Source organism: Streptococcus mitis (assembly GCF_002860865.1).
Classification (GTDB): domain Bacteria; phylum Bacillota; class Bacilli; order Lactobacillales; family Streptococcaceae; genus Streptococcus; species Streptococcus mitis_AT.
The window spans coordinates 54,863-112,533 of sequence record NZ_PKIE01000003.1; the positions used below are offsets into that span (position 1 = coordinate 54,863).

The window sequence follows — 57,671 nt, forward strand, 5'->3', positions numbered from 1 at the left end:
CAGTTTTGTGTCCAGTGCAAAGAAACGCTGGAAGAGGTAGGCAACAATCAAGGCTATTGAAATGGTGGAAAGGATGACAGGGAGTGAAGATTGCCCAACTGCGAAGACTTGCGAGATATTGAGACCAAAACCAAGCAAGATAACGGCATACTGAAGCAATTTCTTGGAACTAAAGGTCAATCCAGCATCCAGTTGTTTATAGGGTGAGAGAAAGGGATGGAGAAGCATGCCTATGAAAATGGCAAAAACGGGCGCGCCAATCACAGGGAAGAATCCTCCTAAGTACCAAGATAGGATGGAAATGAGAAGGCAGGCCAAGATACCTGCTCCATTTTTTGATAGAAATGACATAAAAACCTCCAAATAAAATCTATTACCATTATAGACCTGTAAAGAGGAAAAGTAAAATAGAAAGTGGAAAGTTATTCTATCATGTATTTTTGCGGTCGGGGGGCTTTTGTAGTATAATAGAGATACGTTTTTACAGTAGGAGGTATCTATGGACTTAACTAAGCGCTTTAATAAACAGTTAGATAAGATTCAAGTTTCGTTGATTCGTCAGTTTGACCAGGCTATTTCTGAGATTCCTGGGGTCTTGCGTTTGACCTTGGGGGAACCTGATTTTACAACGCCAAATCATGTCAAGGAGGCGGCCAAGCGAGCAATTGATCAGAACCAATCCTACTATACAGGGATGAGTGGTCTGCTAACTTTACGTCAGGCAGCCAGTGATTTTGTTAAGGAAAAGTATCAACTGGACTATGCTCCTGAAAATGAAATCTTGGTTACAATTGGGGCGACAGAGGCTTTATCTGCTACTTTGACGGCTATTTTAGAAGAAGGAGATAAGGTGCTCTTGCCAGCTCCTGCTTATCCGGGTTATGAACCAATTGTCAATCTAGTTGGGGCAGAGGTTGTCGAGATTGATACAACTGAAAATGGTTTTGTCTTGACTCCTGAAATGTTGGAGAAGGCCATTTTGGAGCAAGGTGACAAGCTCAAGGCGGTTATTCTCAACTATCCAGCTAATCCGACAGGAATTACTTATAGTCGGGAGCAGTTGGAAGCTTTGGCAGACGTTTTACGCAAGTACAAAATTTTCGTTGTCTGTGATGAGGTCTACTCAGAATTGACCTATACAGGGGAAGCCCATGTGTCTCTAGGAACGATGTTGAGAGACCAGGCTATCATTATCAATGGTTTGTCTAAATCGCATGCTATGACAGGTTGGCGTTTGGGCTTGATTTTTGCTCCTGCGGTCTTCACAGCCCAGTTAATCAAGAGTCACCAGTACTTGGTCACTGCCGCAAATACCATGGCGCAACATGCTGCGGTAGAAGCCTTGACAGCTGGTAAAAACGATGCGGAGCCTATGAAGAAGGAATACATCCAGCGTCGGGACTATATTATCGAGAAAATGACTGCTCTTGGTTTTGAGATTATCAAACCAGACGGTGCCTTCTATATCTTTGCTAAGATTCCAGACGGCTACAATCAAGATTCCTTTGCTTTTCTCAAGGATTTTGCTCAGAAGAAGGCCGTTGCCTTTATCCCTGGTGCTGCCTTTGGGCGTTATGGAGAAGGTTATGTTCGCCTGTCTTATGCAGCCAGCATGGAGACTATCAAAGAAGCCATGAAACGGCTTGAGGAGTATATGAGAGAAGCATGATTCAGTCTATCACGAGTCAAGGCTTGGTGCTCTACAATCGCAATTTTCGGGAGGATGACAAGCTAGTCAAGATTTTTACAGAGCAGGCTGGTAAGCGGATGTTTTTTGTCAAACACGCTGGTCAGTCTAAGCTGGCTCCAGTTATTCAGCCCTTGGTGTTGGCTCGATTTCTCTTGCGAATCAATGATGACGGGCTCAGTTACATCGAGGACTATCATGAGGTGATGACCTTTCCCAATATTAATAGCGATCTCTTTGTCATGGCCTATGCGACCTACGTGGCAGCTCTTGCAGATGCTAGTTTGCCGGACAATCAGCAGTATGCTCCCTTGTTTGCTTTTTTGCAAAAGACTTTGGAGTTGATGGAAGAGGGTTTGGATTATCAGGTTTTGACCAATATTTTTGAAATTCAAATCTTGACAAGATTTGGGATCAGCCTCAATTTTAATGAGTGTGTCTTTTGTCATCGGGTTGGTCAGGCTTTTGACTTTTCTTTCAAATATGGAGCCTGTCTCTGTCCAGAGCATTATCATGAGGATGAGAGACGTTGCCATCTCAATCCCAATATCCCTTATCTGCTCAATCAATTTCAAGCCATTGATTTTGAAACCTTGGAGACCATTTCGCTCAAACCTGAAATTAAGCAAGAGCTACGCCAATTTATGGATCAACTCTACGAAGAGTACGTTGGGATTCACCTAAAATCAAAGAAATTTATTGATTCCCTAGCAGACTGGGGACAATTACTAAAAGAGGAAAAGAAATGAAAAAAATCGCAGTAGATGCCATGGGGGGCGATTATGCACCTCAGGCCATCGTTGAGGGTGTCAATCAAGCCCTAGCTGACTTTTCAGATATTGAGGTTCAACTCTACGGAGATGAAGCTAAAATCAAGCAATATCTGACAGCGACAGAGCGCGTCAGCATTATCCATACGGATGAAAAGATTGATTCAGACGATGAACCTACGAGAGCTATTCGGAAGAAGAAAAATGCCAGTATGGTATTGGCGGCCAAGGCTGTCAAAGAGGGTGAAGCAGACGCTGTTCTCTCAGCTGGGAATACAGGTGCTTTGTTGGCGGCTGGATTCTTCATCGTGGGTCGTATCAAGAATATCGATCGTCCTGGACTTATGTCAACCTTGCCGACTGTAGATGGGAGAGGTTTTGACATGCTAGACCTCGGTGCTAATGCGGAAAATACAGCCCAGCACCTCCATCAATATGCGGTTCTAGGTTCTTTCTATGCTAAAAATGTCCGTGGCATTGCGCAACCACGTGTTGGCTTACTTAACAATGGAACAGAGAGTAGCAAGGGTGACCCGCTTCGTAAGGAAACTTACGAATTACTAGCAGCTGATGAAAGTTTAAACTTTATCGGAAACGTGGAAGCGCGTGATTTGATGAATGGCGTTGCGGATGTTGTCGTGGCAGATGGTTTCACGGGAAACGCTGTGCTCAAATCCATTGAAGGAACAGCTATGGGAATCATGGGTTTGCTCAAGACAGCTATTACAGGTGGTGGTCTTCGAGCGAAACTAGGTGCCCTCCTTCTCAAGGACAGCCTCAGAGGTTTGAAAAAACAGCTCAACTACTCAGATGTTGGTGGAGCGGTCTTGTTTGGTGTCAAGGCACCGGTTGTCAAGACTCATGGCTCAAGCGATGCCAAGGCTGTTTATAGTACGATTCGCCAGATCCGTACTATGCTAGAAACAGACGTAGTTGCTCAGACTGCGCGTGAATTTTCAGGAGAATAAAAGAGATGACAGAAAAAGAAATTTTTGACCGTATTGTGACCATTATCCAAGAGCGACAGGGAGAGGACTTTGTCGTGACAGAATCCTTGAGTCTGAAAGACGATTTGGATGCTGACTCCGTTGACTTGATGGAGTTTATCTTGACACTGGAAGATGAATTTAATATCGAAATCAGTGATGAGGAAATTGACCAACTCCAAAGTGTAGGAGATGTGGTAGAAGTCGTAAAAAGTAAAGAATAGCAAGAAGCAACATGCAAGTCGTGTTGCTTTTTTATTGTCAGGGAAAATAAAAAATTTAGAACTTTTAGTGGGAATTATGAATAGATAGATAAGGAAGAAAAAGAGGAGTGTTTATGTATGTGACTGGTTTTTATCCGTGGTTTATTAAATTATTTTTTAAATAAAATTTAATTTAGTTGTACATTTTCGAAAATTTTTTTCGAATAGATAAGTAAGAGGAAACAGAAAGGAGTTTGCTTCATGTATCTACCAATTTTCTATCCATGGTTTACTAAATTATTTTTCAAATAAATTTAATTTAGTTGTACATTTTCGAAAATTTTTTTCGAATAGATAAGTAAAAGGGAAAAAGAAAGGAGCCTAGCTCATGTTTATATCAATGTTCTACCCATGGTTCACTGAGTTATTTTTTAAATAAAATTTAATTTAGTTGTACATTTTCGAAATTTTTTTCGAATAGATAAGTAAGAGGAAAAGGAAAGGAGTTTGCTGCATGTATCTACCAATTTTCTATTCATGGTACATTAAATTATTTTTTAAATAAAATTTAATTTGGTTGTACGTTTTCGAATTCTTTTTCGAATAAATAAGTAAGAAGAAAAGGAAGGAGATTAGAAATGATTATTTCAGTTATTTATCCAATCTGGCTATTTAAGTGGCTTAGAGTATAAACATTAAACATATACAAATTGAGGAGAAAAAAGATGACAAATTTTGACAAAATGGAACAGAACTTTGTAGCTCTTACAGAAGAAGAGTTGGTGAATGTAGATGGGGGAATTGCTTGGGAGGTAGTCTCTGTGGGTATTGCAATTGGTTGGGGGATTTACCAAGTTGGTGAAGCTGCTGGTAAAACGTTCTACTATATTACTCATCCGTAGTTTTTGATAAATATGAGCAAGAGAACATTTTGGATTATATTACTCGTTATTACAATTGTGGTGACTGCCGTTGGTTTAGGATTATCTGCATATAATTATTATGTTTTTGATAGACCTTTTTTAAATAGTACTACTAAAGGATTGTTGTCTGCGTTTGTTATGAGTGTATTGATGATTATTATTGGTGTATTAAAAGAAAACTAATTTTTATTATTAAAATGGAGGATAAATATGTCAAATTTACAAACTATTGAACAAAATTATACTACGTTAAGTGATATTGAATTGCAAGAAGTTGATGGTGGAGGAGTGTTACTTTTGGTTGGTGGTGGTATTTTGGCTGTCGGACTGTTAGCTTGGGGTGCGTATAATGGTTATCAGTCGGCATCACGAGGTGGATAAAAAATGGTAGAACGTTTTTTAGTAAAATAGGGGTCTACCATGAAACAATTTTTATTAGGTTTTGCTGAGGGTTATTTTACCGTATCGCTCATAATCTATATCGCAACGTATTTGATTTTGAGAAATTCAATCAATACCCTATTTTATCCAGAAATTTACCCCGTTTTATTTGGGCTCTTTTATCTAGGATATAAGGTCAATAAAAAGCGAGTAGAGTAAACAGTTAAGAATGACTTGTTAGTCTGCGCTGAAAATAGCTAGGCTAGAATCTAAGAATGCATCACATTGGAGTTTAATATGAAATTTGTTAAATCAGTATTGAAAGTTTTGCCTGAAATCATGGTATTACTTAGTTCAATGTCTTATATCATCATCAGATTAGTAGCTGACATAAATAAAGTATCTTTACCTACTTGGTTTGATAATTTTAATATACCCACGATTGCATTATTTATGATGGTCTTCATTCTTTTATACAGAAGTAAAGAAAAAAAGAATAGATAGATTTAAAGCAGTAGACGCTCTATAGGGAATAGGTGTCTTGTGGTAACGAATCAAAAAAGGAGTAACTATGAATCGTAATTTAGAACGGTGTTATCTATTCTGACTGTGAATAGATCATACCAAAGGTGGCTTAGAAACAGCAGGGACATTAGAAATTGAAGTAACTTTAAATAGGATGTCGTACAGGTTATTATCAATGATTTATTTGTCCTAAGCTTGCCTAGGGTGACAGTAAAACATCAATTTCCTTTCATACCATATTTTTAGTAGGTAGGATGTTTGTCCTGCCTATTTTTTGACAAAAGTGTAGTTGAGGTGTTTATTTGGAGTTTTACATATATTTTTGATAAAATAGGTATAGAAATTGGGAAAGTGGAAGAAAAAAATGAATAAGATTTTAAAATATTTTTTAGTATTTGTTTTTCTATTTTTAATGAATATTTTCATCTTTAAGATACTAGCAACTCTGGGATTTCAGCTGACAATGAGTGAAAAAAGTTATATTGTTCCACCGCTGTTTTCGATTATCGTTTTATATATGATTGACAAAAGAATTAGGAAGAAAAAGAAATAAATATATATTTTAGGTAGGGCATTTGTTCTGCCTATTTTTTTATCCAAAAAGTACAGTTGGGAGGGGGATAGGCGCATTTGGGGAGGAAGTCCAGTTTTTGTTTGGGGATTGGGGTAAGATAGTTGTTATCAGATGAGTTTAGGAAAAAGGAGATGAATATGAAATTTGGGAAACGTCACTATCGTCCGCAGGTGGATCAGATGGACTGCGGTGTAGCTTCATTAGCCATGGTTTTTGGCTACTATTGCAGTTATTATTCTTTGGCTCACTTGCGAGAATTGGCTAAGACGACCATGGATGGGACGACGGCTTTGGGCTTGGTCAAGGTGGCAGAGGAGATTGGCTTTGAGACGCGAGCAATTAAGGCGGATATGACGCTCTTTGACTTGCCTGATTTGGCTTTTCCTTTTGTTGCCCATGTGCTTAAGGAAGGGAAATTGCTCCACTATTATGTGGTGATTGGGCAGGACAAGGACAGCATTCATATTGCCGATCCAGATCCTGGGGTGAAATTGACCAAACTATCACGTGAGCGTTTTGCGGAAGAATGGACAGGAGTGACTCTTTTTATGGCACCTAGTCCAGACTACAAGCCTCATAAGGATCAAAAGAATGGCCTTCTCTCTTTTATTCCTATATTAGTCAAGCAGCGTGGTTTGATTGCTAATATCGTTTTGGCAACACTCTTGGTAACCTTGATTAATATTGTGGGTTCTTATTATCTGCAGTCTATCATTGATACCTATGTGCCAGATCAGATGCGTTCGACACTGGGGATTATTTCTATTGGGCTGGTGATTGTTTATATTCTCCAGCAAATCTTGTCTTATGCCCAGGAGTATCTCTTACTTGTTTTGGGGCAACGCTTATCGATTGACGTGATTTTATCCTATATCAAACATGTTTTTCACCTGCCTATGTCCTTTTTTGCGACACGCAGGACAGGGGAAATCGTGTCTCGTTTTACAGATGCTAACAGTATCATTGATGCGCTGGCTTCGACCATTCTTTCGATTTTCCTAGATGTGTCAACGGTTGTCATTATTTCCCTTGTTTTATTTTCACAAAATACCAATCTCTTTTTCATGACCTTATTGGCACTTCCCATCTATACAGTGATTATCTTTGCTTTTATGAAGCCGTTTGAAAAGATGAATCGGGATACCATGGAAGCCAATGCGGTTCTGTCTTCTTCTATCATTGAGGACATCAATGGTATTGAGACTATCAAGTCTTTGACCAGTGAAAGTTCACGCTACCAAAAGATTGACAAGGAATTTGTGGATTATCTGAAAAAATCCTTTACCTATAGTCGGGCAGAGAGTCAGCAAAAGGCTCTGAAAAAAGTTGCCCATCTCTTGCTCAATGTCGGCATTCTCTGGATGGGGGCTGTTCTGGTCATGGATGGCAAGATGAGTTTGGGGCAGTTGATTACCTATAATACCTTGCTGGTTTACTTTACCAATCCTTTGGAAAACATCATCAACCTGCAAACTAAGCTTCAGACAGCGCAGGTTGCCAATAACCGTCTGAATGAGGTTTATCTGGTAGCTTCTGAGTTTGAGGAGAAGAAAACGGTTGAGGATTTGAGTTTGATGAAGGGAGAGATGTCCTTCAAGCAGGTTTACTACAAGTATGGCTATGGTCGAGACGTCTTGTCGGATATCAATTTGACCATTCCCCAAGGCTCTAAGGTGGCTTTTGTGGGGATTTCAGGGTCAGGTAAGACGACCTTGGCCAAGATGATGGTTAATTTTTACGACCCTAGTCAGGGAGAGATTAGTCTGGGTGGTGTCAATCTCAATCAGATTGATAAAAAGGCTCTGCGTCAGTATATCAACTATCTGCCTCAACAGCCCTATGTCTTTAACGGAACGATTTTGGAGAATCTTCTTTTGGGAGCCAAGGAGGGGACGACTCAGGAGGATATCTTACGGGCGGTCGAATTGGCAGAGATTCGGGAGGATATTGAGCGCATGCCCCTGAATTACCAGACAGAATTGACTTCGGATGGGGCAGGGATTTCAGGTGGCCAACGTCAGAGAATCGCTCTGGCGCGTGCTCTCTTGACAGATGCGCCTGTCTTGATTTTGGATGAGGCGACCAGCAGTTTGGATATTTTGACAGAGAAGCGAATTGTCGATAATCTGATGTCTTTAGATAAAACCTTGATTTTCATTGCTCACCGTTTGACCATTGCTGAGCGTACAGAGAAGGTTGTTGTCTTGGATCAGGGCAAGATTATTGAGGAAGGAAAGCATGCTGATTTGCTTGCACAGGGTGGATTTTATGCCCATTTGGTGAATAGCTAGAAAGAGGAGAGGATGAAACCAGAATTTTTAGAAAGTGCGGAGTTTTATAATCGTCGTTATCATAATTTTTCCAGTCGGGTGATTGTCCCCATGTCCCTTCTGCTCGTGTTTTTGCTTGGCTTTGCAATATTTGCAGAGAAGGAGATGAGTTTGTCAACTCGGGCTACTGTTGAGCCTAGTCGTATCCTTGCAAATATCCAGTCAACTAGCAACAATCGCATTCTTGTCAATCATTTGGAAGAAAATAAGCTGGTTAAGAAAGGGGATCTTCTGCTTCAATATCAGGAAGGGACAGAAGGTGTTCAAGCGGAGGCTTATGCCAGTCAGTTGGACATGCTCAAGGATCAAAAAAAGCAATTGGAGTATTTGCAAAAGAGCCTGCAAGAAGGGACGGATTACTTTCCAGAGGAGGATAAGTTTGGCTACCAAGCCACCTTTCGTGACTACATCAGTCAAGCAGGCAGTCTTAGGGCTAGTACATCGCAACAAAACGAGACCATCGCGTCCCAGAATGAAGCAGCTAGCCAAACTCAAGCCGAAATCGGCAATCTCATCAGTCAAACAGAGGCTAAAATTCGCGATTACCAGACAGCTAAGTCAGCTATTGAAACAGGTGCTTCCTTGGCCAGTCAGAATCTAGCCTACTCTCTTTACCAGTCCTATAAGTCTCAGGGGGAGGAAAATCCGCAAGTTAAGGCTCAGGCTGTTGCGCAGGTTGAAGCGCAGCTTTCTCAGTTAGAATCCAGTCTTGCTACTTATCGTGTCCAGTATGCAGGTTCAGGTACCCAGCAAGCCTATGCGTCTGGTTTAAGCAGTCAATTGGAATCTCTTAAATCACAACACTTGGCTAAGGTTGGTCAGGAATTGACCCTTCTAGACCAGAAAATCTTGGAGGTGGAATCAGGTAAGAAGGTTCAAGGCAATCTTTTAGACAAGGGGAAAATTATGGCGAGTGAGGATGGGGTGCTTCACCTTAATCCTGAGACCATTGATTCTACCATGGTAGCAGAAGGTGCCCTACTAGCCCAACTCTATCCGTCCTTGGAAAAAGAAGGGAAAGCCAAACTTACAGCCTATCTTAGTTCAAAAGATGTAGCAAGAGTCAAGGTCGGTGATTCTATTCGCTATACTACGACTCATGATGCCAAGAATCAAATTTTCCTAGATTCTACTATTACAAGTATTGATGCGACAGCTACTAAGACTGAGAAAGGGAATTTCTTTAAAATCGAGGCGGAGACTAATCTGACTGCTGAGCAGGCAGAAAAACTTCGGTATGGGGTGGAAGGTCGTCTACAGATGATTACAGGCAAGAAAAGTTATCTACGTTATTATTTGGATCAATTTTTGAACAAAGAATAATGTTCGTGTTTTTTTAGAGATAAATGATTTTAAAACTGTGGGAAAGATTCTTCTTGCAGTTTTTTCTTTACGATTTTTGAAACTCATCTTATTTTCGTTCGTTTAAATTCTTGTATTTTTTGGTTTTTTATGGTAGAATGTGCTCAAGTAATACGAAAGGCGAACTTTACAATGTCAAAACAATTGATCTATTCGGGAAAAGCTAAAAATATCTATACAACTGAGGATGAAAATCTTATTATTTCAACTTACAAGGATCAGGCGACTGCTTTCAACGGCGTCAAGAAGGAGCAGATTGCGGGTAAAGGAGTGTTGAATAATCAGATTTCATCTTTTATTTTTGAGAAATTAAATGCGGCTGGTGTGGCGACTCACTTTGTGGAGAAACTTTCAGACACGGAACAACTCAATAAAAAAGTTGAGATTATTCCTTTGGAAGTCGTGCTTCGCAACTACACGGCTGGTTCTTTTTCAAAACGTTTTGGCGTAGATGAAGGTATCGTCTTGGATACTCCGATTGTCGAATTTTACTACAAAAATGATGATTTGGATGATCCATTTATCAATGACGAACATGTGAAATTCCTACAGATTGCGGATGACCAGCAGATTGCCTACTTGAAGGAAGAAACGCGTCGTATCAATGAAATCTTGAAAGTCTGGTTTGCTGAGATTGGTCTCAAATTGATTGACTTTAAGCTAGAGTTCGGTTTTGACAAGGATGGTAAGATTATCTTGGCAGATGAATTTTCACCAGATAACTGCCGTTTGTGGGATGCGGATGGCAACCACATGGATAAGGATGTTTTCCGTAGAGGATTGGGAGAACTGACAGATGTTTATGAGATTGTCTGGGAAAAGTTGCAGGAATTGAAATAACAATCTCAAGGCTATTTGGGAACATTGCAAGAGCTGAAATAAAGGAATAAGAATTGATGGATAAACGTATTTTTGTTGAAAAAAAGGCTGATTTTCAGGTCAAGTCAGAGAGTTTGGTTAGAGAACTCCAGCATAACTTGGGGCTTTCAAGCTTAAAAAGTATTCGCATTGTGCAAGTTTATGATGTCTTTGATTTGGCTGAGGACTTGTTTGCGCCTGCAGAGAAACACATCTTCTCTGAGCAGGTGACAGATCATGTCTTGGATGAAGCGACTGTGCAGGCAGACCTTGCCAATTATGCATTCTTTGCCATTGAAAGTTTGCCAGGGCAATTTGACCAGCGTGCAGCTTCTTCACAGGAAGCCTTGCTTTTGCTGGGAAGTTCGAGTGATGTGACGGTTAATACCGCTCAACTTTACTTGGTCAATAAAGATATTGATGTGACTGAGTTGGAAGCGATCAAGAACTACCTGCTCAATCCAGTTGATTCTCGTTTCAAGGATATCATGACTGGGATTGCCAAGCAGGAATTTTCAGAGTCGGACAAGACCATTCCGAAATTGACTTTCTTTGAAAGCTATACAGCAGAAGACTTTGCCCGCTACAAGGCCGAACAAGGGATGGCAATGGAAGTGGATGATTTGCTCTTTATCCAAGATTACTTTAAGTCAATAGGGCGCGTGCCGACGGAAACAGAGCTCAAGGTTTTGGATACTTACTGGTCTGACCACTGCCGTCACACGACTTTCGAGACAGAGTTGAAACACATCGACTTTTCAGCTTCCAAATTCCAAAAACAATTACAGGCGACTTATGACAAGTATATTGCCATGCGTGAGGAACTAGGTCGGTCTGAAAAGCCACAAACCCTGATGGATATGGCGACTATTTTTGGTCGTTATGAGCGTGCTAATGGTCGTTTGGACGATATGGAAGTGTCAGACGAAATCAATGCTTGCTCAGTAGAAATCGAAGTGGATGTTGATGGTGTGAAAGAGCCATGGCTCCTAATGTTCAAGAATGAAACTCACAACCACCCAACGGAAATTGAGCCATTTGGTGGAGCGGCTACTTGTATAGGTGGTGCTATTCGTGACCCATTGTCAGGTCGCTCATATGTTTATCAAGCTATGCGTATCTCAGGTGCTGGAGATATTACCGCACCGATTTCGGAAACGCGTGCTGGGAAACTGCCACAACAGGTCATTTCTAAGACAGCGGCTCATGGTTATTCTTCGTATGGGAACCAGATTGGTCTGGCGACGACCTACGTTCGTGAATACTTCCACCCAGGTTTTGTAGCTAAACGTATGGAGCTAGGTGCAGTTGTTGGTGCGGCTCCCAAGGGCAATGTTGTCCGTGAAAAACCGGAAGCTGGTGATGTGATTATCTTGCTCGGTGGTAAGACTGGACGTGATGGTGTCGGTGGTGCGACGGGCTCTTCTAAGGTTCAAACGGTTGAGTCTGTGGAAACTGCTGGTGCTGAGGTTCAAAAAGGAAATGCCATCGAAGAACGCAAGATTCAGCGCCTCTTCCGTAATGGCGATGTCACTCGTCTGATCAAAAAATCAAATGACTTTGGTGCTGGTGGTGTCTGTGTGGCTATTGGTGAATTGGCAGATGGTCTTGAAATCGACCTTAATAAAGTGCCTCTTAAATACCAAGGCTTGAATGGTACAGAAATTGCCATCTCTGAATCACAAGAACGGATGGCTGTGGTGGTTCGTCCTGAGGATGTAGATGCCTTCGTTGCTGAATGTAACAAAGAGAATATTGATGCTGTTGTGGTGGCGACAGTGACTGAAAAACCAAATCTAGTCATGCACTGGAATGGTGAAACCATTGTCGACTTGGAGCGTCGTTTCCTTGATACCAATGGTGTGCGCGTGGTCGTTGATGCCAAAGTTGTGGACAAGGATGTCAAGCTTCCAGAAGAACGTCAAACATCTGCTAACACACTTGAAGTTGATACTCTTGCGGTTCTATCTGATTTGAATCATGCGAGTCAAAAAGGATTACAGACTATCTTTGACTGCTCTGTTGGACGCTCAACGGTCAATCACCCACTTGGTGGTCGTTACCAACTCACACCAACTGAGGCATCTGTGCAGAAATTGCCAGTTCAACACGGTGTGACTCATACTGCGTCAGTCATGGCTCAAGGTTTCAACCCTTATGTAGCAGAATGGTCTCCATACCACGGTGCTGCTTATGCGGTTATTGAAGCGACTGCTCGTTTGGTGGCTGCTGGTGCCAACTGGTCTAAGGCTCGTTTCTCTTACCAAGAGTATTTCGAACGCATGGACAAACAAGCTGAGCGTTTTGGTCAGCCAGTAGCAGCTCTCCTAGGCTCTATCGAAGCTCAGATTCAGCTTGGTTTGCCATCTATCGGTGGGAAGGACTCTATGTCTGGTACCTTTGAAGAATTAACTGTGCCACCAACTTTGGTAGCCTTTGGGGTGACGACGGCAGATAGCCGTAAGGTGCTTTCGTCAGAGTTCAAGAATGCTGGTGAAAACATCTATTACATCCCAGGTCAAGCTCTTGCTGCAGAGATTGATTTTGACTTGATTAAGTCTAACTTTGCTCAGTTTGAAGACATCCAAGCTGGTCACAAAGTGACATCTGCATCAGCGGTCAAATATGGTGGTATCCTTGAAGCTCTTGCCCTTGCAACATTTGGGAACCATATCGGTGCAGAGGTGATCTTGCCTGAACTTGAAAGTTCTTTGACAGCACAATTGGGTGGATTTGTCTTTACATCGCCTGAAGAAATTGCTGGAGTAGAGAAGATTGGACAAACAAGTGCAGACTTTACACTCCTTGTCAACGGTGTGAAGCTAGATGGACAGAAACTTGACAGTGCCTTCCAAGGTAAACTGGAAGAAGTTTACCCAACAGAGTTTGCCCAAGCCAAAGAACTGGCTGAAGTACCAGCTGTGGCATCAGATGTTGTGATTAAAGCCAAAGAAAAGGTTGAAAAACCGGTGGTTTATATCCCAGTCTTCCCAGGAACCAACTCAGAGTATGACTCAGCTAAGGCCTTTGAAAAAGAAGGTGCAGAGGTCAACTTGGTGCCATTTGTGACCTTGAATGAAGAAGCCATTGTCAAGTCAGTTGAAACTATGGTTGACAACATCGGTAAGGCTAACATTCTCTTCTTTGCAGGTGGCTTCTCAGCTGCGGACGAACCAGATGGTTCAGCTAAGTTTATTGTCAATATCCTGCTTAATGAAAAAGTGCGTGCAGCTATTGATAGCTTTATCGCTCGTGGTGGCTTGATTATCGGTATCTGTAATGGGTTCCAGGCCTTGGTCAAATCAGGTCTTCTTCCATACGGAAATTTCGAGGATGCTACTAGTACTAGTCCAACCCTCTTCTACAATGATGCCAACCAACACGTGGCCAAGATGGTGGAAACCCGTATTGCCAATACCAACTCGCCATGGTTGGCTGGCGTGCAAGTGGGCGATATCCATGCCATCCCAGTATCGCACGGTGAAGGGAAATTTGTCGTGACGGCTGAAGAATTTGCAGAGCTCCGTGACAATGGCCAAATTTTCAGCCAATACGTTGATTTTGACGGCAAACCAAGTATGGATTCTAAGTACAATCCGAATGGTTCCGTCCATGCCATTGAAGGAATTACCAGCAAGAACGGCCAAATCATCGGTAAGATGGGACACTCAGAACGTTATGAAGACGGTCTTTTCCAAAACATCCCAGGCAATAAAGACCAGCACCTGTTTGCGTCGGCGGTTAAATACTTTACTGGAAAATAAGACTTACAGATTTTCTAATAGATAGTATCAGTAATGTAAAAGTCATGTAGATTTAGCTCTTGGTGCTACACAAATAAAAATTAGGTATATAAAATGACATACGAAGTAAAATCTCTTAATGAAGAATGTGGTGTTTTCGGTATCTGGGGACATCCAGATGCTGCTAAGTTGACCTATTTTGGTCTCCACAGTCTTCAACACCGTGGTCAGGAGGGGGCAGGAATCCTCTCCAATGATCAGGGGCAATTGAAGCGCCATCGTGACATGGGTCTTCTATCAGAAGTCTTCAGAAATCCTGCTAACTTAGATAAATTGACAGGAACTGGTGCGATTGGGCATGTGCGTTATGCGACTGCTGGCGAAGCTTCTGTAGATAATATCCAGCCTTTCCTCTTCCGTTTTCACGATATGCAGTTTGGTTTGGCTCATAATGGAAATCTGACCAATGCAGCCTCTCTCAAGAAAGAACTGGAACAAAGAGGAGCGATTTTCAGCGCGACTTCGGACTCGGAAATCTTGGCTCACCTCATTCGTCGGAGTCACAATCCGAACTTGATGGGCAAAATCAAGGAGGCACTCAGCCTAGTTAAAGGTGGATTTGCCTATATCTTGCTGTTTGAGGACAAGTTGATTGCGGCTCTTGACCCCAATGGTTTCCGTCCGCTTTCTATCGGGAAAATGGCCAACGGAGCGGTGGTTGTTTCCTCTGAGACCTGTGCTTTTGAGGTCATTGGTGTTGAATGGATTCGTGATTTGAAGCCAGGTGAGATTGTGATCATTGATGACAAGGGCATCCAGTATGACAGCTATACAGACGATACCCAGCTCGCGATTTGTTCTATGGAGTATATCTATTTTGCTCGCCCTGATTCTAATATCCACGGTGTCAATGTCCATACGGCTCGCAAACGTATGGGTGCGCAATTGGCGCGTGAATTCAAGCATGAGGCAGATATTGTGGTCGGTGTGCCAAATTCCTCCCTAAGCGCAGCCATGGGATTTGCGGAAGAATCTGGTTTGCCAAATGAAATGGGTCTTATCAAGAACCAATACACCCAACGTACCTTTATCCAACCGACTCAAGAATTGCGTGAGCAAGGGGTACGGATGAAACTCTCTGCTGTTTCAGGTGTTGTCAAAGGCAAGCGTGTTGTTATGATTGATGACTCTATTGTACGTGGAACAACCTCTCGTCGGATCGTTCAGCTCTTGAAAGAAGCGGGTGCAACTGAGGTTCACGTTGCTATTGGTAGTCCAGCGCTAGCTTATCCATGTTTCTACGGGATTGATATCCAGACCCGTCAGGAGCTAATTGCGGCCAATCATACTGTTGAAGAAACGCGTCAAATCATTGGTGCGGACAGTCTGACTTATCTTTCTGTTGAAGGATTGATTGATTCGATTGGGATTGAAACGGATGCGCCAAATGGTGGTCTCTGTGTCGCTTACTTTGACGGTGACTACCCAACACCTCTCTACGACTACGAAGAAGACTATCGTAGAAGTTTGGAAGAAAAGACCAGTTTTTACAAATAGATGACAGATTCTCCATTAAAGAAAAGGAATATAAAAATGACAAAAAATGCTTATGCTTATGCTTCACGTCTCGCTACTGACTAAAAGCTAAAGCATTTGTCAGTAGACGCTTTGTCCTATGGGGCAAAGCTAGAACCCTGACTAGTATTTTTATACTTTTCGAAAATCAAATTCAAACCACGTCAGCTTCACCTTGCCGTACCCAAGTACAGCCTGCGGCTAGCTTCCTAGTTTGCTCTTTGATTTTCATTGAGTATTAGATAAAATAATTGTTTATCTAAAAATACGTCGCAATCTTTCTCAAAGAAAAGGAACATAAAAATGGCAAATAAAAATGCGTACGCTCAATCTGGTGTGGATGTTGAAGCGGGTTATGAAGTTGTTGAACGAATCAAAAAGCACGTGGCTCGTACGGAGCGTGCAGGTGTCATGGGAGCTCTGGGTGGCTTTGGTGGTATGTTTGACCTTTCAAAGACTGGGGTTAAAGAACCCGTCTTGATTTCAGGAACTGATGGTGTCGGAACCAAGCTCATGTTGGCTATCAAGTACGACAAGCATGACACGATTGGGCAGGACTGTGTGGCCATGTGTGTCAATGATATCATTGCTGCAGGTGCGGAGCCCCTCTATTTCCTTGACTACGTAGCGACAGGGAAGAATGAACCAGCTAAGCTAGAACAAGTTGTCGCTGGTGTGGCAGAAGGTTGTGTGCAGGCAGGCGCTGCCCTCATTGGTGGGGAAACGGCTGAAATGCCTGGCATGTACGGCGAAGATGACTATGACTTGGCTGGTTTTGCGGTTGGTGTGGCTGAAAAATCTCAAATCATTGACGGTTCAAAGGTGGCAGAAGGAGATGTTCTTCTTGGACTTGCTTCAAGTGGGATTCATTCCAATGGTTACTCTCTTGTCCGTCGTGTCTTTGCGGATTACACAGGTGAGGAAATCTTGCCAGAATTGGAAGGCAAGCAACTCAAGGAAGTTCTTCTTGAGCCGACTCGTATCTATGTCAAAGCTGTTTTGCCACTCATCAAGGAAGAGTTGGTCAACGGTATTGCCCACATCACTGGTGGTGGCTTTATCGAAAATGTCCCTCGTATGTTTGCAGCTGACTTGGCTGCTGAGATTGAGGAAGACAAGGTTCCCGTGCTTCCAATTTTCAAAGTCCTTGAAAAATATGGTAAAATCAAACATGAAGAAATGTTTGAAATCTTCAATATGGGTGTGGGACTCATGCTGGCAGTTAGCCCTGAAAATGTAGGTAGTGTCAAAGAATTGCTGGATGAACCAGTCTATGAAATTGGTCGCATCGTCAAGAAAGAAAACGAAAGTGTCATCATCAAATGAAAAAAATAGCGGTTTTTGCCTCAGGCAATGGCTCGAATTTTCAGGTGATTGCCGAAGAATTTCCGGTTGAGTTTGTCTTTTCAGACCATCGTGACGCCTATGTGCTCGAGCGTGCAGACAAGCTCGGTGTTCTGTCCTATGCTTTTGAACTCAAGGAGTTTGAGAGCAAGGTAGACTACGAAGCGGCCCTTGTCGAACTCTTGGAAGAACACCAGATTGACTTGGTTTGTCTAGCAGGCTACATGAAAATCGTTGGGCCAACCTTATTGGCGGCTTATGAAGGTCGGATTATCAACATTCATCCAGCCTACTTGCCAGAATTTCCAGGAGCTCATGGGATTGAGGATGCTTGGAATGCTGGTGTGGATCAGTCTGGTGTGACCATTCACTGGGTGGATTCAGGTGTGGATACGGGAAAAGTTATCAAACAAGTACGTGTACCACGATTAGCTGATGATACCATTGACAGTTTTGAAGAACGGATTCATGAAGCGGAATATCAGCTCTATCCAGAAGTGTTGGAATGTTTGGGAGTAGGGAGAAGATAAGAAGTAAATCAAATTTTGATTGTGCAATCTTGCTAGGAGAAAAAATGATTGAGATAAAATTAGTAGATGAGAGCAGTTTTCAGGCAGTGCTGGATTTGAAAATATCTGAAGCTGATGAACGAGCACGTTTCGTGTCTCCAAATGTACGCTCTTTAGCTGACGCATGGCTCTACCGAGAGAATGGGGATGTGTTTCCAATGGCAATTTATTGGAATGAGCTTGTAGTTGGTTTTCTCCTGTTGGAAATAGATAAGGATGAAGCGGAATACTTTATCTGGCGGATAATGATTGGCCAGCAGTACCAAGGAAGAGGTTATGGACGAAAAGCCGTGGAAGTTCTGATCAAAAAGGCTCAGATGGATAGCGATTGCAATCATATTATCGCAGATTATGTGGTTGGAAATGAAAAAATGAAGCACCTGTTGACTAGTTTGGGTTTTCAGGAAACAGAATTTATAGAAGAAAATAATGAAGTCGCTATGCGCTTGGACCTAAAGAAAGAGGAATAGAATGACGAAAAAAGCTTTAATCAGTATCTCAAACAAAGATGGTATTGTTGAATTTGCCCAAGAACTTAAAAAAACTCGGTTGGGACATCATCTCAACAGGTGGAACCAAGGTTGCCCTTGATAATACTGGGGTGAGCACCATTGCCATTGATGATTCATATGATATCTTTGATTCAAAATTGGAGTCAGTGATTGTTGAAGACGGCTTCAAACGGAGGTATTTGTAATGTTAGAATCTAAAAAAACAACTCGATATGTATTTTATGTCTATCTGATGTTATTAACTTGGGGAATCTTATTTAAGTTTGAAACTAATCCTGAATTTATAGCATTTTTCTTAGCTCCAAGGTACATCAATTGGATTCCATTTTCAGAACCACTAATAGTAGATGGAAAAATTGTTTTTGCTGAAATGTTATTTAATCTGATTTCCTTTATTCCATTAGGTGTTTGTTTCCCTCTGATAAAAACTAATTTATCTAATTTAAAAATAGTCGGGACAGGTTTTTTAATTAGTTTATTGTTTGAGTGCTTACAGTATATTTTAGCAATAGGTATAACAGATATAACGGATTTGGCTTTAAATACGCTAGGTGTTTGTGTAGGCTTACTGATTTATCAAATTTTTATAAGAGTGTTCAAATCACAGACTAGAAAATGGGTCAATATCTTAGGTATGCTTAGCCTTGGTTTTGCTTATTTTGTTTTACTGTTACTGCATTTAATTGGTGTTTAACTAATGATTAAAAAGGAGAATATAATGACTAAACGCGCCTTAATCAGCGTCTCAGACAAAGTGGGCATTGTTGAATTTGCCCAAGAACTTAAAAAACTTGGTTGGGAGATTATCTCGACTGGTGGAACCAAGGTTGCCCTTGATACTGCTGGTGTGGACACCATTGCGATTGATGATGTGACTGGTTTTCCAGAAATGATGGACGGTCGTGTTAAGACACTTCATCCAAACATCCACGGTGGACTCCTCGCTCGTCGTGATTTGGATAGCCATTTAGAAGCGGCTAAGGACAATCAGATTGAGCTTATCGATCTTGTTGTAGTTAACCTTTACCCATTTAAGGAAACCATCCTCAAACCAGATGTGACTTATGCTGATGCAGTGGAGAACATCGATATCGGTGGGCCATCTATGCTTCGCTCAGCTGCGAAAAATCATGCTAGCGTAACAGTTGTGGTAGATCCAGCTGACTACGCAGTGGTTCTTGACGAATTGGTAGAAAATGGTGAGACTACTTACGAAACTCGCCAACGTTTGGCAGCCAAGGTTTTCCGTCACACAGCGGCTTATGATGCTTTGATTGCAGAGTATTTCACAACTCAAGTGGGTGAAAGCAAACCTGAAAAGCTCACTTTGACTTATGACCTCAAGCAGGCCATGCGATATGGGGAAAATCCTCAACAGGATGCATATTTCTACCAAAAAGCCTTGCCGACTGACTACTCGATTGCATCTGCTAAACAGCTTAACGGGAAAGAATTGTCATTCAACAATATCCGCGATGCGGATGCAGCTATTCGTATCATCCGTGACTTCAAAGATCGTCCAACCGTTGTGGCTCTCAAACACATGAACCCGTGCGGTATCGGTCAGGCTAATGACATTGAGACTGCTTGGGACTACGCTTATGAGTCTGATCCAGTGTCTATCTTCGGTGGAATTGTCGTTCTCAACCGTGAGGTGGATGCTGCGACAGCTGAGAAGATGCATGGTGTATTCCTTGAAATCATCATTGCACCAAGCTATACGGATGAAGCGCTAGACATTTTGACCAATAAAAAGAAAAACTTGCGTATCCTTGCCTTGCCATTTGATGCTCAAGAGGCTAGCGAAGTGGAAGCAGAATACACAGGTGTAGTTGGTGGACTTCTGGTGCAAAACCAAGATGTGGTCAAGGAAAGCCCAGCCGATTGGCAAGTGGTGACCAAACGCCAACCAACTGAGACAGAAGCAACTGCTCTTGAATTTGCTTGGAAGGCCATCAAGTACGTGAAATCAAACGGTATCATTGTGACCAACGACCACATGACACTTGGTGTTGGCCCGGGTCAAACCAATCGTGTGGCCTCTGTGCGTATTGCCATTGAACAAGCTAAAAATCGTCTTGACGGAGCTGTGCTTGCTTCCGATGCCTTCTTCCCATTTGCCGATAACGTGGAAGAAATCGCTAAAGCAGGTATTAAGGCCATCATCCAGCCGGGAGGCTCCGTCCGTGACCAAGAATCCATTGAAGCAGCGAACAAGTATGGCTTGACTATGGTCTTCACAGGAGTGAGACATTTTAGACATTAAGAATGCTAAAGGGAAGAAAACAGTTTCTTTCCTTTTTTGCGTAAAAATGCGGAGTGAAACAAGATTAAAACGAACGTTTGTGATATAATGTTAGTAAATAATTCGCAAAGAGGTTGAGAGATGAAGCTGTTAGTTGTCGGTTCGGGTGGTCGTGAACATGCGATTGCTAAGAAGTTGCTTGAGTCAAAAGAGGTAGAAAAGGTTTTTGTTGCCCCTGGGAATGACGGGATGACCTTGGATGGTTTGGAATTGGTAAATATCTCTATTTCCGAACATTCTAAATTGATTGAGTTTGCAAAAGCCAACGATATTGCTTGGTCATTTATCGGGCCAGATGATGCCCTTGCTGCTGGTATCGTGGATGATTTTAATGCAGCTGGTCTCAAAGCCTTTGGTCCGACAAGATTGGCAGCTGAGCTAGAGTGGTCCAAAGATTTTGCTAAGGAAATCATGGTCAAATATGGCGTTCCGACAGCAGCCTATGGCACATTCTCAGATTTCGAGGAAGCCAAGGCCTATATCGAAAAGCAGGGTGCGCCTATCGTCGTCAAGGCGGATGGCTTGGCGCTTGGGAAGGGTGTCGTCGTTGCTGAGACGGTTGAGCAAGCGGTCGAAGCCGCTCACGAGATGCTTTTGGACAATAAATTCGGTGACTCAGGTGCGCGTGTGGTCATCGAGGAATTCCTCGACGGTGAGGAGTTCTCTCTCTTTGCCTTTGTCAATGGGGACAAGTTCTACATTATGCCAACGGCTCAGGATCACAAACGTGCCTATGATGGCGACAAGGGCCCTAACACGGGAGGGATGGGTGCCTATGCGCCAGTTCCACACTTGCCACAGAGCGTGGTTGCCACAGCGGTTGAGACTATTGTCAAGCCAGTCCTAGAGGGGATGATTAAGGAAGGTCGCCCTTATCTGGGTGTTCTTTATGCGGGGCTTATCTTGACAGCTGATGGACCTAAGGTTATCGAGTTTAACGCTCGTTTCGGAGATCCAGAAACGCAAATTATCTTGCCTCGTCTGACATCTGACTTTGCACAAAATATTACGGATATCCTCGATGGCAAGGAGCCAAACATCACCTGGACTGACAAGGGTGTGACTCTGGGTGTGGTTGTCGCATCCAATGGTTACCCGCTAGAATATGAAAAGGGTGTTGAATTGCCAACCAAGACAGAAGGCGACATCATCACCTACTATGCAGGGACTAAGTTTTCGGAAAATAGCAGAGCACTGCTGTCAAATGGCGGACGTGTCTATATGCTCGTCACCACAGCAGACACCGTCAAAGAATCCCAAAACACCATCTACAGCGAACTTAACAAACAAAACACAGAAGGCCTCTTCTACAGAACAGATATCGGAAGCAAGGCGATTCGATAAAGATATAAGAAAAGGCGACGTAGTCGCCAAACACGATAATGGTCGCCGTGGTGAAAAGACCAGAACAGATTCTGTTCTGGTCGGGGGAAAATTTGAGACCTTAGGCTCAAAGTTTAGGAATGAAACCGAAGGTTTGCTTCCGTCCCCACCACCTAAGACCATTATCAAAAAAGAAGAAAAGGAAAAATTATGACTAAACCAATTATTTCCATCATCATGGGCTCCAAATCCGACTGGGCAACCATGCAAAAAACAGCTGAAGTCCTAGACCGCTTCGGCGTTGCTTACGAAAAGAAAGTTGTCTCTGCCCACCGCACACCAGATCTCATGTTCAAGCATGCAGAAGAGGCCCGTAGCCGTGGCATCAAGGTTATCATCGCAGGTGCAGGTGGCGCAGCTCACTTGCCGGGCATGGTAGCGGCAAAAACCACTCTTCCAGTCATCGGGGTACCTGTCAAATCACGTGCACTTAGTGGCGTGGACTCGCTCTACTCCATCGTACAGATGCCGGGTGGGGTGCCTGTTGCGACAATGGCTATCGGTGAAGCTGGTGCGACAAACGCAGCCCTCTTTGCCCTCCGTCTCCTTTCAGTAGAGGATCAGACTGTTGCGACAGCATTGGCAGATTTTGCAGAAGAACAAGGAAAAATCGCAGAGGAGTCTACAAATGAGCTCATCTAAAACAATCGGCATTATCGGTGGTGGTCAACTGGGTCAGATGATGGCCATTTCTGCTATCTATATGGGTCACAAGGTTATCGCGCTGGATCCTGCGGCGGATTGCCCGGCCTCTCGCGTTGCGGAAATCATCGTGGCTCCTTATGACGATGTGGATGCCCTTCGTCAGCTGGCGGACCGCTGTGATGTTCTCACTTATGAATTTGAAAATGTCGATGCTGACGGTTTGGATACTGTCATTAAGGATGGACAACTTCCTCAGGGGACAGACCTACTTCGCATTTCTCAAAATCGGATTTTTGAAAAGGACTTCCTCTTAAACAAGGCACAAGTCACTGTGGCTCCTTACAAGGTTGTGAATTCTAGTCAAGACTTGGCGGAGATTGACCTGTCCAAAAACTATGTCCTAAAGACTGCGACTGGTGGCTACGATGGGCATGGGCAAAAGGTCATTCGTTCAGAAGCAGACTTGGAAGAAGCCTATGAACTAGCAGACTCAGCAGACTGCGTTTTGGAAGAATTTGTCAACTTCGACCTTGAAATTTCTGTTATTGTATCAGGAAATGGCAAGGATGTGATAGTTTTCCCAGTTCAGGAAAATATCCACCGAAACAACATTCTTTCAAAAACCATTGTGCCAGCCCGTATTTCAGAAAGTTTAGCTGAAAAAGCTAAAGCCATGGCAGTACGAATTGCTGAACAGCTGAACTTGTCTGGCACCCTTTGCGTGGAAATGTTTGCGACAGCTGATGATATCGTGGTCAATGAAATTGCGCCACGTCCACACAATTCAGGACACTACTCAATCGAAGCCTGTGACTTCTCCCAGTTTGATACTCATATTCTCGGTATTCTCGGAGCACCATTGCCAGCTATCTACCTACATGCTCCAGCTGTTATGCTCAACGTACTAGGTCAACATGTCGAGATTGCTGAAAAATATGTCACAGAAAATCCAAGCGCCCACCTCCACATGTATGGTAAAATAGAAGCGAAGTACAACCGCAAGATGGGACATGTGACTTTGTTTAGTGATGTGCCGGATGAGGTGTGGGAACTGTGAACGAAACATTGGAGTTATTATGAAAATCTCGAATATAAAATTACATAATTGGAAGTCCTTTAAAGATATAGATATAAGTATAAATGATTTAATGATAATTATTGGACAAAATAATCATGGAAAATCTAACTTATTATCATCTCTTTTATTCTTCTTTGACGGAATAAAAATTAAGGAGGATGATTATTTCAAAGGGGCTGAGGAGTTATTTGTTGAGGTCGAATTTAAAGAGTTGACTAATGAAGAGCAAACGACATTTGCAAAATATGTTACTGAAGCTTGTGAGATGAAAGTAAGAAAAACCGTAAAAATGTCGGGTACTCCTACTTATAATGGTTATACTAAGAGATATTCTGAAGAAAATGCGTGGCTTGAGGATGATGAATTTAAGAAATTACTTAAAAATATTGATCTTGAAAATAGTCCGCTTTCTAAATTAAAAAAAATGATATCCTCTGAATTTGAGGGCAATTCAAAAACTAAGCAAGTTGAAGAGCTAAAAAGCTTGAGGGAAGAATATATCAGGTCTCATGGTATTAAAAAGAATTATGTTTTAGAAGAGTCAAATTTTTTAGGGAAAGCAAATATTGCACAAGGTTTGCTTGGTGATGTTTACTATCTTCCGGCCTTGAAAGATACTTCTGATGAATTAAATTTAAAAGCAAGTTCAATGTTCGGTAAATTATATAATGAAATCCTATTATCTGATGTAAATCAAAATTACTCACAAGCTGTAAAGAATCTGCAAGATGCTATTTCAGTATTGAATCAGAGAAATGGTTCGGTAGAAAAAGAGGAAGATCTAGATGAAATTTCAAAATTAGAAAATGACTTGTCAAATCAACTCAAAGACTGGGGAACAGAAGTTAAAATACAATTCAAGACTCCGGATGTGCCAGAGGTTATGAAATCTTATATTGAAATCTTGTTTGATGACGGAGTTGAAACTGATATATCTCATAAGGGGAATGGTTTACAGCGTACATTTTACCTGTCTTTGATTAAACTTTTAGCTGAAAGATCTAGTAAAGAGGTTGGCGAAAATGAAACCTCCACTAGACAAGCCTCTAAATCAAAATATTTTTTATTTGAGGAACCTGAATTGTTTCTGCATCCTCAAGCACAAAAGCAATTATTTGATGATTTAGTAAGTTTATCTGAGGGAAACCAGGTCTTTGTTACTACCCACTCTAATAATTTAATTGATTTAGAAAAGTATAAATCAATTTGTATTGTGAGAAAGACTGATAGCGGAGAATCTGAAGTTTCAAAGTGTGATGAAGAACTTTTTCAACGAGAAAATGACAGGGATAAGTGGAAGTATCTAAATTGGATAAATGCTGAAAGAAGTGAATTGTTTTTTGCTGATAAGGTTATCTTAGTGGAGGGAGATACTGAGGCAGTTAGCATTCCAAGTATTGCAAAGAAGTTGGGAATCTATAAGCATAGTTTTACTATAATTAATTGTGGAAGTAAGGATAATATTCCACTGTATATGAAGTTGCTAAATAAATTTAAAATACCTTACGTTGCAATTTATGATGTGGATCATCAAGAAGGGAAGTCTTTAGAAGCTATTGCAGTTTCTGATAGAAGTACAAGAGCAATTAGAGAGTGTCTTGATGAAAACTTGGGTTCAACAATTAGTATGGAGAATGATTTTGAAGATGTACTTGGATATAGACCTAGCGGGAACTCAAAACCACTGGCAGCATTAGAATGGATTAATAATAATCAAATACCTGTAATGCTGGAAAATAAGATTAACGAAATATATATGAATTAACAGAGGAGGAAACAATGATCAACCGATACTCTCGCCCTGAAATGGCGAACATTTGGAGTGAAGAAAATAAATACCGTGCTTGGCTTGAGGTGGAAATCTTGGCTGATGAGGCATGGGCTGAGTTGGGGGAAATCCCTAAGGAAGATGTGGCTTTGATCCGCGAGAAGGCGGACTTTGACATCGACCGTATTTTGGAGATCGAGCAAGAGACTCGTCACGATGTGGTGGCTTTCACACGTGCGGTTTCTGAAACGCTTGGTGAGGAGCGCAAGTGGGTCCACTATGGATTGACTTCTACTGATGTGGTGGACACGGCCTACGGTTACCTTTACAAGCAGGCCAACGACATCATCCGTCGTGACCTTGAAAACTTCACCAACATCATCGCTGATAAGGCTAAGGAACACAAGTTCACCATCATGATGGGTCGTACCCACGGTGTGCACGCTGAACCTACAACCTTTGGTCTTAAATTGGCAACTTGGTACAGCGAAATGAAGCGCAACATCGAGCGTTTCGAGCATGCGGCTGCTGGAGTGGAAGCTGGCAAGATTTCTGGTGCGGTTGGTAACTTTGCCAACATCCCACCATTTGTTGAAAAATATGTCTGCGACAAGCTTGGTATCCGTGCCCAAGAAATCTCAACACAGGTCCTTCCTCGTGACCTTCACGCTGAGTACTTTGCAGTTCTTGCCAGCATCGCGACTTCTATTGAACGTATGGCGACTGAGATTCGTGGTCTTCAAAAATCAGAACAACGCGAAGTGGAAGAGTTCTTTGCCAAAGGTCAAAAAGGGTCTTCGGCAATGCCTCACAAACGCAACCCTATCGGTTCTGAGAACATGACAGGTCTTGCGCGTGTTATCCGTGGTCACATGCTTACAGCCTATGAGAACGTCGCTCTCTGGCACGAACGTGACATTTCACACTCATCAGCTGAGCGTATCATCACACCAGATACAACCATTTTGATTGACTACATGCTTAACCGCTTTGGAAATATTGTCAAGAATTTGACAGTCTTCCCAGAAAACATGATCCGTAACATGAACTCTACGTTTGGTCTTATCTTTAGCCAACGTGCCATGTTGACCTTGATTGAAAAAGGCATGACCCGTGAGCAAGCCTATGACCTTGTGCAACCAAAAACAGCCTACTCTTGGGACAACCAAGTAGACTTTAAACCGCTTCTTGAGGCAGATCCAGAAGTAACATCACGCCTCACACAAGAAGAAATCGATGAAATTTTCAACCCAGTTTATTACACTAAACGAGTAGATGATATCTTTGAACGTCTTGGTTTAGGATAATTAAAATAAAATCGAAGTTCTATTACTCTATTTACTGGAGTAGAAGAACTTCGGTTTTTCTTGTTTATTAAAGCTCTTTTGCTAAAAAGATTCCCAATATTTTAGTAAAATTTCAACTAATTTAATCGATCTTCATTGACATATAGAAAATACAGTTTTGATGGGATATAATAATCATAGAAAAAAGCCCAAGCGTTAGGCTCAGGCTTTCTTCTTAGTGATCACGGTCACATGAAATGAATTTGATTTTGTAGTAATCCGCTCGTTTATAAGTTTCGCTGTAAGCGAGAACTTGACCAGTAGACTCTAGTTTAGTAGTCTTGGTTTGTAAAACGGTTGGGAATTGCTCATCGACCCCGAGGACCGAAGCCGCATGTTCTGGAGTTGGAAATGCTATTTCATTGATTTCTTCAAAATGTTCATCATTCATGTGAATGTGATAATCCAATTTGAAACGGTTATAGATAGAGCTATAATATTCAAGATTTGGATAATTTGCGTTGATGTATTGTTCTGGAATGTAAGATGTATGGTAGATGTACACAACACCACCTGTTTCGCGAACGCGTTCAATCTTGTAGTAGAACTGATCACCACGTAGTCCAAGTTTTTCTAAGTAGCTTAGTTTGTTTCCACGCTCAATAGAAAGGACGGTAACTTTATCATCTTTAGTTTCAAAAACTTCTACATCTGAAAACTCTACGAGTTTGTGTTTGCGTGCGCGTGAAACGAATGTACCCTTTCCTTGTTGACGGACAATATAGCCATCCTTGGCAAGGTCGTTTAAGGCGCGGACAACTGTGATAGAACTCACATCATACATTGCAATCAATTCAGCTTCAGTGTAGAATTTATCTCCACTGGCAAATTGACCAGAAATGATTTTGTTCTTTAACTCATCTTTAATATATTGATACTTTGGAATTGCCATATTTTCACCTCGATTTTCCTTCTCCGTTAAAGATTTTACCATAAAACTGGAAAGAATAGTAGCCTTTTGAATAAAAAAATTAGAATAATAGGCTATAAGGTTAATTTACATAGGAATAAATAGAAAAACCTACATTTTTATACATGGTGCTAAAATGTTGTTATGACTATAAATTACAAGATTTTTATAAGTTTTTTGTGTAAAATTTAGTGAAAAATGAAAAAAATTGTGAAAACCTATTGACAAATGCAGGATATTGAGATATATTTACTATATCAACAAATGAAAGCGTAAACTTTAGTTGTCAGAAGGTAAGAATATGACACGATTTGAGATACGGGATGATTTTTATCTCGATGGAAAATCATTTAAGATTTTATCTGGCGCCATTCATTATTTTAGGGTTCCTCCAGAAGATTGGTATCATTCGCTCTATAACTTGAAGGCTCTTGGTTTTAATACAGTAGAGACTTATGTGGCCTGGAATTTACACGAGCCTCGTGAGGGTGAGTTTCACTTTGAAGGAGCTCTGGATTTGGAGCGATTTCTTCAGACAGCACAAGATTTGGGTCTCTACGCTATCGTTCGTCCGTCACCCTTCATCTGTGCGGAGTGGGAATTCGGTGGCTTACCAGCTTGGCTTTTAACCAAAGATATGAGGCTTCGTTCCTCAGATCCTGCCTATATTGAAGCTGTCGGTCGCTACTATGACCAGCTCTTGTCACGATTGGTTCCACATTTGTTGGACAAGGGTGGCAATATCCTCATGATGCAGGTTGAAAATGAGTATGGTTCTTATGGAGAAGATAAGGCTTATCTAAGAGCAATTCGACAGTTGATGGAAGAGCGTGACATAACCTGTCCTCTCTTTACATCAGATGGTCCATGGCGAGCTACTCTGAAAGCTGGAACCTTGATCGAAGATGACCTCTTTGTGACAGGGAATTTTGGTTCTAAAGCTCCGTACAACTTTTCACAGATGCAGGAATTCTTTGATGAATATGGCAAGAAATGGCCGCTCATGTGTATGGAGTTCTGGGATGGCTGGTTCAATCGTTGGAAAGAACCGATTATCACACGGGATCCCAAAGAGTTGGCAGATGCAGTTCGAGAGGTTTTGGAACAAGGTTCCATCAATCTTTACATGTTCCACGGTGGTACAAACTTTGGCTTCATGAATGGTTGCTCAGCTCGAGGAACCTTGGATTTGCCACAAGTTACATCTTATGATTACGATGCCCTTCTAGATGAGGAAGGAAATCCAACTGCCAAATATCTGGCAGTAAAGAAGATGATGGCAACACATTTTCCAGAGTATCCGCAGTTGGAACCACTCTACAAAGAGAGTATGGAGTTGGATGCTATTCCACTAGTTGAAAAAGTTTCCTTGTTTGAAACCTTGGATAGCTTGTCAAGTCCTGTAGAAAGCCTCTATCCTAAAAAGATGGAGGAGTTGGGACAAAGTTATGGCTATCTACTCTATCGAACAGAAACAAACTGGGATGCAGAAGAAGAAAGACTTCGTATCATTGATGGTCGAGATAGGGCCCAGCTTTATGTCGATGGTCAGTGGGTTGAAACCCAATATCAGACAGAGATTGGGGAAGATATTTTTTATCAAGGTAAAAAGAAAGCGCTATCTAGATTGGATATCTTGATAGAAAATATGGGGCGTGTCAACTATGGACATAAGTTCTTAGCAGATACGCAACGTAAGGGAATTCGGACAGGGGTTTGTAAGGATTTGCACTTCTTACTAAACTGGAAACACTATCCACTCCCACTAGATAATCCTGAGAAAATTGATTTTTCAAAAGGATGGACAGAAGGGCAACCAGCCTTTTACGCTTATGACTTTACAGTCCAAGAGCCAAAAGATACTTACCTAGACTTATCTGAGTTTGGTAAGGGAGTTGCCTTTGTCAATGGGCAGAATCTAGGACGTTTTTGGAACGTCGGCCCGACCCTCTCGCTTTATATCCCTCATAGCTATCTCAAGGAAGGTGATAACCGCATCATCATCTTTGAAACAGAAGGTGAATATAAAGAAGAGATTCATTTAACTCGTAAACCTACACTAAAACATATAAAGGGGGAAAATTTATGACAATTGTAGGATGCCGTATCGATGGACGTTTGATCCACGGACAAGTAGCCAATCTTTGGGCTGGAAAACTAAATGTTTCACGTATTATGGTTGTAGATGACGAAGTTGTCAATAACGACGTTGAAAAGAGTGGTTTGAAACTTGCGACACCACCAGGTGTAAAATTGAGTATTTTGCCAATTGAAAAAGCGGCAGCCAATATTCTTGCTGGTAAATACGATAGCCAACGTCTCTTTATCGTGGCTCGTAAACCAGACCGCTTCCTTGGCTTGGTCGAAGCAGGTGTACCACTTGAAACCCTTAATGTTGGGAATATGTCTCAAACACCAGAAACTCGCCCCATCACACGTTCTATCAACGTAGTAGACAAGGATGTGGAAGACTTCCACAAATTGGCAGAAAAAGGTGTTAAACTTACTGCTCAAATGGTTCCAAATGATCCAATTTCAGACTTTTTGAGCTTATTAAAATAGGAAAAAATTTTTAGGAGGTCATTGTTATGATACAATGGTGGCAAATTTTACTTCTCACTTTGTACTCAGCTTATCAAATCTGTGATGAGTTGACGATCGTTTCATCTGCAGGTTCCCCTGTATTTGCTGGTTTCATTACTGGTTTAATCATGGGAGATGTGACTACTGGTTTGCTTATCGGTGGTAACTTGCAATTGTTCGTTCTTGGGGTTGGTACCTTCGGTGGTGCTTCTCGTATTGACGCAACTTCTGGTGCAGTTCTTGCGACAGCCTTCTCTGTTTCACAAGGAATTGATACAGCACTGGCGATTACAACAATCGCTGTGCCAGTAGCAACTCTCTTGACTTACTTCGACGTTCTTGGACGTATGACAACTACTTTCTTTGCTCACCGTGTGGATGCTGCAATCGAACGCTTTGACTATAAAGGTATTGAACGCAACTACCTACTTGGTGCGATTCCTTGGGCTCTATCTCGTGCCCTTCCAGTCTTCTTTGCGCTTGCTTTTGGTGGTGAATTTGTACAACACGTAGTAGACTTCGTTACAAAATACCAATGGGTTGCAGATGGTTTGACACTCGCAGGACGTATGCTTCCAGGTCTTGGATTTGCAATCTTGCTTCGTTACCTTCCAGTTAAACGTAACCTTCACTACCTTGCTATGGGATTTGGTTTGACAGCTATGTTGACTGTTCTTTACTCATATGTAACAGGTCTTGGTGGAGCTGTTGCTGGTATCGTAGGCACTCTACCGAAAGATGTTGCTGAAAAAATTGGTTTCGTGAACAACTTCAAAGGTTTGTCTATGATTGGTATCTCTATCGTAGGTATCTTCCTTGCAGTGCTTCACTTCAAAAATAGCCAAAAAGTAGCTGTAGCAGCACCTTCTACACCATCAGAAAGTGGGGAAATCGAAGATGACGAATTCTAATTACAAACTTACAAAAGAAGATTTTAACCAAATCAACAAACGTAGCTTGTTTACTTTCCAATTGGGTTGGAACTACGAACGTATGCAAGCTTCTGGTTACCTTTACATGATTTTGCCTCAATTGCGTAAAATGTATGGGGATGGAACTCCTGAATTGAAAGAAATGATGAAAGTTCATACTCAATTCTTCAATACTTCACCATTCTTCCACACCATCATCGCTGGTTTTGATCTTGCCATGGAAGAAAAAGATGGTGTAGGTTCAAAAGATGCCGTTAATGGTATCAAGACAGGTTTGATGGGACCATTCGCTCCTCTTGGAGATACAATCTTTGGTTCACTTGTACCTGCTATCATGGGATCTATCGCAGCAACTATGGCTATCGGTGGTCAACCTTGGGGTATCTTCCTTTGGATTGCAGTTGCAGTAGCGTATGATATCTTCCGTTGGAAACAGTTGGAATTTGCCTACAAAGAAGGGGTTAACCTTATCAACAACATGCAAAGTACCTTGACAGCTTTGATTGACGCTGCATCTGTACTTGGTGTCTTCATGATGGGTGCTCTTGTAGCAACAATGATCAACTTTGAAATTTCTTACAAATGGGCAATCGGTGAGAAGATGATTGACTTCCAAGACATCTTGAACCAAATCTTCCCACGCTTGCTTCCAGCAATCTTTACTGCCTTTATCTTCTGGTTGCTTGGTAAGAAAGGTATGAACTCTACTAAAGCTATCGGTATTATTATCGTACTTGCTTTGGCTCTTTCTGCCTTTGGTAAATTTGTACTTGGAATGGGCGCATAATTTATGACGCAATCATTAATTTTGGTGAGTCATGGTCGCTTCTGTGAAGAACTTAAAGGTAGCACTGAAATGATCATGGGCCCACAAGACAATATCTATACAGTAGCTCTTCTTCCAGAAGATGGGCCAGAAGAATTTACTGCAAAATTTGAAGCTGCTATTGAAGGATTGGATGATTTTCTAGTCTTTGCGGATCTTCTCGGTGGAACACCATGTAACGTGGTAAGCCGTTTGATTATGGAAGGTCGTGACATCGAACTTTACGCAGGGATGAATCTTCCAATGGTGATTGAATTTATCAATGCGAGCCTTACAGGCGCAGATGCGGACTACAAGAGCCGTGCTGCAGAAAGCATTGTGAAAGTCAATGACCTGTTAGCTGGCTTCGATGATGACGAAGATGAATAAGATGTGACAACGTGAAAATCAGAGGGAAAATAGGCGATAGGAGGATGGAGCGATTCTCCGACGATAATCGATCTTTTTCCCAAAGATTTTAGTTGGAACTCGATTCAATAAGATGTGATAACGTGAAAATCGTTAGAACATTTTATATAGAATATAGATGGGAATGGGGCTTACTCCCATTCCCATATTTAATAGGAAAAGAGGAAATCAATGCTACATTATACAAAAGAAGACTTGCTCGAATTGGGTGCAGAAATCACTACACGTGAAATCTACCAACAACCTGATGTATGGAAAGAAGCTTTTGAATCTTATCAAGAACAACGTGAAGAAATTGCAGCTTTCCTACAAGGGATTGCTGATAAACATGACTATATCAAGGTTATCTTGACAGGTGCTGGGACTTCTGCTTATGTGGGAGACACCTTGGTACCTTACTTTAAGAAAGTCTATGACGAACGCAAATGGAATTTCAATGCTATTGCGACAACAGATATCGTTGCCAATCCAGAAACTTATTTGAAAAAAGATGTTGCGACTGTCCTTGTATCTTTTGCTCGTAGTGGTAACTCGCCTGAAAGTGTTGCGACTGTTGATTTGGCAAAAGCCTTGGTGGATGAGCTTTATCAAGTGACGATTACTTGTGCTGCAGATGGTAAATTGGCTCTTCAAGCTCATGGAGATGACCGCAATCTCTTGCTGTTGCAACCAGCAGCCTCTAATGATGCTGGATTTGCCATGACTTCTAGCTTTACGTCTATGATGTTGACGGCTCTCTTGGTATTTGATCCTACAGAATTTGCTGTGAAAGCTGAACGTTTTGAAGTTGTGTCTAGTCTTGCTCGTAAAGTCCTAGACAATGTAGAAGATGTTAAAGAACTTGTTGACCTAGACTTTAACCGTGTCATCTATCTAGGTGCTGGTCCATTCTTCGGTCTTGCTCATGAGGCTCAGCTCAAGATTTTGGAATTAACAGCTGGTCAAGTGGCGACTATGTATGAAAGTCCAGTTGGCTTCCGTCACGGTCCAAAATCACTGATCAACGAAGATACAGTTGTTTTGGTCTTTGGTACAACGACAGACTACACTCGCAAGTACGACTTAGACTTGGTTCGTGAGGTTGCTGGTGATCAGATTGCTCGTCGTGTTGTGCTTTTGAGTGATCAAGCCTTTGGTCTTGAAAATGTCAAAGAAGTGGCCCTTGGTTGTGGCGGTGTCTTGAACGATATTTACCGTGTCTTCCCTTACATCGTTTATGCCCAACTCTTTGCCCTATTGACTTCACTCAAGATAGAAAATAAACCAGATACACCGTCTCCTACAGGTACAGTAAACCGTGTGGTACAAGGTGTTATCATCCACGAATATCAAAAGTAAGACAGTGTTTATGAATTCTTGACAAGAGGATTTGTAAATCATTTGATAAACCATAGATTGTCAATTCGCTTTCTATGGTTTGTTTGCTTGAGAGAAATAGTAAAAGGAGAACAGAATGAAAGCATACACAGAGCGTGTATTTGGAAATGTTGAGGGCAAGGATGTCTTGGCCTATCGCTTTGAGACTGATGGTGGCTACCAACTTGAGGTTATGACTTATGGTGCGACCATCTTGCGTTATATCACACCTGATAAGGCTGGAAATTTTGCCAATGTTATCTTGGGATTTGATGATTTTGATAGCTATGTAGGCAATAGTCCTAAGCATGGAGCTAGCGTAGGTCCTGTAGCAGGACGTATTGCAGGTGCGACCTTTGAGCTTAATGGCAAGACCTATGACCTTGAAGTCAACAATGCTAGCAACTGTAACCACAGTGGTTCAACTGGTTGGGATTCGAATTTGTTTGAATTGGTTGAAGTGAGTGACCATGGTCTGACCCTCTACACAGAGCGTACAAATGAGACAGGAGGATTTCCTGGAAATCTTAAGATTTGGATCAGTTATCACTTAGAAGAAAATGGAGCTTATGAGGTTAGCTATAAAGTAACAACTGATCAAGATACCTTGGTCAACCCAACCAACCACAGCTATTTCAACTTGTCTGGTGATTTCACGCAGACAATTGATCGTCATGTCTTCCAACTAAACACAGAGGGCATTTATCCAATCGCTCCCGACGGTGTTCCTGCCAAAACTCCAGATGCCAATCGTGATGTGGTTAAACACATCTACAATGGTGCCTTATTGAAAGACATCTTTGCAGAGGACGATGAGCAAATCCAGTTGGTATCTGGCTTAGATCATCCATTTGCCCTTCCTGCAGGTCATGACAATGCTGGATTCCTTTATGACCAAAACTCAGGTCGCTTCCTGCTTTTCAAGACAGAGGCTCCTTGCTTTGTGGTCTACACAGCAAACTTTGTGGATGAGAGTGTCATCATAGGAGCTCGGCCAATGGTACAGCACAATGGGATTGCCCTTGAAGCGCAGGCTTTACCAGATGCCATTCACAGCGACCTCAAAGACCAAGTCATTCTTAAAGCCGGTCAAACCTTTACAAGCAAGACACGTTATGAGCTTGTTGTGAAGTAAAGAAAGCTGGGAAAAAGTCTTTAAATTTAGAAAAACACATATTGTCGGGTGCTGAAAGTTTGATAATATGTGTTTTATTATGGAAAGATTTATAGTTCGTTGAATCAATAGCAGGACAAATAAGTTTATAAAATATTATGAAAAATCAGTTTGAATTTCTCAATCAACTTGTTCATATTCTATTTCAATCTACTATACTTTCTCTTATCCTGAAATGATGTTATTACTCAGCATCTCTTGAGTTGTCTGGCTTGACTTTCTTGGTGGGAATTATATAATGTATGTAATAAAATCGATTACAACTGGAAAAGAGGACCATTTATGACCTATGAATACAAGAGCCACATTTATTTAGCAGAGGCAGTTTTAAATGTAAAGGATTTGGTCAGTCAAACAGCTTTTTATCAGCAAATCATTGGTTTAGAAATCTTATCTCAAACTGAGACAGAGGTCATTCTGGGACTTGGAGGAAAAGCCTTGGTACACTTGATTCAAGCGCAAGAGAGCGATGAAGTAAGGGAACATTATGGTCTTTACCATCTGGCTATTCTTTTGCCGACACGCAAGGCTTTGGCAGATGTCTTAAAACACCTGACAGATTTACAGATTTCTCTTGTCGGCGGTGCAGACCACGGTTACAGTGAGGCCCTTTATTTGGAGGATTTGGAGGGAAATGGCATTGAACTCTATCGAGATAAGCCGGTTTCCACATGGGATATTCGAGAAGATGGACGCATTATCGGAGTGACGGAGGCCCTTGCGGCAAAGGATATCTATGAGTTGGGGGAAAGAGTAGAGCCCTTTATCCTAGCAGAAGGTACGAGAATGGGGCATATCCATCTGTCCGTCAAGGATAGTCGAAAGTCCAGCCAGTTTTATCAAAAGGTGTTAGGACTAGAGGATAAATTCAGTGTGCCTAGCGCTAGTTGGATTGCAGATGGAGACTACCATCATCATTTAGCAGTCAATGAATGGGGAGGAAAAGGTCTGGCTCTGCGTAAGCAAGACTTGCCAGGTTTGGCTTATTATGTTATCGAAGTCGCACATAAAGAAGAACTGTTAACGATTGCCCAGCGAGCACAAGAAGTTGATGCACCAATCAAATGGCTGACATCGAGCCAGTTGGAAATCACAGACCCAGATGGAATCGTGACCCGTATTCGTTTAGCAAGATAGACAGGCTGTGATGAAAATCAGAGCATAAACTGTAGAAAGCACCCCTTATCCTAGTCAGATATGTAGAAAATTTGATATGATAGTAGGGAACAAGGAGAAGAATACAATGACCAGTGAATACCAGAAAATGATAGCGGGAGAGGTTTACCGTCCATCGGACCCAGAATTGCGGGCCTTGGCTCAGGCTTCTCGCCAAAAACAGTCTGCCTTTAACAAGGAAGAAGATCCCTTGAAGGGAGTCGAAATCATCAAGGCTTGGTTCGGCTCGACTGGACAAAATATCTTTGTCAGTCCACGCCTGGTGGTTGATTATGGGGTCAATATTCATCTAGGGGAAAATTTTTATTCTAATTGGAACTTGACCATGCTGGATGTTTGCCCTATTCGCATTGGAGACAATGCTATGATTGGTCCCAACTGTCAGTTCTTGACTCCCCTCCATCCATTGGACCCGCAGGAACGTAATTCAGGTGTGGAATACGGAAAGCCCATTACCATCGGTGACAATTTCTGGGCTGGAGGTGGTGTCATTGTCCTTCCTGGAGTGACACTTGGAAATAATGTCGTTGCTGGAGCAGGGTCCGTAATTACCAAGTCCTTCGGTGACAATGTTGTCCTAGCGGGTAATCCTGCGCGCGTGATTAAGGAAATACCTGTGAAATAAAGCGATTGGGAAAAAATTTTTAAGATAAGAAAAAGGCATCATATCAACGTTTTTGAAACATTTGATATGATGCCTTTTATCATAAATCAGATTGACTTTTTCTTCTTACTATTGAGTGTTTACCTAGATTTGTTATAGATTTTACGCAAGAAGTTCTATAAATTTTTTCTCTTTTTGGCATTTTTGGTCAGGGAAACCTGATAAGTATCCTGTTCTTTAGTGAGGTAATGGATGATTTGAAAATCGTCTGTTTGAGCCTTGAAATCCACTTCGTAGACAGTGGTGACTTGTTTTCCATCATTGCTAGTATCAATCGAGATGAGGTCTAACTCAGTACAGAATTGTGATAGTCCAGATTGGATAGTTTGAAGTTGCTTTTCTTGGTTCGCAATTGTGATGGTCAATAGCCTGCGACGTTGATGATTGCTCTTGCTTTGTTGCTTCTCTAAAAGAAGCCATACTGCTAAGATAAAGACAGTGAAGAGAATAGCTAGAGCTAGGTAGCCTGTCCCTGCTGCTAGCCCGATAATCATGGCAAGGAAAATAGCAATTAGTTCCCGTGAACCACTGGTAGCTGAACGAAAACGAATGAGGCTAAAAGTTCCTGCAACGGCGATAGAGGTTCCTAGGCTGCCATTTACCAGAAAGATGACCAAGGTCATCAAGCAGGGGAGTAGGGTCAAACTGACCGCAAATTCCCGTGTATAGAGGGTACGGTGTTTGTAGGCCCAGGTCAGCGTCAAACCTAAAATCAGGCTGACCAAGAGAGCCAGAAAGAGCTGGATAGGGTCTGCAGTGGCAGTTGTATCGTTGAAAATAGAATTAAAAAGATTAGACATAAGTAGTACCTACACTTTCTGTGCTTGGTCGTGGGCTATAGTCCAGCCCTTGAGACTTGTGGTAGGCACAGCTGTATTTTGAAAATTTCTGCTCTACCAGTCCATATTGGTCGAGAATATCTTGTAGCCATTGGGGTTTTCTACCAGGTGCTTTAATTTCCATGATGACAATGTCCTCGTTTAGTAGAGGGCAACCGTCCTTTCCTGAGAATAAACTGACATTATTATCACGATAGGTTAGATTTTGGTCAATGGTGATACGAATTTTATTGTAGGGAAATTCGCTAATCTCTTTCTTTTCCTTGAGAGAAAAACGGTCGTAGTAAATATACATACGAGGGATAATTGCTTGCTGATATTCCTCTTGGAGTTGTTGAATTTTTTCAATTATCATTCGGTCCTTGATACTGCTATCCAGCTGTCCCTTGGTCATAAACTGGGTGATAGACTGGGGAGTCGATAAGAGACGATGTTTTCGTCCGACACCAGCTCTGTCCTTAGATTTGATTTCTAAAAATACCTGACTATCAGGCTGGACTTGACTGAGATAGGTTCGCATCCGAATCTTTTCTTTACGCTTAGTACCTTGGCTATCATCTTGAATCATATCAAATTGCTCTGTATCAAAGTAGATATTAGAAATGGTAGAAGTTGGATAATCATCCTCGACGAGGTATGTTTTTAAGTCTTCTATTAAGTCATCCAAGTCAGTCTTGGTAACGATATATTTGGTTTCAATTCGTTTAAAGCTTGTTTCAATTGGTTTCATAAATCCTGTCTCCTTTATCAGAATGTTTCAGTACACTATCTTATTAGAAGATATGTGTGCCTGGGCAAGTTAAACTTGCTTGTAATTAGTCTAGGGAACTTTCCTAAAACTTTTGTTAAAGATACCTTAACTGAAACTGAACTTAAGAAAACTTTCAGAAAAAGTTTAGATTTTTTTCAGACTCCCCCTGTAAACTAAACCCAAGCTAAATGAAGGAGAGGAAACAGCTATGAAATCAAAAAAATGGACCCTAATCTTAACCAGTTTAACAGCTCTGACCTTGCTGGCAGCTTGTGGGCAGTCAACGACCAAGTCAAGTACAACTGCAGCGGCAGATACCACTGCTATTACAACTTTAACTAAAAACAGTCAATCTTCCTATTTTACTGAGAAGGACTATGATACTTCTTATGATGAAAGTACAGCTTCTAAGATTGAGTTATCTGGCTCATCAGCAAACGTCTCTGGAGATGGGGTGACAGTCTCTGGATCAACAGTGACCATCACAAAATCTGGGACCTATGTGATTTCAGGTCAGTCTGACGGAGTGCAAATCAAGGTCGAGGCAGATAAGTCGGCAGATGTTCATCTAGTCCTAAAAGGTGCGACCATGACTAATACCAATGCAGCAATTTCTGCGACGTCAGCTGGTCATGTCTACTTGACTCTGGCAGAGGGAACCACCAACAGTCTCTCTGACTCAAGCTCTAACAGTGATGAAAAGGCAAATGCCGCTCTCTTTTCTAAGGTTGATTTGACCATCAATGGCTCAGGGATTCTCAATGTAGATGGCAAGAAAAGCAATGCTATCAAGGCTAACGACACCCTCCACATCACAGGTGGAACCTTTAACGTCACATCAGTTGGCGATGCCTTTAATGTCAATGATGAACTTAATGTCACTGGTGCGACCATGACTATCGATGCTAAGGAAGATGGTGTCAAAGTTGACAATGATGACGATATGACTGTCGGAAATATGTATTTGGCGAACAATACCATAACAGTCACAGCAGGCGAGGACAGCATTCACGCTTCTGGAAATCTAGTGATTGATAGTGGTACTTACACAGTCAAGAATGCGACTGAAGGAATTGAAGGGAAATCCATTACGATCAATGGTGGTGATATCAATGTCTACTCGACAGATGATGGTGTGAATGCAGCTAATAAAAATGCCCAGCAAAGTGATATTTACTTTACCATGACAGGTGGCAATCTAACTGTTGAAGTCGGTCAAGGGGACACAGATCCAATTGACTCAAACGGGAATATCATGGTTACCGGTGGAACCATTAAATTGATAGGACAATCAGGCTTTGACTTTGATGGAACAGCAACTTACACAGGTGGGGATATCTACATCAACGGCGAAAAACAAATAGATATTGTCAATTCTATGCCTGGAGGCGGAGGTCTGAATGGAGGTCCTGGAGGTCCAGCCCCTGGTGGACAAGGATAAACAAAAAAGGATAGCATTCAATTAGAATGGCTATCTTTTTATATGGGTGATAAATTGATATGTTACGAGGGATTTTATAATCGTAGCTTTCAAAGGCTAAATTGTTCAGTCATCCGTTTTTGTTTACTTAAATTTCTTGAATTTTAAGAAGGTATTGAGTAGTTTTCCCTTAAATGTTTTGTTTTGGTAGGCGATTGTGAGGGAATTGAAAAATTCAACTGCTAGGTGTTCTTGGTGACCGAGCTCCATCTAGCTTGGGGTTGCTTCTGGGGAAAAGACGCCTAATTTGATGCGGAGTCCACCTTTTTTCATCTTGAACTGATGCATACCATACATCTTGATATCAAGGCTTGTATCGGACATGAGAGTAGCAGTATCACCTGCCATAGAAATTTTTGTATCGGCATACGGAACGCCTGTTTTTTCAGTATCTAGACTGATAAAGATTTTTTGATAAGTTGGTTGACCGTACTCTCCAATCAACTCCTCACTTCCTGTCCACCGTGAACTCCAGCAAATACAAAATGTTCAGGGTGAATTTTAAAAGGAAGTGCTTGGTCACCCATTTTATTTAGTCCTTGGTTGAAGGCGAAGAAATCTCTCAAAGTAAATCCATCCACGTAAGCAGCTTGTAGGTTACGTCCCTTAACCGAATTCTTAGAAATGCCATGCCGCATTTGGTATGATTCTGCTAGACGGTCAGCGTAGAGTTCGAGGATTTTTTGACTTCCAAGGGCTAATTTGGTTTCAATTAGGTCTTGAAAATTTCTTAGTCTGTTTCATATAAAAATGAGTAAAATGAATTCCCATTACCAAGGTCATTAGAGTTGCGATAGCAATGACGATGGTTGGATTAGCCGAGAAAAGTAGAGGGAAAATAGGCCTTTAAAAAGTGGACAGAAAAGACCATTTCGGAGTATAGAGAGGAAGTTCAAAAACATTTTTAGAAATAAGACATGTGCATTATAAACATCAGATACGAATCTGGTGCTTTATTTTTTAAAGAATTTCAACTTTTTTCTTGACAAGTGAGTAAACACTCACTATAATAGGCCTATATTCAGTAAGTGAGTAAACACTCACCTAGGAGGAAGCATATGAAAAAATTGCTACATTTACAAGATTTGGATAAGTCTTTTTGTCGTCAAATGGTTTTGAATCATGTCAGCTTTGAATTGCAGCCGGGAGAAATTATAGGCTTAATAGGTCCGTCTGGTGCTGGTAAATCGACTATGATTAAGACTATGTTAGGGATGGAAAAAGCTAACGGAGGGGTTGCTTTGGTATTGGATCATACTATGCCCAATCGTCATATTTTAGGAGATATTGGTTATATGGCCCAGTCAGATGCCTTATATGAGGCTTTGTCAGGTCAAGAAAATCTGGAATTTTTTGGTCAGCTAAAAGGGCTATCCAAAAGAGATCTGACAGCTGAAATTGCCCATGTGGCTCAAGTTGTGGATCTGACAGAGCATTTGAATAAAACGGTATTCGGTTATTCTGGAGGAATGAAGCGACGCTTGTCTTTAGCCATCGCGCTTCTGGGGAATCCTCAGCTCTTGATTTTGGACGAACCGACAGTTGGAATCGACCCTTCTCTTCGGAAGAAAATCTGGAAAGAATTATTCGCGCTTAGAGACAATGGGGTTGGGATATTAGTTACTACCCATGTTATGGATGAAGCAGAGTTAACGGATAAGGTCGGCTTATTATTAGGTGGAAAAATCATTGCTTTTGATACACCGCAACACTTAAAAGAAAGTTATCAAGTTTCAAGTATTGAAGAAGTATTTTTGAAAGCAGAAGGAGAGTAAGATGAGAACCATTGCTATTGCTAAAAAAGTTATCAAAGAATTGCTTCGTGACAAACGAACCTTGGCTATGATGTTTGTAGCGCCGGTATTTATTATGTGGCTGATGAACCTCATGTTTTCAGCTAGTACAACCGTGAATGTCAAGTTAGCGACACAAGATCTACCAACTGGTTTGATAACGAAAATGGATGAGCTTGATCATGTGGACATCGAGACTTATCAAGACTTAGATCAGGCCAAAGAAGCGCTAGCAAATGAAAAAGTCGATGCTGTGATTTCTTATAAAGACGGTGAGTATCAGGTCGACTACGCAAATACAGATGCCTCCAAGACATCTATGATACGACAAGTGTTACGAACAAGTATCGTCAGTGAAGGCACCGATCAGTTACTATCTCGTATCAAACAAGCTCTTCCACAATTGAAATTAGATGCAAAGGCGCCTGAAATCAAAGAATCTTACCAATATGGAGATAAAAATACTGGATTCTTTGCACGTATGATTCCAATTTTAATTGGCTTTGTGGTCTTCTTCTTTGTCTTTTTGATTTCTGGTATGGCACTTTTGAAAGAGCGCACAAGTGGAACCTTGGACCGCTTGTTAGCAACCCCAGTGAAACGTTCTGAAATTGTCTATGGCTATATGTTGTCTTACGGTATTATTGCGATTTTTCAAACGGCAGTTGTCGTCTTAGCAGCAATTTGGCTACTAGATGTAGAAGTTGTAGGAAATATTTTAAATGTTATAATAGTTAATGTGGTACTGGCTCTTGTAGCACTAGCTTTTGGAATTCTCTTGTCTACTCTAGCAAAATCAGAATTTCAAATGATGCAATTTATTCCTCTCGTGATTATGCCTCAACTCTTTTTCTCAGGGATTATTCCATTGTCATTCATGGGAGCATGGGCTCCAACTGTGGGGAAATTTTTGCCATTAACCTATTCTGGTGATGCAATAAGCCAGATTATTCTTTACGGACACAATCTTGGTGATATTTTGCCAAATCTTGGTGTTTTAATGATTTTCTTGATCATTTTAACAATTCTCAATATTGTTGGATTGCGTCGTTATCGTAAAGTTTAGAAATCAACATAAATAATGCTAAAAAGGTGTGAAGATTAGATGGATAAGACTGTTTTTGAATCGTTTGAAGATTACTTAGAAGAAGCGAATTACCCTCAAGGAAAGAAAAAAATCATGCAGGCAGCAGTGGATCTCATATCAACTAGGAGTTACCATGGGACCTCAACTCTTCACATAGCTGAGCGTGCTGGACTAAGCCAGGCAACTTTGTTTAAGTATTTTAAGACGAAGGATGATCTACTGACGGCTATTTTACATCCTGTAGTCCCAGGCATTTTCAGTAGTTTTGTTGAGGAACTCTTAGCTTTTGAAACGACAGAAGAGAGGGTTCGTTATCTCGTCCACGATCGTATGAGCTATCTCAAAAAAAATCGTGCTTTGATGAAAATCATTCTGCAGGAGAGTTTTTCAAATAAGAAACTAAAAAATGAACAGATTTTTATCTGGAATGCTATTCAAGATAAACTTCGAGTGCTTCATAAAGAATTGCTAGCAGATCCACGTGTAAATCCAGAGTTAACGATTCCTCAAATGGTTCGTATTTGTGTTGGTCCATTGTTGGCTTACTTCGCTCAACTTTATATCGTTAGCGACAACGGAGAAATAAAGGAAGAGGACCTAGACTTATTAGAAAAACAGATTTTAGGTGGTTTGTGGAAATAAGGGAGTTCTAGAAGAGCTAAGATTTATTTACTTGACTTTCAAACAAGCTAAAAAAGACATGTTCTGCTTATTTCAGATTCATGTCTTTTTTGTTGTTGGATTTTGTATTCTTCATAAGTCCTCAATCGCTTTGCCAAAACAGAAACCGACTTCTCCAGCGGTGCAACGATTTCTCAAGTGTATGGAAGAGGAGATTTCTGGCTTGCTAAAGAGAATTCCTTGACACTCGGTCAGCTTTTGATACAATAGTACAAAATTAGAGGAGGTGAGTTATGATTCAAAAACATGCGATTCCTATTTTAGAGTTTGATGACAATCCTCAGGCGGTCATCATGCCTGATCACGAGGGGCTGGACTTGCACTTGCCCAAGAAGTGTGTCTATGCTTTTTTAGGTGAGGAGATTGACCGTTATGCGAGAGAAGTAGGGGCGGACTGTGTCGGCGAATTCGTTTCAGCCACCAAGACCTATCCAGTCTATGTCGTTAACTACAAGGGCGAGGGAATTTGTCTGGCTCAGGCACCTGTCGGCTCCGCTCCAGCAACCCAGTTTATGGATTGGTTGATTGGCTATGGTGTGGAGCAGATTATTTCCACTGGAACCTGTGGTGTGCTAGCTGATATAGAAGAAAACGCCTTTCTAGTCCCTGTTCGCGCTCTGCGAGATGAAGGAGCTAGTTATCACTATGTGGCAGCTTCTCGTTATATGGAAATTCAGGCAGAGGCTATTGCTGCTATTGAGCGAGTTTTGGAAGTCAGAGGGATTCCCTATGAAGAAGTCATGACCTGGACGACAGATGGTTTTTACCGAGAAACGGCTGAAAAGGTGGCTTATCGCAAGGAAGAGGGCTGTGCTGTTGTGGAGATGGAGTGTTCTGCACTTGCGGCAGTAGCGCAATTGCGTGGGGTCCTCTGGGGAGAGTTGTTGTTTACAGCTGATTCTCTAGCGGACTTGGACCAGTACGACAGTCGTGACTGGGGTTCAGAAGCTTTCGAAAAGGCCTTGGAACTCTGCCTTGAAATTGCCTTTCAGATCTAGCTACTCTCCTTCTTTTTATGGTACAATGGATGTATGTTATTCAAATTATTTGTGAAAAAACTTGAAAGAGTCTTTGGTGGACTTTCGCCAGCACGTCGGATTTTTTTAAGTTTCGCTGGAGTTATTTTGGTAGGCTCTCTCCTTTTGAGCTTACCTTTTGTTCAGGTAAGTGGTTCTCAAGCCACTTATTTTGACCATCTTTTTACGACGGTGTCCATGGTCTGTGTGACTGGCCTTTTTACGCAACCAGTGGCTACGACCTATAATGTCTGGGGGCAGTTGATTTGTATGCTCTTGATACAGATTGGTGGTTTGGGGCTCATGACTTTTATCGGGGTCTTTTATATTCAGGGGAAGCAAAAGCTCAGTCTTCGCAGTCGTGAAACCATTCAGGAGAGCTTCAGTTACGGGGAGACTCGGTCGCTGAAGGCCTTTATGCGCTCCATCTTTTTGACGACTTTTCTGGTGGAGGGCTTGGGTGCCTTCCTGCTAAGTTTTCGTTTTATTCCTGAGTTTGGCTGGGGACGGGGTATTTTTACCTCTATCTTCTTAGCTATTTCAGCCTTTTGTAATGCTGGTTTTGATAATTTCGGCAGTAGCAGTTTAGTGGCTTTTCAGACGGATCCCTTGATCAATCTGGTCATTGCTGGCTTGATTATCACGGGTGGTCTGGGATTTATGGTCTGGTTTGACTTGGCAACCCAGTTTGACAAGAAGAAAAAGCGCCGTCTACGTTTCCACACCAAGCTAGTCCTCTTCTTGACTGCAGGGATTTTGCTGTTTGGGACAGTATCCACACTCTTTACGGAGTGGTACAATCCTGGAACGATTGGCAATCTCAGTGTCCCAGAGAAAGTGCTGGTTAGCTTTTTCCAAACCGTCAGCATGAGAACGGCCGGTTTTGCTTCTATTGACTATACTCAAGCTCGGCCTGTGACCTTGTTTATCTATATCCTACAGATGTTTCTCGGAGGAGCGCCTGGAGGAACGGCTGGGGGGCTCAAGATTACGACTTTCTTTGTCTTATTGGTCTTTGCGCGTAGTGAATTGCTGGGCTTACCTCATGCTAATGTTGCGCAGAGAACCATTGAGGCTCGAACAGTCCAAAAATCCTTTAGTGTCTTCATTATCTTTTTGATGACCTTCTTGTTGGGCTTGATGTTGTTGGGAATTACGGCAGAAGGAACACCGCGATTTATCTACCTCATGTTTGAGACCATTTCAGCTCTTGCGACAGTTGGGGTAACGGCAAATCTGACGCCAGAACTGGGCAAGCTAGCTCTCAGCATTGTCATGGTGCTCATGTTTATTGGCCGTATCGGTCCCTTGACCTTGCTGGTTAGTCTAGCGGATTACCAGCCTGATAAGAAAGATTTGATTCAGTATATGAAAGCAGATATTAGTATTGGATAAGAAAGGAAGAATGATGTCAGATCGTACGATTGGAATTTTAGGTTTGGGGATTTTCGGGAGTAGTGTCCTGACAGCCCTAGCCAAGCAAGATATGAATATTATTGCCATTGACGACCACGCCGAGCGTATCAATCAATTTGAGCCTGTTTTGGCGCGTGGAGTTGTGGGCGATATTACAGATGAGGAGCTCCTCAGAACCGCAGGAATTGATACCTGTGATACGGTTGTAGTCGCAACAGGGGAAAATCTGGAGTCTAGTGTGCTTGCAGTTATGCATTGTAAGAGTCTAGGTGTACCAAGGGTTATTGCCAAGGTCAAAAGCCAGACAGCTAAGAAGGTGCTGGAAAAAATTGGTGCCGACTCGGTGATCTCGCCAGAATATGAAATGGGGCAGTCTCTAGCGCAGACCATTCTCTTTCATAATAATGTTGATGTCTTTCAGTTGGATAAAAATGTGTCTATCGTAGAGATGAAAATTCCGAGTGTTTGGGCAGGTCAAAGCCTGAGCCAGCTAGATTTGCGTGGCAAATACAACCTCAATGTCCTAGGATTTCGTGAACAGGAAAATTCACCGCTGGATGTCCAATTTGGCCCTAATGACCTCTTGAGGGCAGATGCCTATATCTTGGCGGTCATTAATAACCAGTATCTAGATGACTTGGCAGAATTAAATTCGTAAGGAGGGAGCACCCCCTCTTTTTTGATGTCCTAGATAGCAAATAGAGGCAGAACACCTTGTATTCCAGTAAAAGTCCTTCAAAAACTGGACTTTATGGTAGAATAGAAAGAAGTGACAAGAGAGAGTAATACTCTTCGAAAATCTCTTCAAACTACGTCAACGTCGCCTTGCCGTAGGTATAGGTAACTGACTTCGTCAGTTCTATCTGCAACTTCAAAGCAGTGCTTTGAGCAACCTGCGGCTAGTTTCCTAGTTTGCTCTTTGATTTTTATTGAGTATAAGAAAAAATCAGTCCCCTAAAGGAGTAGATTATGAAGTTATTGTCTATCGCCATCCCTAGCTATAATGCCGCAACCTATCTTCATTACTGTGTGGAGTCGCTAGTGATTGGTGGTGAGCAAGTTGAGATTTTGATTATCAATGATGGGTCTCAGGACCAGACTCAGGAAATCGCTGAGCGTTTAGCCAGCAAGTATCCTAGCATCGTTAGAGCCATCTATCAGGAAAATAAAGGCCATGGCGGTGCGGTCAATCGTGGCTTAGCGGAGGCGTCTGGGCGTTATTTTAAAGTAGTGGATAGTGATGACTGGGTAGACCCTCGTGCCTATTTAAAAATTCTTGAAACCTTGCAGGATCTAGAGAGTGAGGGGCAGGAAGTTGATGCCTTTGTGACTAATTTTGTCTATGAAAAGGAAGGTCAGTCTCGTAAGAAGAGTATGAGTTACGAGTCAGTTTTACCTGTCCAGCAGATTTTTGGCTGGGACCAGGTCGGAAATTTCTCAAAAGGCCAGTATATCATGATGCACTCGCTGATTTACCGGACAGATTTGTTGCGAGCGAGTCAGTTCCAACTGCCTGAGCATACCTTTTATGTCGATAATCTCTTCGTCTTTACCCCCCTTCAGCAGGTCAAGACCATGTACTATCTACCTGTTGATTTCTATCGTTATTTGATTGGGCGTGAAGACCAGTCTGTCAATGAGCAAGTGATGATTAAGCGCATTGACCAGCAACTAAAGGTTAATCGACTCTTGGTAGACCAGCTTGATTTATCTAAAGTGAGCCATCCCAAAATGCGAGAATATCTGCTGAATCATATTGAGATTACGACGGTGATTTCCAGTGCCCTGCTCAACCGAGCTGGAACGGTGGAGCATCTGGCAAAAAAACGCCAATTGTGGACCTATATTCAGCAGGAAAATCCAGAGGTCTTTCAGACTATCCGTAAGACTATGTTGAGTCGTTTGACCAAACATTCAGTCTTGCCAGCCCGCAAACTTTCCAATGTCGTCTATCAAATCACCAAATCTGTTTATGGATTTAATTAATATAAGTATTTTATAAGAGGGATTTAAGAAAAATTTTAACTTTTTCTTAATCCTTTTTAATTTTAGGAGATTATACTAGAGTCATCAAATAAAGAAAAACTCTAAGGAGAATCCTATGAAATTCAATCCAAATCAAAGATATACTCGTTGGTCTATTCGCCGTCTTAGTGTCGGTGTTGCCTCAGTTGTTGTGGCAAGTGGCTTTTTTGTCCTAGTTGGTCAGCCAAGTTCTGTACGTGCCGATGTGGTCAATCCAACCCCTGCTCAAGTTGTGCCAGACGCGACTTCGGTGAGTGAAAAGAGCGACTTACCAGCAGAACTTCTCAAAGAAGCAGTCGATACAGCTCTTCCTTCAGAACAGGTAGACTCAACACCTAAAGCAAGCTTGGATGCTACAAGCTCTCCAGAAAAAGTGAATGTAGCTGATAAAGACCAAGTGGTAGCGCCAAAAGAAGAAGTGCAAGCAAAACCAGAATCTAAGAAAGAAACAGAAGATGCGGTTAAACCTGCGACAAATCCTGCGCCTGTAGTTATTGGACAAGACCGTGAAGCAAGTGAAGCTCAACCAGCAACCACTCCAGCCGAAGTTCAAAAAGGTGTGGCTGACAATACTAAAGACACAGTATATGTTCCAGCTACTTACTTGGACAAAGCTAACTTCCCAGGCCCATTCACAGCCGGTGTCAACCAAGTCATTCCATATGAATTCTTCGCAGGTGACGGTATGTTGACTCGCCTTATCTTGAAAGCTTCAGACAAGGCTCCATGGTCAGATAACGGTTCAGCTAAAAATCCTGCTCTCCCACCAGTAGAAAAATTGGGCAAAGGCCTTTACTTCTACGAAGTAGACTTGGCTGGTACCCAAGGCAAATCTGACAAAGAGCTTCTAGACTTGTTAAAACAAAATGGTACGCAAAGCTATAAAGCTACTATCAAAGTTTACGGTGCGAAAGACGGCAAGGCGGACTTGAGCAACCTCGTAGCGACAAAAGATTTGGATGTCAACTTGAATGGCTTGACCACCCCAGCTGAAGTGCAAAAAGGCGTAGCCGACAACACTAAAGACACAGTAGATGTCCCAGCTACATACTTGGACAAGGCTAACTTCCCAGGTCCATTCACAGCCGGTGTCAACCAAGTCATTCCGTATGAATTCTTCGCCGGTGACGGTATGTTGACTCGCCTTATCTTGAAAGCATCCGACAAGGCTCCATGGTCAGACAACGGCTCAGCTAAAAACCCCGCTCTACCACCAGTAGAAAAATTGGGCAAAGGTCTCTACTTCTACGAAGTGGACTTGGCAGGTACTCAAGGTAAATCAGATAAAGAGCTTCTTGACCTCTTAAAACAAAACGGCACTCAAAGCTATAAAGCTACTATCAAAGTTTACGGTGCGAAAGACGGCAAGGCGGACTTGAGCAACCTCGTAGCGACAAAAGATTTGGATGTCAACTTGAATGGCTTGACCACCCCAGCTGAAGTGCAAAAAGGTGTAGCCGACAATACTAAAGATACGGTGGATGTACCAGCTACTTACTTGGACAAGGCTAACTTCCCTGGTCCGTTCACAGCCGGTGTCAATCAAGTTATCCCATACGAGTTCTTCGCTGGTGACGGTATGTTAACACGCCTTATCTTGAAAGCATCCGACAAGGCTCCATGGTCAGACAACGGCTCAGCTAAAAACCCCGCTCTACCACCAGTAGAAAAATTAGGCAAAGGCCTTTACTTCTATGAAGTGGACTTGGCAGGTACTCAAGGTAAATCAGACAAAGATTTGCTTGACCTCTTAAAACAAAATGGTACTCAAAGCTATAAAGCTACCATCAAAGTTTACGGCGCTAAAGATGGCAAGGCTGATTTGACAAATCTCGTAGCGACTAAAGAATTGACAGTGAACTTGCATGGACATCAGTCTCTTACTCCGATGCAGTCAGGTTTCGCCCCATCTTCTAATGGTTCAGCGATGCCGGCTCCAATGATGAATAGTCATCAAGATGCGTCTAAGATGAACGCTCAAATGCCTAGTGCCAATCAAGATGAGATGAAATCTAAAATGCCAGCTGCTAGTCAGGATAAGATGATGCCTAACAAAGAGCAGGACAAAACCATGAATGCTAGCCAGCCTATGGCAACACCAAGCATGAAACAAGGTCAAGATCAAACTCCAGCAGCATCAAGCCAAATGTCTGATGAAGGCAAGATGACATCTAATAACAAGGTATCAAGTCCAATGATGGCTGATCAAATGAAAGACAAAAAAGACATGCTTCCATATACTGGTGAAGCCCAAACATCAATGGCTACTCTTGGATTCTTTGGACTCGCCTTGGCTGGACTGCTAGGTGGACTCGGCTTGAAAGCTAAAAAAGAGGAAAATGACTAGTCTAGCTACAGACTTTCTATCTAGGATTTGAAAAATCCAGATATCGTTTAGAATGTTCGTAAAGAGATTAAAATAGTGTTATACTATTGTGGTATAGCACTGTTTTTTTCAAAGGAGAGACAGATGGGAAAGACAATTTTACTCGTTGACGACGAGGTAGAAATCACAGATATTCATCAACGTTATCTAGTTCAGGCAGGATATCAGGTTTTGGTGGCCCATGATGGAGTAGAGGCCTTAGAAATCTTCAAGAGAAAACCAATTGATTTGATTATTACAGATATCATGATGCCTCGGATGGATGGTTATGATTTGATTAGTGAGGTTCAGTATCAATCTCCAGATCAGCCTTTTCTCTTTATCACGGCTAAGACCAGCGAGCAGGACAAGATTTATGGCCTGAGCTTAGGGGCAGATGACTTTATTGCCAAGCCCTTTAGCCCTCGTGAACTGGTTTTGCGTGTCCACAATATTTTGCGTCGCCTTCATCGTGGAGGTGAGACAGAGGTCGTCAGTCTCGGGGATTTATGGATGAATCATGGTAGTCATGAAGTCCAAGTCGGAGATGTGGCGCTTGATTTGACCGTCAAATCCTTCGAACTTCTATGGCTTCTAGCCAGCAATCCAGAGCGAGTTTTTTCTAAGACAGACCTCTATGAAAAGGTCTGGCAAGAAGACTATGTGGATGACACCAATACCTTGAATGTTCATATTCATGCTCTTCGACAGGAGTTGGCTAAACATGCTAGTGCAGAAACACCGACCATCAAAACCGTCTGGGGCTTGGGCTACAAAATTGAGAAAGCGCGAGGTAGTCAATGAAATTAAAAAGTTATATTTTAGTAGGGTATATCATTTCAACACTCCTAACGATTATCGTGGTTTTTTGGGCTATCCAGCGAATGCTAATTGAAGAAAGAGAAATTTATTTCCTAGTGGGTATGACTCTTGTGGCTAGTTTTATCGGTGCTGGGATTAGTCTCTTTCTCCTATCGCCGGTCTTTACTTCGTTGGGCAAACTCAAGGAACATGCTAAGCGGGTAGCGGACAAGGACTTTCCATCAAATCTGGAGGTTCAAGGCCCTGTAGAATTTCAGCAATTAGGCCAAGCTTTCAATGAGATGTCCCATGATTTGCAGGCGACCTTTGATTCCTTGGAAGAAAGCGAGCGAGAAAAGGGCTTGATGATTGCTCAACTTTCGCATGATATCAAGACCCCCATCACTTCGATCCAAGCGACGGTAGAAGGGATTTTGGATGGGGTTATCAAGGAAGGAGAACAGGACCATTATCTAGCAACTATTGGGCGCCAGACTGAAAGACTCAATAAACTGGTTGAGGAGTTGAATTTTTTGACCCTAAACACAGCTAGAAATCAGGTCGAAACGACCAGCAAAGACAGCATTTTTCTGGACCAGCTCTTGATTGAGTGCATGAGTGAATTTCAGTTCTTGATTGAACAGGAGGAGCGAGATGTTCACTTGCAGGTAATCCCTGAGTCTGCCCGTATTGAGGGAGATTATGCCAAACTTTCTCGTATCTTGGTAAATCTGGTCAATAACGCTTTTAAATACTCAGCTCCAGGAACCAAGCTGGAAGTGGTGGCTAAGGTGGAGAATAACCAGCTTTCAATCAGTGTGACTGATGAGGGGCAGGGCATTGCCCCAGAGGACTTGGAAAATATTTTCAAACGCCTTTATCGTGTCGAAACTTCGCGTAATATGAAAACAGGTGGTCATGGATTAGGACTTGCGATTGCGCGTGAATTGGCCCATCAATTGGGTGGGGAAATCACCGTTACTAGCCAGTACGGTATAGGAAGCACCTTTACCCTCCTTCTCAATCTCTCTGGCAGTGAAAATAAAGCTTAGTAAGTGTCTAGTGTTTTGAGGTAAATAGAAAATATTGAGCTAACGGAAAATTCCGTTAGTTCTTTTTTGTATTTTAGGAGAAAAAATGTCAGATAATATTGAAATTGTTATGGATATTGATTCGTTAGAAATTTTCGATGTAATAGATCTTGATAAGAATGAAAATATGGTTGATTGTATCCCTGAAGGAAATTCTGAAGAAAAGGTATCTCCATACGATGACCTCAATAGGGTTTGGCTTAGAAACGGGTATTATTATAAGCCGTCTAGTCTACTTTGGGAAGTTATTAAAGATAATGTTATTCATGAATTGTATCCTAGAAATAAACATGGCAAATATCCTTACTACAGAAGAGCAAGAGACGGAACATGGGGACAATCTAGCCAATTGACTCAGGATGAAGACTTGTGGTTGACTCTAGAGTTTAATCCAGAATTGATGGGGTATGTGTAGGAAAACAAATGATATATCTTAATTCTACATTTTGTTAATATCAAAAAAACTGGCATCTAACCAGGTTAAGGAGGAAACAAATGAAACCATTAGTAAAAATATTTACTAAAGTGACCATGTATACTTTTTTAGGTTACGCTTTGTTTATGATTAGGTTGGTAGGTGGAGGTCAAACTTTATTGTCCTTAATACTAATTAGTTTAACTGTAACTGCCTTAATTTATTGCTGTACGGTTATTGAATCATTTTTAAAACAAAGAAAAAAATCCAATAGGCGATAGTGAATACATAAGTGAGAGAGTTCTTAATAGATTTCTTAAAGAATGCATTAAATCCAATCAACAAAGGACTAAGAATGGTTGATAGGACTAAAATGATATAGAAAGCGGTAAGAACTATATTATAGCTAGGATAATTCGATAAAAGTTCGAAAGCTTTTGGTATTAAGCTACTGAAAAAACTATTTACAGCAGTTTTCCAAGAGGATAAATCGGGATTTGTACTCATCTTATCCAATATTGATTGAAAATTAGCTGGGATTTGATTATTAACAGAAAACACTGTTGTTAGAATAGTAGTGGAGGTAGAAAATGGATAACAATGATTTACTTTTTAGGAAACCACCTAACAGACTGGAAAAACTTATGGAGGATCATGGGGTTACTTTGAAAGAGGTTAGTAAAAATACGGGTATACCTATAACTACACTTTCTGGGTACAAAAAAAATCAGCGTACTCCTAAAAAAAATAATGCAGAGATACTTGCTAAGTATTTCGGTGTCTCGGTTGCTTATTTGATGGGGATTGATGATGCTCCTAGTATTGATGGAAGTAAAAAGATGACTCCACTCCAGTCACTTGTTAAAAACAGTAAATTATCTCTTAAAGAAATAAGTGAGACAACTGGTATAGGATACTCTACACTTGGAAATTACAACCAAGGAAGTAGAAGTCCGAATGCAAAAAATGCGCAACTACTATCAGAATATTTTGGAGTATCTATCCCATATCTCCTCGGTTATGAAGAGAACTTTACGGCTAATAAACCAAACGCAACAATATCGATAGAGTTAATTAAAGAACTTTATTCTATCAGTGAAAAAAGGGCAAAACTTCTACAGGAATACATAGAACTTGATAAAAAGGAAAGAGATATTATCAAACAGATAAAGGAAATAGTTCGATAATTTATTGATTGTCCCTTTAAAATAGAATTTCTCATTATACATTATGATATAGCTGTGAATAAATCACCATCAGCTGGTGATAAGAAAGGATAACCCAATGACAAGACAAGCGCAACAATCACGTGACCTAGTATTGAAAGAAATTATGAAGTCACAAAATATGACAAGAACGAGAGCACATTTAATTTTGAAAGAGCTAGAGGAATTTGGTTTGTTTCAGTTTTCTGATACTGGTCAGTTTTTGTTGAAAGTAGGTGTTTAGTATGAAGCGAATTTCTGCAAGCCAGATTCAATCAAGTGAAAGATTTTATAGAATACCAAAAATATTTGTTGAATCGCCACTTTATAAACCGATGAGTACAGATGCTAAATTTACATACGCTATCTTGAAAGACCGTTTTGAACTATCTCTTAGAAATAACTGGATTGATAAAAATGGAGATGTCTATCTGATTTATACAATTACTGAACTTCAAGAAATTTTAGGCTATGGTAATAAAAAAGTTATTAAACTAAAAAAAGAGCTCCAGGAATATGGCCTCTTAGAAGAGGTTCGACAAGGTTTGAATAAGCCTAATCTACTGTACTTGGGCAATATTGACTATCAAGTTTTCCCTGCTGAAGAAATTCACTCCAACCCATCGGAAATGGCGGAAATGTCAAAACGACACTTCCAAAAAAATCAAGGAAATGTTAGAACGACATGTCAAAAAATTTCGAAACGACACGCTAATGATACTGAGAATAACGAGACTGAATTATCTAACGATACTAATCGATACGATTGCGAGTCATCTTTATCTGATTTATCAATCTCTGAAGCATTTAAAATGGGGCAACATGGTTTCCTTTCTCCTCAACTAGTTCAGAAACTCAGTTTATTTGGAAAAGATGCAAAAATTCTTGAAAATAAAATCTATCAATCGAAACGTCAAGTTGAGAAGAATTACAACAACCTCTTAGCTAATCAGGAAATTTATGGAGAGATGTGGCTGCAGGATCTTGAACGTGAGCTTGATAAATTGATTTTCAAAATCAAAACAGGAGAGGTTGAAGGAAAATCAATACAGAATGTTCCAGCGTACTTCTACAAAATGATGATTCATTTTTGGAAGATGGCTTTGCTCATTGAAAAAGAAAATGGTTTCCTTGAGGTATCAGGACAAAGTGAGCACGCTAGAAAATTCCCTAATGAGTGCCCTAGTCTGATTGCATACTATTATCCAGATAAACTGTCGGAGACGAAACTGAATCACTATTTAGCTGAGTTGTCTAAAGATATCGCAACATGTTAAGAGAAAGATGGTTGACTTTCTGGAATTAAGATAGTTCCATATTTGTAAAATACTTGACCTGAGCAAGTCATGAAACTACTTTTGTTCTTTGAAAATTGAATATCTCCACTGTCCTGATTAGCGCAGTCTAGGCATAAAAAGAAGAATAGGGGCGGTGTGTATCTAGAAAGTATATCTAGTGCTGACTGCATGATGTAAAGTCACGGTTGACTTGTCCCGTAAGACGAAAGAGTTTGCGATTTCTAAACTATAAATCGTGCGTAAAAAACACAGTAGAGATGTACGGCATCAACTCGGCATGGCTGTAAATCAGTCTTTGATTCAAAAAGGAGGACAATATGAATCAAATAAAATCAACTAGTGAGGTTACACTCACTGACTTAAGACGACTAGGTTTGCAAGGTGATGCAACTGCACGGCTTGCAAGTGGTGAAGAAATGAAATTAACTAGTAAGTATGGTCTTATTCCTAAAACAGGATATGTGGCAGGAAAACTTCAAACCGTTGAAATGATTGCAGATTACTCTAAAATCTATAGAGATATACGCACCATTAAACGTGGAGACATTTTAGTTGCCAGACGAATTAAACAAGGAAATAAATCAATCTTACAGCTAACCGGTAAAGGTTATCACCGACCTAGCGGTAAAATTTAACAGATAGAGTCCTCATCTATCTGTTTCATCAAGGAGAGGAGATTTGATATGTTCTAAATATCCTATCTTTGATTAAGCGGATAGATGAATGAAAATCAAGAAAAAAATTGATAAAAAACTCTAAAAATAGTAAAATAAAAGCATAAAATAAATATTTTAAGAACGTTTTTAAACAAAAAGGAGAAATCAAATGGAAATCATGAATGAAGTTAAGAAAGTTATGTTGGCTAGTGTTATCGCAACTGCAAGTGTTGGAGTAACGACGCAAGTTACTGCAGAAGAGGTAAAACCTTCAGACCAAATTTCAGAGAACCAACAGAAGACAGTAACTCAAAAAACAGTTACAGAAACTGATGTTGCTATCTCCCAAGCAAATGTGGATCAGGCAAACGCAGTTGTAAAAAACCAGGAGGAGATTGTAAAATCTAATCAAAACGAGGTAAAAGATGCAGAGAAAGTAGTTGGAGAAACTACAGAAGCTGTTACTCAAGCGGAGAAAGCTGTCAAGGAAGCTACTCCTAAAAATATCCAAGATGCAAAAGAAGATGTCTCTGTAAAAGAGGCTGCTGAGAAGAAGGCTAAAGAAGAACTGACCTCTGCTGGAGAGGAACAAAAGCTAGCTGAAAAGAATGTTAATGATCAGGAAGCAAATGTCAAAGAAGCTACTAGAAAACTTGTTGACAAAACAAAAGAAGTTACAGATGCAAAACAAATTGTAGCTGAAAAACAAGCTATTTTAGACGGCACTGGAGTTTCAGGCATTGTTGCTAATGCTGAAGCAGCTAAGCGAAACTTAGAAATGAGCGAAAAAGTTGCATCACAAGCTCGAGAAGATTTGGTGACTGCTAAAAAAGCGGATGACCAACGTGCTTCTAAACTGAAACAGGCAGAAGCAGAGGTAACGAGTACAGAAAGAACTAGGTTTGTGAAAGCGCAGGAGTTAGATCAAGCGATTACTAAAGCTACTAACTCTGAAAATCAGTATCGAGTAGCTAAAGAAAATCTATCTAAGGCTCAAAGTATTCTGGATAGTTTGACAACAACCTCTATCACTTATCCTGCTGGCTATGCTGAAGCTTTAAAGGCTTACTTCAATAACCCGACTGAAGAAAATTCAAATAAATTACATGAAATTGCCAAGAAAGGAATGACTGCTGCTGGATTTAGCTCTCCAGATGGTGGTGAGACTTATTACGGTAATACAAACTCTCCATTTAAACCCAGTGAAGTAGATAAAAAGACTGTGATTGCTGATGTCAATCATTTATCTGCTGAAGTTCAAGATGAACTTGCCATTTTCAATGCACATTTGATTAATGATTTCCGTCGATTGATGGGAACAGATGATATTCCAGTTTTAGTGAATCGAGATATGCAGAAAGTGGCACAGAAAGCAACTCAGCTATCAACTAATCAGTACGGGCATGACCTAGATGCTTTGAACACTGTTGCGAAAGAAGTTGGTTTAAATCAAGGTAATCAAGGTCTGCTTGCTGAAAACATAGGCTTTCAAAGTGCAGGTAATGTAGTAACATTAGCTGATCTGAAACAACAGGCATACGAAAACGTGATTATGATGCTGTTTTATGATAAGCATGCTAATTGGGGCCATGCTTTAAACTTTGCAGGACTTGATCGTGAGTCGGTTACGATGCAGTATATTGGTGTAGCAACCCGAAAGACAGATCTTGGTTTGATTGCGATGCACTATGTTGGAACAGATTCTAAAACAATTGATTTGCTGAAAAATGGTTTCCATCAAAATGTTAAAATTGATACTAAGAACAATCTAGCTAGTCTTCAGGAAAGAATTCAAGTAGCTAGAAATTCTGTGGCACAGGCTCAGGATACTTATGATACTGCGGAAACGAATCGTA

57 protein-coding genes and 1 pseudogene (2 of these 58 running past the window's edge) are annotated in these 57,671 nt (G+C 41.3%); 52 read left to right on the forward strand and 6 right to left on the reverse strand.

The features are described 5' to 3' along the window. Positions 1-351, reverse strand: partial view of a YeiH family protein gene (locus CYK18_RS06310; RefSeq protein ID WP_049521045.1) — the beginning only. Its footprint begins 660 nt before the window's first position; 351 of the gene's 1,011 nt are visible here — the first part of the coding sequence; its start codon is at positions 349-351; its stop codon lies off the left edge, out of view. 148 nt (positions 352-499) lie between these two features. On the opposite strand from CYK18_RS06310, the gene CYK18_RS06315 reads away from it, so the two are divergent. The 25 genes and pseudogenes from CYK18_RS06315 (at position 500) to purB (ending at position 26,828) form a co-directional block, all read left to right on the forward strand. Then, positions 500-1,669 carry a pyridoxal phosphate-dependent aminotransferase gene (locus tag CYK18_RS06315; protein WP_101785674.1) on the forward strand — a complete coding sequence of 390 codons (1,170 nt, stop codon included), beginning with the start codon at positions 500-502 and terminating at the stop codon, positions 1,667-1,669. Then, the gene (gene recO, locus CYK18_RS06320) at positions 1,666-2,436 is read left to right on the forward strand and encodes a DNA repair protein RecO (RefSeq protein ID WP_101785675.1); all 771 of its coding nucleotides are present in this window, start codon (positions 1,666-1,668) and stop codon (positions 2,434-2,436) included. Before CYK18_RS06315 ends, recO begins: the two co-directional genes overlap by 4 nt. Beyond that, positions 2,433-3,425, forward strand: a complete 993-nt coding sequence (gene plsX, locus CYK18_RS06325) for a phosphate acyltransferase PlsX (protein WP_000717441.1) — start codon at positions 2,433-2,435, stop codon at positions 3,423-3,425. The genes recO and plsX overlap by 4 nt, the downstream gene beginning before the upstream one ends. A 5-nt stretch (positions 3,426-3,430) precedes the next feature. Then, a complete protein-coding gene (locus CYK18_RS06330; protein ID WP_000136444.1) occupies positions 3,431-3,667 on the forward strand; it encodes an acyl carrier protein in 237 nt (78 codons plus the stop codon). 704 nt (positions 3,668-4,371) lie between these two features. Further along, positions 4,372-4,548: a class IIb bacteriocin, lactobin A/cerein 7B family gene (locus CYK18_RS06335; protein ID WP_049539060.1), complete on the forward strand. Its 177-nt coding sequence runs from the start codon at positions 4,372-4,374 to the stop codon at positions 4,546-4,548. A 231-nt stretch (positions 4,549-4,779) separates the two neighbouring features. Further along, positions 4,780-4,950, forward strand: a complete 171-nt coding sequence (locus CYK18_RS06345; protein WP_000067699.1) for a H354_08695 family bacteriocin-like peptide — start codon at positions 4,780-4,782, stop codon at positions 4,948-4,950. A gap of 39 nt (positions 4,951-4,989) precedes the next feature. Next, positions 4,990-5,169 (forward strand): hypothetical protein, encoded by a 180-nt coding sequence (locus CYK18_RS11105; RefSeq protein WP_080982851.1) that lies wholly within the window; start codon positions 4,990-4,992, stop codon positions 5,167-5,169. Positions 5,170-5,247: 78 nt separating this feature from the next. Beyond that, complete coding sequence (locus tag CYK18_RS06355; RefSeq protein ID WP_049539058.1) at positions 5,248-5,454, forward strand: hypothetical protein; 207 nt, start codon at positions 5,248-5,250, stop codon at positions 5,452-5,454. A gap of 385 nt (positions 5,455-5,839) precedes the next feature. Beyond that, positions 5,840-6,028, forward strand: coding sequence for a hypothetical protein (locus CYK18_RS11110; RefSeq protein ID WP_033680983.1), 189 nt, complete (start codon positions 5,840-5,842; stop codon positions 6,026-6,028). A gap of 158 nt (positions 6,029-6,186) precedes the next feature. Continuing rightward, positions 6,187-8,340 (forward strand): peptide cleavage/export ABC transporter ComA, encoded by a 2,154-nt coding sequence (gene comA / locus CYK18_RS06365; RefSeq protein WP_101785676.1) that lies wholly within the window; start codon positions 6,187-6,189, stop codon positions 8,338-8,340. Between the two features lie 12 nt (positions 8,341-8,352). Next, entirely contained in the window at positions 8,353-9,702 is a 1,350-nt protein-coding gene (gene comB / locus CYK18_RS06370; RefSeq protein WP_049539054.1) for a competence pheromone export protein ComB, read from the forward strand. A gap of 171 nt (positions 9,703-9,873) precedes the next feature. Continuing rightward, a complete protein-coding gene (purC, locus tag CYK18_RS06375; protein WP_049539052.1) occupies positions 9,874-10,581 on the forward strand; it encodes a phosphoribosylaminoimidazolesuccinocarboxamide synthase in 708 nt (235 codons plus the stop codon). 56 nt (positions 10,582-10,637) lie between these two features. Continuing rightward, the gene (locus CYK18_RS06380) at positions 10,638-14,363 is read left to right on the forward strand and encodes a phosphoribosylformylglycinamidine synthase (protein WP_101785677.1); all 3,726 of its coding nucleotides are present in this window, start codon (positions 10,638-10,640) and stop codon (positions 14,361-14,363) included. 93 nt (positions 14,364-14,456) lie between these two features. After that, entirely contained in the window at positions 14,457-15,899 is a 1,443-nt protein-coding gene (gene purF, locus CYK18_RS06385) for an amidophosphoribosyltransferase (protein ID WP_101785678.1), read from the forward strand. Positions 15,900-16,220: 321 nt separating this feature from the next. Beyond that, positions 16,221-17,243: a phosphoribosylformylglycinamidine cyclo-ligase gene (gene purM / locus CYK18_RS06390; protein WP_101785679.1), complete on the forward strand. Its 1,023-nt coding sequence runs from the start codon at positions 16,221-16,223 to the stop codon at positions 17,241-17,243. Beyond that, positions 17,240-17,791 (forward strand): phosphoribosylglycinamide formyltransferase, encoded by a 552-nt coding sequence (gene purN, locus CYK18_RS06395; protein ID WP_101785681.1) that lies wholly within the window; start codon positions 17,240-17,242, stop codon positions 17,789-17,791. The genes purM and purN overlap by 4 nt, the downstream gene beginning before the upstream one ends. 44 nt (positions 17,792-17,835) lie before the next feature. Next, positions 17,836-18,300, forward strand: coding sequence for a GNAT family N-acetyltransferase (locus tag CYK18_RS06400; RefSeq protein ID WP_101785683.1), 465 nt, complete (start codon positions 17,836-17,838; stop codon positions 18,298-18,300). A 1-nt stretch (position 18,301) separates the two neighbouring features. Beyond that, positions 18,302-18,455, forward strand: a pseudogene (locus tag CYK18_RS06405) (bifunctional phosphoribosylaminoimidazolecarboxamide formyltransferase/IMP cyclohydrolase); the annotation flags it as partial. Positions 18,456-18,526: 71 nt separating this feature from the next. After that, a complete protein-coding gene (locus CYK18_RS06410; RefSeq protein WP_060805150.1) occupies positions 18,527-19,036 on the forward strand; it encodes a VanZ family protein in 510 nt (169 codons plus the stop codon). A 24-nt stretch (positions 19,037-19,060) separates the two neighbouring features. After that, positions 19,061-20,608, forward strand: a complete 1,548-nt coding sequence (gene purH, locus CYK18_RS06415) for a bifunctional phosphoribosylaminoimidazolecarboxamide formyltransferase/IMP cyclohydrolase (RefSeq protein WP_101785686.1) — start codon at positions 19,061-19,063, stop codon at positions 20,606-20,608. A gap of 120 nt (positions 20,609-20,728) precedes the next feature. Further along, positions 20,729-21,991, forward strand: coding sequence for a phosphoribosylamine--glycine ligase (gene purD, locus CYK18_RS06420; protein ID WP_101785688.1), 1,263 nt, complete (start codon positions 20,729-20,731; stop codon positions 21,989-21,991). A gap of 189 nt (positions 21,992-22,180) precedes the next feature. Further along, positions 22,181-22,672, forward strand: coding sequence for a 5-(carboxyamino)imidazole ribonucleotide mutase (gene purE, locus CYK18_RS06425; protein ID WP_101785690.1), 492 nt, complete (start codon positions 22,181-22,183; stop codon positions 22,670-22,672). Then, positions 22,659-23,732: a 5-(carboxyamino)imidazole ribonucleotide synthase gene (purK, locus tag CYK18_RS06430; protein WP_101785692.1), complete on the forward strand. Its 1,074-nt coding sequence runs from the start codon at positions 22,659-22,661 to the stop codon at positions 23,730-23,732. The genes purE and purK overlap by 14 nt, the downstream gene beginning before the upstream one ends. A 19-nt stretch (positions 23,733-23,751) precedes the next feature. Further along, positions 23,752-25,518 carry an AAA family ATPase gene (locus tag CYK18_RS06435; protein WP_180948018.1) on the forward strand — a complete coding sequence of 589 codons (1,767 nt, stop codon included), beginning with the start codon at positions 23,752-23,754 and terminating at the stop codon, positions 25,516-25,518. A gap of 14 nt (positions 25,519-25,532) precedes the next feature. Further along, on the forward strand, positions 25,533-26,828 hold the full coding sequence (gene purB, locus CYK18_RS06440) for an adenylosuccinate lyase (protein ID WP_101785696.1): 1,296 nt from the start codon (positions 25,533-25,535) through the stop codon (positions 26,826-26,828). A gap of 214 nt (positions 26,829-27,042) precedes the next feature. On the opposite strand, the gene CYK18_RS06445 is transcribed toward purB, so the two are convergent. Further along, positions 27,043-27,759 carry a GntR family transcriptional regulator gene (locus tag CYK18_RS06445; protein WP_031237756.1) on the reverse strand — a complete coding sequence of 239 codons (717 nt, stop codon included), beginning with the start codon at positions 27,757-27,759 and terminating at the stop codon, positions 27,043-27,045. Between the two features lie 319 nt (positions 27,760-28,078). Here CYK18_RS06445 and CYK18_RS06450 point away from each other — a divergent pair, with 319 nt between their 5' ends. The 9 genes from CYK18_RS06450 to CYK18_RS06490 all read left to right on the forward strand — a co-directional run bounded on the left by CYK18_RS06450 (position 28,079) and on the right by CYK18_RS06490 (position 36,857). Then, the gene (locus tag CYK18_RS06450; RefSeq protein ID WP_101785698.1) at positions 28,079-29,866 is read left to right on the forward strand and encodes a glycoside hydrolase family 35 protein; all 1,788 of its coding nucleotides are present in this window, start codon (positions 28,079-28,081) and stop codon (positions 29,864-29,866) included. After that, positions 29,863-30,339, forward strand: coding sequence for a PTS sugar transporter subunit IIB (locus CYK18_RS06455; RefSeq protein ID WP_000156972.1), 477 nt, complete (start codon positions 29,863-29,865; stop codon positions 30,337-30,339). The genes CYK18_RS06450 and CYK18_RS06455 overlap by 4 nt, the downstream gene beginning before the upstream one ends. 26 nt (positions 30,340-30,365) lie before the next feature. Further along, on the forward strand, positions 30,366-31,271 hold the full coding sequence (locus CYK18_RS06460) for a PTS mannose/fructose/sorbose/N-acetylgalactosamine transporter subunit IIC (RefSeq protein WP_000617019.1): 906 nt from the start codon (positions 30,366-30,368) through the stop codon (positions 31,269-31,271). Next, positions 31,258-32,079, forward strand: a complete 822-nt coding sequence (locus CYK18_RS06465) for a PTS system mannose/fructose/sorbose family transporter subunit IID (RefSeq protein ID WP_000185294.1) — start codon at positions 31,258-31,260, stop codon at positions 32,077-32,079. Before CYK18_RS06460 ends, CYK18_RS06465 begins: the two co-directional genes overlap by 14 nt. 3 nt (positions 32,080-32,082) lie before the next feature. After that, positions 32,083-32,487 carry a PTS sugar transporter subunit IIA gene (locus CYK18_RS06470; RefSeq protein ID WP_081005504.1) on the forward strand — a complete coding sequence of 135 codons (405 nt, stop codon included), beginning with the start codon at positions 32,083-32,085 and terminating at the stop codon, positions 32,485-32,487. 210 nt (positions 32,488-32,697) lie between these two features. After that, complete coding sequence (locus CYK18_RS06475; protein ID WP_101785700.1) at positions 32,698-33,864, forward strand: SIS domain-containing protein; 1,167 nt, start codon at positions 32,698-32,700, stop codon at positions 33,862-33,864. A 115-nt stretch (positions 33,865-33,979) separates the two neighbouring features. Further along, the gene (locus CYK18_RS06480) at positions 33,980-35,017 is read left to right on the forward strand and encodes an aldose epimerase family protein (protein ID WP_101782230.1); all 1,038 of its coding nucleotides are present in this window, start codon (positions 33,980-33,982) and stop codon (positions 35,015-35,017) included. Positions 35,018-35,338: 321 nt separating this feature from the next. Continuing rightward, on the forward strand, positions 35,339-36,193 hold the full coding sequence (locus tag CYK18_RS06485; RefSeq protein WP_101782231.1) for a VOC family protein: 855 nt from the start codon (positions 35,339-35,341) through the stop codon (positions 36,191-36,193). A gap of 106 nt (positions 36,194-36,299) precedes the next feature. Further along, positions 36,300-36,857 carry a sugar O-acetyltransferase gene (locus tag CYK18_RS06490; RefSeq protein ID WP_045610850.1) on the forward strand — a complete coding sequence of 186 codons (558 nt, stop codon included), beginning with the start codon at positions 36,300-36,302 and terminating at the stop codon, positions 36,855-36,857. A gap of 155 nt (positions 36,858-37,012) precedes the next feature. Here CYK18_RS06490 and CYK18_RS06495 read toward each other — a convergent pair whose 3' ends face one another. Together CYK18_RS06495 and CYK18_RS06500 are read right to left on the reverse strand one after the other, a co-directional pair. After that, a complete protein-coding gene (locus CYK18_RS06495) occupies positions 37,013-37,696 on the reverse strand; it encodes a DUF4956 domain-containing protein (RefSeq protein ID WP_101782232.1) in 684 nt (227 codons plus the stop codon). Further along, positions 37,689-38,465, reverse strand: a complete 777-nt coding sequence (locus CYK18_RS06500) for a polyphosphate polymerase domain-containing protein (protein WP_101785702.1) — start codon at positions 38,463-38,465, stop codon at positions 37,689-37,691. The genes CYK18_RS06495 and CYK18_RS06500 overlap by 8 nt, the downstream gene beginning before the upstream one ends. 229 nt (positions 38,466-38,694) lie before the next feature. Here CYK18_RS06500 and CYK18_RS06505 point away from each other — a divergent pair, with 229 nt between their 5' ends. Then, a complete protein-coding gene (locus CYK18_RS06505) occupies positions 38,695-39,927 on the forward strand; it encodes a carbohydrate-binding domain-containing protein (protein WP_101785704.1) in 1,233 nt (410 codons plus the stop codon). A gap of 249 nt (positions 39,928-40,176) precedes the next feature. Here the strand turns inward: CYK18_RS06505 and CYK18_RS06510 are convergent, their stop codons facing one another. Further along, positions 40,177-40,410: a hypothetical protein gene (locus CYK18_RS06510; protein ID WP_000578912.1), complete on the reverse strand. Its 234-nt coding sequence runs from the start codon at positions 40,408-40,410 to the stop codon at positions 40,177-40,179. Then, positions 40,407-40,604, reverse strand: coding sequence for a hypothetical protein (locus CYK18_RS06515; RefSeq protein WP_001215751.1), 198 nt, complete (start codon positions 40,602-40,604; stop codon positions 40,407-40,409). Before CYK18_RS06515 ends, CYK18_RS06510 begins: the two co-directional genes overlap by 4 nt. Before the next feature lie 420 nt (positions 40,605-41,024). Here CYK18_RS06515 and CYK18_RS06530 point away from each other — a divergent pair, with 420 nt between their 5' ends. The 17 genes from CYK18_RS06530 to CYK18_RS06610 all read left to right on the forward strand — a co-directional run. After that, positions 41,025-41,741 carry an ABC transporter ATP-binding protein gene (locus CYK18_RS06530; RefSeq protein ID WP_084926001.1) on the forward strand — a complete coding sequence of 239 codons (717 nt, stop codon included), beginning with the start codon at positions 41,025-41,027 and terminating at the stop codon, positions 41,739-41,741. 1 nt (position 41,742) lies between these two features. Next, a complete protein-coding gene (locus tag CYK18_RS06535; RefSeq protein ID WP_101785706.1) occupies positions 41,743-42,825 on the forward strand; it encodes an ABC transporter permease in 1,083 nt (360 codons plus the stop codon). A 39-nt stretch (positions 42,826-42,864) separates the two neighbouring features. Continuing rightward, entirely contained in the window at positions 42,865-43,488 is a 624-nt protein-coding gene (locus CYK18_RS06540) for a TetR/AcrR family transcriptional regulator (protein WP_101785708.1), read from the forward strand. A gap of 272 nt (positions 43,489-43,760) precedes the next feature. Next, the gene (locus CYK18_RS06550) at positions 43,761-44,525 is read left to right on the forward strand and encodes a nucleoside phosphorylase (RefSeq protein WP_101785710.1); all 765 of its coding nucleotides are present in this window, start codon (positions 43,761-43,763) and stop codon (positions 44,523-44,525) included. A gap of 33 nt (positions 44,526-44,558) precedes the next feature. Next, positions 44,559-45,938, forward strand: a complete 1,380-nt coding sequence (locus CYK18_RS06555; protein WP_101785712.1) for a TrkH family potassium uptake protein — start codon at positions 44,559-44,561, stop codon at positions 45,936-45,938. A 13-nt stretch (positions 45,939-45,951) separates the two neighbouring features. After that, entirely contained in the window at positions 45,952-46,617 is a 666-nt protein-coding gene (locus CYK18_RS06560) for a potassium channel family protein (protein WP_001283910.1), read from the forward strand. A 311-nt stretch (positions 46,618-46,928) separates the two neighbouring features. Next, positions 46,929-47,945: a glycosyltransferase family 2 protein gene (locus CYK18_RS06565; protein WP_101785714.1), complete on the forward strand. Its 1,017-nt coding sequence runs from the start codon at positions 46,929-46,931 to the stop codon at positions 47,943-47,945. Between the two features lie 115 nt (positions 47,946-48,060). Further along, the gene (locus CYK18_RS06570) at positions 48,061-50,331 is read left to right on the forward strand and encodes an SSURE domain-containing protein (RefSeq protein ID WP_101785716.1); all 2,271 of its coding nucleotides are present in this window, start codon (positions 48,061-48,063) and stop codon (positions 50,329-50,331) included. Between the two features lie 123 nt (positions 50,332-50,454). Continuing rightward, positions 50,455-51,153, forward strand: a complete 699-nt coding sequence (locus CYK18_RS06575; protein ID WP_101785718.1) for a response regulator transcription factor — start codon at positions 50,455-50,457, stop codon at positions 51,151-51,153. After that, on the forward strand, positions 51,150-52,202 hold the full coding sequence (locus tag CYK18_RS06580; protein ID WP_101785720.1) for a sensor histidine kinase: 1,053 nt from the start codon (positions 51,150-51,152) through the stop codon (positions 52,200-52,202). The genes CYK18_RS06575 and CYK18_RS06580 overlap by 4 nt, the downstream gene beginning before the upstream one ends. 85 nt (positions 52,203-52,287) lie before the next feature. Then, positions 52,288-52,656: a hypothetical protein gene (locus CYK18_RS06585; RefSeq protein WP_101785722.1), complete on the forward strand. Its 369-nt coding sequence runs from the start codon at positions 52,288-52,290 to the stop codon at positions 52,654-52,656. 80 nt (positions 52,657-52,736) lie between these two features. Continuing rightward, positions 52,737-52,937: a hypothetical protein gene (locus CYK18_RS10690; RefSeq protein WP_142374384.1), complete on the forward strand. Its 201-nt coding sequence runs from the start codon at positions 52,737-52,739 to the stop codon at positions 52,935-52,937. A gap of 309 nt (positions 52,938-53,246) precedes the next feature. Further along, positions 53,247-53,843 carry a helix-turn-helix domain-containing protein gene (locus CYK18_RS06595; protein WP_101785724.1) on the forward strand — a complete coding sequence of 199 codons (597 nt, stop codon included), beginning with the start codon at positions 53,247-53,249 and terminating at the stop codon, positions 53,841-53,843. 97 nt (positions 53,844-53,940) lie between these two features. Next, entirely contained in the window at positions 53,941-54,105 is a 165-nt protein-coding gene (locus CYK18_RS10810; RefSeq protein ID WP_172931785.1) for a hypothetical protein, read from the forward strand. A gap of 1 nt (position 54,106) precedes the next feature. Beyond that, positions 54,107-55,138, forward strand: a complete 1,032-nt coding sequence (locus tag CYK18_RS06600) for a replication initiator protein A (RefSeq protein ID WP_101785726.1) — start codon at positions 54,107-54,109, stop codon at positions 55,136-55,138. Between the two features lie 338 nt (positions 55,139-55,476). After that, positions 55,477-55,794, forward strand: a complete 318-nt coding sequence (locus CYK18_RS06605; protein ID WP_101785728.1) for a hypothetical protein — start codon at positions 55,477-55,479, stop codon at positions 55,792-55,794. Between the two features lie 190 nt (positions 55,795-55,984). Beyond that, on the forward strand, positions 55,985-57,671 hold the 5' portion of the coding sequence (locus CYK18_RS06610) for an SEC10/PgrA surface exclusion domain-containing protein (protein WP_101785730.1). It continues 899 nt past the right edge of the window; 1,687 of the gene's 2,586 nt are visible here — the first part of the coding sequence; it begins with the start codon at positions 55,985-55,987; its stop codon lies off the right edge, out of view.

Coding starts and splice junctions, on each gene's coding strand:
- CYK18_RS06540 (WP_101785708.1), top strand. CDS start 42,865: ATGGATAAGACTGTTTTTGAATCGTTTGAAGATTACTTAGAAGAAGCG.
- purE (WP_101785690.1), top strand. CDS start 22,181: ATGACTAAACCAATTATTTCCATCATCATGGGCTCCAAATCCGACTGG.
- purH (WP_101785686.1), top strand. CDS start 19,061: ATGACTAAACGCGCCTTAATCAGCGTCTCAGACAAAGTGGGCATTGTT.
- CYK18_RS06570 (WP_101785716.1), top strand. CDS start 48,061: ATGAAATTCAATCCAAATCAAAGATATACTCGTTGGTCTATTCGCCGT.
- CYK18_RS06355 (WP_049539058.1), top strand. CDS start 5,248: ATGAAATTTGTTAAATCAGTATTGAAAGTTTTGCCTGAAATCATGGTA.
- purF (WP_101785678.1), top strand. CDS start 14,457: ATGACATACGAAGTAAAATCTCTTAATGAAGAATGTGGTGTTTTCGGT.
- CYK18_RS06485 (WP_101782231.1), top strand. CDS start 35,339: ATGACCTATGAATACAAGAGCCACATTTATTTAGCAGAGGCAGTTTTA.
- CYK18_RS11110 (WP_033680983.1), top strand. CDS start 5,840: ATGAATAAGATTTTAAAATATTTTTTAGTATTTGTTTTTCTATTTTTA.
- CYK18_RS06380 (WP_101785677.1), top strand. CDS start 10,638: ATGGATAAACGTATTTTTGTTGAAAAAAAGGCTGATTTTCAGGTCAAG.
- CYK18_RS06530 (WP_084926001.1), top strand. CDS start 41,025: ATGAAAAAATTGCTACATTTACAAGATTTGGATAAGTCTTTTTGTCGT.
- CYK18_RS06480 (WP_101782230.1), top strand. CDS start 33,980: ATGAAAGCATACACAGAGCGTGTATTTGGAAATGTTGAGGGCAAGGAT.
- CYK18_RS06565 (WP_101785714.1), top strand. CDS start 46,929: ATGAAGTTATTGTCTATCGCCATCCCTAGCTATAATGCCGCAACCTAT.
- CYK18_RS06500 (WP_101785702.1), bottom strand. CDS start 38,465: ATGAAACCAATTGAAACAAGCTTTAAACGAATTGAAACCAAATATATC.
- CYK18_RS06345 (WP_000067699.1), top strand. CDS start 4,780: ATGTCAAATTTACAAACTATTGAACAAAATTATACTACGTTAAGTGAT.
- CYK18_RS06460 (WP_000617019.1), top strand. CDS start 30,366: ATGATACAATGGTGGCAAATTTTACTTCTCACTTTGTACTCAGCTTAT.
- CYK18_RS06560 (WP_001283910.1), top strand. CDS start 45,952: ATGTCAGATCGTACGATTGGAATTTTAGGTTTGGGGATTTTCGGGAGT.
- CYK18_RS06410 (WP_060805150.1), top strand. CDS start 18,527: ATGTTAGAATCTAAAAAAACAACTCGATATGTATTTTATGTCTATCTG.
- plsX (WP_000717441.1), top strand. CDS start 2,433: ATGAAAAAAATCGCAGTAGATGCCATGGGGGGCGATTATGCACCTCAG.
- CYK18_RS06575 (WP_101785718.1), top strand. CDS start 50,455: ATGGGAAAGACAATTTTACTCGTTGACGACGAGGTAGAAATCACAGAT.
- CYK18_RS06505 (WP_101785704.1), top strand. CDS start 38,695: ATGAAATCAAAAAAATGGACCCTAATCTTAACCAGTTTAACAGCTCTG.
- purC (WP_049539052.1), top strand. CDS start 9,874: ATGTCAAAACAATTGATCTATTCGGGAAAAGCTAAAAATATCTATACA.
- CYK18_RS06435 (WP_180948018.1), top strand. CDS start 23,752: ATGAAAATCTCGAATATAAAATTACATAATTGGAAGTCCTTTAAAGAT.
- CYK18_RS06495 (WP_101782232.1), bottom strand. CDS start 37,696: ATGTCTAATCTTTTTAATTCTATTTTCAACGATACAACTGCCACTGCA.
- CYK18_RS06550 (WP_101785710.1), top strand. CDS start 43,761: ATGATTCAAAAACATGCGATTCCTATTTTAGAGTTTGATGACAATCCT.
- recO (WP_101785675.1), top strand. CDS start 1,666: ATGATTCAGTCTATCACGAGTCAAGGCTTGGTGCTCTACAATCGCAAT.
- CYK18_RS06600 (WP_101785726.1), top strand. CDS start 54,107: ATGAAGCGAATTTCTGCAAGCCAGATTCAATCAAGTGAAAGATTTTAT.
- CYK18_RS06475 (WP_101785700.1), top strand. CDS start 32,698: ATGCTACATTATACAAAAGAAGACTTGCTCGAATTGGGTGCAGAAATC.
- purD (WP_101785688.1), top strand. CDS start 20,729: ATGAAGCTGTTAGTTGTCGGTTCGGGTGGTCGTGAACATGCGATTGCT.
- CYK18_RS06315 (WP_101785674.1), top strand. CDS start 500: ATGGACTTAACTAAGCGCTTTAATAAACAGTTAGATAAGATTCAAGTT.
- CYK18_RS06450 (WP_101785698.1), top strand. CDS start 28,079: ATGACACGATTTGAGATACGGGATGATTTTTATCTCGATGGAAAATCA.
- CYK18_RS06445 (WP_031237756.1), bottom strand. CDS start 27,759: ATGGCAATTCCAAAGTATCAATATATTAAAGATGAGTTAAAGAACAAA.
- purK (WP_101785692.1), top strand. CDS start 22,659: ATGAGCTCATCTAAAACAATCGGCATTATCGGTGGTGGTCAACTGGGT.
- CYK18_RS06490 (WP_045610850.1), top strand. CDS start 36,300: ATGACCAGTGAATACCAGAAAATGATAGCGGGAGAGGTTTACCGTCCA.
- purN (WP_101785681.1), top strand. CDS start 17,240: ATGAAAAAAATAGCGGTTTTTGCCTCAGGCAATGGCTCGAATTTTCAG.
- comB (WP_049539054.1), top strand. CDS start 8,353: ATGAAACCAGAATTTTTAGAAAGTGCGGAGTTTTATAATCGTCGTTAT.
- CYK18_RS06465 (WP_000185294.1), top strand. CDS start 31,258: ATGACGAATTCTAATTACAAACTTACAAAAGAAGATTTTAACCAAATC.
- CYK18_RS06555 (WP_101785712.1), top strand. CDS start 44,559: ATGTTATTCAAATTATTTGTGAAAAAACTTGAAAGAGTCTTTGGTGGA.
- CYK18_RS06515 (WP_001215751.1), bottom strand. CDS start 40,604: ATGCGGCATGGCATTTCTAAGAATTCGGTTAAGGGACGTAACCTACAA.
- CYK18_RS06605 (WP_101785728.1), top strand. CDS start 55,477: ATGAATCAAATAAAATCAACTAGTGAGGTTACACTCACTGACTTAAGA.
- comA (WP_101785676.1), top strand. CDS start 6,187: ATGAAATTTGGGAAACGTCACTATCGTCCGCAGGTGGATCAGATGGAC.
- CYK18_RS06400 (WP_101785683.1), top strand. CDS start 17,836: ATGATTGAGATAAAATTAGTAGATGAGAGCAGTTTTCAGGCAGTGCTG.
- CYK18_RS10690 (WP_142374384.1), top strand. CDS start 52,737: ATGAAACCATTAGTAAAAATATTTACTAAAGTGACCATGTATACTTTT.
- CYK18_RS06535 (WP_101785706.1), top strand. CDS start 41,743: ATGAGAACCATTGCTATTGCTAAAAAAGTTATCAAAGAATTGCTTCGT.
- CYK18_RS06455 (WP_000156972.1), top strand. CDS start 29,863: ATGACAATTGTAGGATGCCGTATCGATGGACGTTTGATCCACGGACAA.
- purB (WP_101785696.1), top strand. CDS start 25,533: ATGATCAACCGATACTCTCGCCCTGAAATGGCGAACATTTGGAGTGAA.
- CYK18_RS06470 (WP_081005504.1), top strand. CDS start 32,083: ATGACGCAATCATTAATTTTGGTGAGTCATGGTCGCTTCTGTGAAGAA.
- CYK18_RS06595 (WP_101785724.1), top strand. CDS start 53,247: ATGGATAACAATGATTTACTTTTTAGGAAACCACCTAACAGACTGGAA.
- CYK18_RS06330 (WP_000136444.1), top strand. CDS start 3,431: ATGACAGAAAAAGAAATTTTTGACCGTATTGTGACCATTATCCAAGAG.
- CYK18_RS10810 (WP_172931785.1), top strand. CDS start 53,941: ATGACAAGACAAGCGCAACAATCACGTGACCTAGTATTGAAAGAAATT.
- CYK18_RS06580 (WP_101785720.1), top strand. CDS start 51,150: ATGAAATTAAAAAGTTATATTTTAGTAGGGTATATCATTTCAACACTC.
- CYK18_RS06585 (WP_101785722.1), top strand. CDS start 52,288: ATGTCAGATAATATTGAAATTGTTATGGATATTGATTCGTTAGAAATT.
- CYK18_RS06335 (WP_049539060.1), top strand. CDS start 4,372: ATGACAAATTTTGACAAAATGGAACAGAACTTTGTAGCTCTTACAGAA.
- CYK18_RS11105 (WP_080982851.1), top strand. CDS start 4,990: ATGAAACAATTTTTATTAGGTTTTGCTGAGGGTTATTTTACCGTATCG.
- purM (WP_101785679.1), top strand. CDS start 16,221: ATGGCAAATAAAAATGCGTACGCTCAATCTGGTGTGGATGTTGAAGCG.